Here is a 57,671-nt window from a genome sequence, read left to right on the forward strand (position 1 = left end):
TGAGCCCGGTCCATCGGCAGCTGTTCCGCAACTGTCACTGTCCCACAGTGGTATGGTGCATCACCAGTAGCCCTTAAACCAAATGCTCCCTTATTGATAGCCGCAAGCTGCAGGATGAGTTCTGGATAATCGGATCGCGGCATGATCAGAACAGTTGAAAATGTTGCTGAACCTCCTTTACCTCCGCTGATCCCTTAACACTATCTCGCCTGACTAAACGTACCCCTGATATATGTATACCAGCAACCACTGCATGATTCGTGGATAAAGTTATCCCGCTTCTATCCTTATCCGTATCACTCTCGTTAACCTTTTCTACGAGATGCTTACTATATGGGTTGGTTGACCTGCAACATTCTTATTGGACAATCGTTTGCATTCCAGAATCACTTTTTTACTTCGAATTACTATTGTATTATTGTTATGTTAATTTAATGCATTATAAATCATACGCATGAAGATATCTATTTGGAGCACAAAAGCCCGTGTCAGTTTATTGATGGGATTGGCTTCTCCTTTTATTTTTCAACCCACTCGAGTTGATGCCAAAACAAGTACGATAAACTATTTCAATACAGCGAACCTGGATAACGGAAGCCGTATTATCGCTATTCAGAAAATTAATCCGACAACAGTCGAGATTGTATACGATAATGGGCAACGAATGACGTTAGATTTCTACGGTGATCATATTTTTAGAATGTTCCAAGATGTTCATGGTGGTATTATTCGTGATCCCGAAGCAAAACCTGAGGCAAAGATCCTGGTAGAGCAACCTCGGAAGGCTGTCAACGGACTTGATGTAAAGGATGAAGGTAATAAAGTTAGCGTCTCCACCAACGATATCCTTTTCTCGATGGACAAACAGACCTCGCAGTTTAGTATTCTCAATCGCAAGACCAATAAAATTGTCATTGAAAGTTTAAAACCGATTGCTTTCCAAGAGAAACAAGTCAGTCTTGAATTGAAGGAACAGACGGACGAATATTTCTTTGGCGGTGGCGTACAAAACGGGCGTTTTTCACATAAAGGGAGAACAATTGCCATCGAAAATCAGAATAGCTGGACAGACGGCGGTGTTGCTTCCCCAACTCCTTATTACTGGTCTACCAACGGTTATGGCTTTATGTGGCATACTTTCAAAAAAGGTAGTTATGCATTTGGTGCCAAAACTAAAGGGACCGTCAAACTGACACATGATACAGACTACCTCGACGTCTTTTTTATGGTTAATGACGGCATAGTTCCTTTGTTGAACGATTTCTATCAATTGACAGGCAATCCTATTCTCTTACCAAAATTTGGCTTGTATGAAGGACACCTCAATGCTTATAACCGCGATTTCTGGAAAGAAGATGAAAAAGGTGTTTTATTTGAAGATGGCAAGCGTTATAAGGAAAGCCAAAAGGACAATGGCGGTATCAAAGAATCTCTAAATGGAGAAATGAATAATTATCAATTCTCAGCGCGTGCTGTAATCGACCGTTATAAGGCACATGATATGCCTTTGGGCTGGATCCTTCCTAATGATGGTTACGGTGCTGGTTATGGCCAAACGGAAAGCTTAGATGGAAATATCAAAAACTTGAAAGAGTTTGGGGATTATGCGCGTAAGAATGGTGTGGAAATCGGTTTATGGACACAATCTGATCTCCATCCCAAAGATAGTATAAGTGCGCTATTACAACGTGATATCGTCAAAGAAGTACGTGATGCCGGTGTGAGAGTCTTAAAGACAGATGTTGCCTGGGTGGGTCCAGGATACTCATTTGGTCTCAATGGCGTAGCGGATGTGGGGCATACCATGCCTTATTATGGGAACAATGCCCGTCCATTTATTATTTCATTAGATGGTTGGGCAGGTACACAACGTTATGCTGGTATTTGGTCGGGTGACCAGACTGGAGGGGTATGGGAATACATCCGGTTTCATATACCGACCTATATCGGTTCGGGGCTTTCAGGTCAGCCCAATATCACTTCCGATATGGACGGAATCTTTGGTGGTAAAAACTTTAAGGTCAATATCCGTGATTTTCAATGGAAGACATGGACGCCCATGGAACTTAATATGGATGGCTGGGGATCGAACGAAAAGTATCCGCATGCATTGGGAGAACCGGCTACTTCGATTAATCGTTTGTACCTGAAATTGAAATCACAATTGGTTCCCTATAGCTATAGTGTAGCCAAACAAGCCATAGACGGACTTCCCATCATTCGGGCCATGTTTTTGGAGCAGGCAAATAGCTATACGCTCGGCAAGGCAACACAATATCAATACCTCTATGGCCCTAATTTTCTTGTAGCACCGATATATCAGGAAACTCGTGTTGATGAGAAAGGAAATGATATCCGGAACGGTATCTACCTGCCGGATGGTGAGTGGATTGATTATTTTACCGGTGAAAAATATAAGGGCGGCCGCATTATCAATAATTTTAATGTGCCTATCTGGAAACTACCAGTCTTTGTTAAAAATGGTGCTATTATTCCAGTGACCAATCCGAATAATAATGTACAGGAAATCAAGAAAGATCAGCGTATCTATGAAGTGTATCCTTACGGAAATTCGAGCTTTGTTGAATACGATGATGATGGGAAGACGGAGGCGTATCGTTATGGTAAGGGGGTAAATACAACGATAACTTCGAGCCTTAACAATAATAATGTATTGGTGACGATCGCTCCAGCGCAAGGTGAATTCGATGGATTTGAGAAAATGAAGTCAACTGAAATCCGTTTTAACGTGAGCAAAGCACCGAAGAAATTAACAGCAAAGGTCAATAGGAAAACGATCAAGCTTAAGGAAGTGCGTACACTAAATGAATTTAATGCTTCTGAAAATGTATACTTCTATGATGAAAAGCCCAACTTGAACCAATTTGCTACAAAAGGATTGGAATTCGAAAAAGTACCTTTGATCAAGAATCCATTACTGTTGGTGCGAATTGATAAACATGATATATCCTTAGCGTCAATCGAAGTGCAATTGGATGGATTCGAATATGCTCCTGTAGACAGCTATTTGGCTCAGACAGGCTCTTTAACATCGCCTACGGCTGTCATAACTGATCAAAATACACAAGCTTATACCTTAACGCCAACTTGGGAAAAGGTCGCAAATGCCGATTATTATGAGATCGAATTCAATAATCTGATCTATTCAACCATTAAAGACAACCAATTGCTGTTTGAAGGATTGGCCGCAGAAACGGACTATCAGTTTAAAATAAGAGCCGTCAATAAAGCCGGTGTTTCAGATTGGAGTACATTTGCTGCAAAACAAAGGCGAACCCATTGGAATTTGCTATTGAAGGGATCAAGGCTGAGACTTCTGTGGATAATCAGGGCGGTAATGGTATCAACAAGTTGTTCAATTATGACGAAGGGGATATGTGGCATACCAAATGGGGACAGACGGCAGTGCCGTTCGATATGACCTTAGATCTGAAATCTGTCAATCAACTGGATAAGTTCGAATATCTTCCAAGGACCGATGGTGGAAATGGTATTATTTTAAAAGGAAAGGTATTCTATAGTAATGATAAGAATACCTGGACAGAAGCAGGTAGCTTTGACTGGAAACGTGATGGCGAAATGAAACGTTTTGATTTTGGAACTCATCCGGTAGCCCGATTTATCAAGATTTCTGTTTCTGAAGCTGTGGGAGGATTTGGTTCCGGCCGGGAACTATATGTCTTTAAGGTACCAGGATCGTCAAGCTACTTGCCGGGCGATATCAACAACGATAGACTGATCGATCACAATGACTTAACTTCGTATATTAACTATACAGGATTGCGTTTGGGAGATGGTGATTTTGAAGGTTATGTTAGCAATGGTGATGTCAACAAGAATAATTTGATTGATGCTTATGATATTTCTAATGTTGCTGTTGTGATCGAAGGTGGTGCAAAACCAGTAAAAGAAGAAAAGGTAGCCGGTAAGTTAAAATTGGTTCCCTCAAAAACAAGCTTGAAATCTGGAGAAACCGTAGAGATCATTGTGAGCGGTGAAAATCTCAAAGCTGTCAATGCACTGAGTTTTGCGCTCCCTTACAATCAAGGGGATTTTGAATATGTTGGTATCGAACCTGTACACATGAAAGAAATGAACAATTACAGCAACGACCGTCTTCATACCAATGGAAGTAAGACGCTGTATCCGACCTTTGTGAATTTAGGTAATAAGGAAACCTTAAATGGAACGGAAGTCTTATTTAAGATTAAATTAAAAGCCAAACGCAATACCAGCTTTAATTTGAAAGCTATTGATGGTGTGTTAGTAGACAAAAAGCTGAATTCTGTCAGGTTTTAAAATCGCTATTTAACAGAACGGGGAGCTTTATAGGCTCCCCGTTCTGTTAAATAATTTATGCAAATAGCAATGTACGCTAATCCAATGTCATGCTGAGATCCATTAGTAAGATTTCAGTGTCTGCGGAAGTTGATTTCAGACTGATTTCCGAAACATCCCAAATTCCAAATCCATCTCTGGTTTCTAGCGTTTGTCCTTCGACAGTCACGCTACCTTTGATCACAAAAATATAAACACCATTGCCGGTCTGTTTGATCTGGTATGTTGTTTCGATGTCCTTGTCAAAATGGCCCATTGAAAACCAAGCATCCTGGTGAATCCAAACCCCTTCATCGTCCGGATTTGGAGAAAGAATTTGTTGAAATTTATTCTGTCTTTGTGCTATATCAAGGGTAATCTGATCATATCGCGGGTTCACATTGCGTTGATTTGGATATACCCAAATCTGAAGAAATTTGACTGCCTGATCTGTATTCTTGTTGTATTCACTGTGTATAATACCCGTTCCAGCGCTCATGACCTGAATATCTCCTTTCCGGATAATCGCTTTATTCCCCATGCTATCTTCGTGTTCCAGATCACCTTCCAACGGAATACTGATGATTTCCATATTGTCGTGGGGATGTCTGCCAAAACCTCTTCCTCCAGCTACTGTGTCATCGTTGAGTACTCGTAATACACCAAAATGCATGCGTTCGGGATTGTGATAATTGGCAAAACTAAAAGTATGATTGCTTACTAACCAGCCATGATCTGCATGCCCACGGGTAGATGCCTTATGAAGTACACTATGATTTTCCAATTTGTCTGAATTAAAGTTTACATTTTCCGCATCCAAAGTCTCTAAGGGCTCTATTTCGTCAATATCATTCTTTAAGATATCAGCTGAAGAAACTGTTGATGCAAATATTCCGGAGCCTAAAAGGCCTTTTTTTATAAAGTTCTGTCTGTTCATAATCTTGTATTTATTAGTCAAAATTAGCCTTTTAGCTGCCGATTTTCATTGAACTAGTTCAATAAAGACAGGGTTTTCAGTAGTTTTAATAACTATTTTAAATCGGGCTATTTTCGGTGTTGGGAATTTAATTAAACAGGTAGCAATTCGGGAAACAGGCTATACACTTCATTTTTTAGTAGTCCGCTTCCGCCGCCATAATGTTTAATGAGGCCAATGGAATAAGTGAGACGTGATAGATGATCTGTTATCTCGCGCTCGTCCTCTGGCGAAAGGCCCGAACTCAATAATAATACATCTACCGGTTCATCTATCAAATGCTGTTTACAAGCGCTAAGATCCTGTTGTATAATTGCGTTCCATGTGGGGGTAAGTTCAATGATCCTCTTGAGTGTCAGAAGAATTTCTTCATTCTTACCAAATATGACGAAAGTTAAAGCTCTCATTGTGGGTATAAATTTTTTATAATTCCAGGTATTTATCCTGTTTCTGTATTAAGGATTAGTGCTGATAACCGTATTGACAACCGCATTGCCCTTTAAGATTTTTGAAATGGGGCATTCTTCAGCAATTTGCAGGAGACGTACCCGTGTGTCCTCATCGAGGGCTTGCCCAAAAGCTATTTCGCGGTCAAAATAGGTGACAACCTGTCCTTTTTCAATTTTGAGATACATATTGGAGCTAACTGAAATATCTTGGATATCAAGTTCTTTTTTATCGATGTACATGCGTAAAGTCGCTAACGTGCACGATACCAGCGATGAGATTAAAAGTGTATAGGGATCGGGCCCAAGATCTTTTCCGCCGAGCTTTTCCGGTTCATCCGTAATAAATTCTCCGTTTCTCCATTGGATAGTGGTCTTATATTTCTGTGCGCCGATATGGCCAACGACAGGATTTTCCAATATATACTTCATGTGGATGATATTTGTATTTGTAATACAACAAAAATAAGTTTGAATCGGTTCATTTTCATTGATGTAGTTCAATAAATATAACAATTTTAAACAATCGGATCCATTTAGGAAAGACAGTAGATCAAGTGAATTTTTGTTAAGGGATAAAAGATGTTGCCGCAGAAATAATAAGTAATGATTGATTTCAATCGCATAAATTTTCTTACTTTTAGCAATCGAATACGCACAATTTTTTAAGGGATTTTATTTTAATATTTCGTTTATGATGAAGAGATTATTACTTGTCGGATTTTTTGCTGGTGTAACCCATTTTATGGCTTTCTCACAGTCCCATGAGCTTCGCGTGGGCGTTACTTCTGGCGTGTCTAACTTTACTGGATCGGGAAGCGAAGCCAAAAGTATGTTGAATGGATCTACACAGCAGGACTATTATACCAATAATCCCTATGGAAAAAAATATGGAATAAACATCGGCGGTGCTGTAAACTACCGTTATGTTTTTGCCAACAACCTGATACTGGGTTTGGAAGGTGCATACGAAAGATTGCAGACAAAAATCGATCTGGAGGGTAATGAATTTATGAACGGAAGCCGGGGGCAAACCAGGCTCAATCAGCAGTTTATCAATTTTAATCCTTTCGTTGGCTATCGTGTCTTTTTTGAACCGATGACAATGGATATTCAACTTGGTTTGGATGTTGCTAAGACATTGAGCGTCAAAGAGGACGGTAGTATTGAAGATAAACAAGGCAATAAAACGAGTTTCGACCATGATAGAGGTAAAGTCGTTGATCTGGATCTGCGTCCACGTTTGCAGTTTAATGTGAACTACGAACGCTATACAGTTTTTGCGGGTTATTCATGGGGATTGAAGGATTATAATAATGGGCTGCTTGGAGCTGATCCCGGTGCTGCACGATTAAATGTGTTCCGCTTGGGTTTACAGTATCAGCTTTTAACTCCGATATTTAAAAATGACTAAGGGTAGAATTGAAGCATTCAGTGATGGTGTACTGGCCATCATTATAACAATTATGGTACTTGAACTAAAAGTACCGGAGGGCTTTACTTTTGCGAGTCTCAAACCATTATATCCCAAAATTATCTCTTATATCGTTAGTTTTGTTTATGTTGGACTCTATTGGAATAATCATCATCACCTATTTCAGATCGTAAGGAAAGTGAATGGTAAGGTTCTTTGGAGCAATTTAAATCTATTATTTTGGCTTTCGTTGATGCCAGTTACTACGAATTGGATAGGTGAATCCCATTTTGAAAGAGATCCGATCATTGCTTATGGCGTTGTCCTTATTATGTGTTCCATATCATATAACATCGTGGAGTATTTTGTAATCCAAATAGAAGGGGAGGATTCGGCACTCAAAAAAGCTGTTAAATCAAAGACAAAGGAGTATATTTCAACTGCATTATATTTTATGGGGATAGGTCTGTCTTTTATAAATCCTTATATAAGTTTGCTGCTCTTCGGAACCGTGGCTATTATGTGGCTTATACCCGACCGTCGTATTGAGAAGGAACTGCGGAATCAATAGTTTTCCAGTTCCAATGTTTTAAGGATAAACAGCACGCGCTCTGCTACTGTGATTTTTGGAACCTCGATGGTTTCATAGCCCAGTTTCTCATAAGTATCTTTCATCACTTTAAAGGTATCTTCGGCTTCCTGCCATGTTTGCTTCCGTTCGTTGTCATTTTCATAGATGTCAGCCCATGGAGGTAAGATAAATACTTTTTTGTAATAACTACGCTTCTTCGCTTCTCGAAGCAGTTGCCTTTCGATCACGAGATTCTCCATATCGATATAGGCCAATGTATCTGGAATACCGCGATCAAAAAATACATACTGATCTACGTTTTTGCTTAGCTGTCGTTCGTAGCTAATACAAGAAGCCGTCAACATCAGCTCTGCGTAATGAAGTTTATTTTTCCAGGGCAGTCCGTCACCGGCAGTCTCTAATTGTTCTTTGATGATCTGACGGGCATCTTCTGGTACGGTGCTGAATCCCTGCCTTTGCAACGCAGTTAATAATGTTGTCTTACCGACGCCAGGACCTCCTGTCAGGACGATAAAATTAGCTGTTTGATACATACGATTAGTTTGTTATAGTTTTCAGGAATGAACGACCAAAGCTGGTTGGTTATTCAGTTAATAATCCAGCCAAAATTCTATAAACCAGAGAAGACTAGCTATATTGTTTTGCGATTTTCTTTTCGGGTTCTACATAGAACATATACAGAAAAAAAAGAAATACATATTCGAGCGGTTTCATCACCATGTAGGTCCTATTTGACGCCTTGACGGAATTGATTTTTACAGAGACATTGTAGCCGTATTTATCGTAGCAATGCCTTACAAAGCGATGTACTGCCGGGGATAAATCGCTCAGAATTTCTTCAAAAGCGTTGGCAATTTGAAGCTGTCTATTGACAATAATGGTGTAGCCATGTCTTTTGCCTAGCCGTAAGGGTTTTACAAGGGCTGGATCTCCTTTTGCCGCAACAGTACAGAGATAATGTCCCTGATGATCAAGAATAGGAGGGTGCATTTTTTGTGAAAATGCCCAAGTCGTCGTTTCGGTGAATACTTTCACCAATGAATCATGATCTTGTCCAAACAAAATAAGAATAATTGTACATAATAAAAAGATCGGGATCAAAAATAGGAACGCCCAGATAGGAAGATCGACCTTTGAAGCGAGTAGACTATTCATTTTATTAAGGGCAGTGCTGGAATAAGTTCTGCCTAAGGCGTAGACCTTCTCTTCAAGGATGACTTTACGGATTAATCCGATCCCTATAATAAGGCAGCATATTGGTGTAAAAATAAAGTATAGCGTGCCTTCATTGCCGATATACATATCCAAGGTGGAGGTATCGTGGTGGCTGACCTGAATGAGCACAAAGACACTGATGATACTCCCAATTAATAACATGATAAGCATCAGAACAAGTGGAATGGGTGGGATTTTTCGGCCTCTTACCCAGATTGCTACTGCTGAGCTATTAAATGCGATGAAATAAACCAGCAGGGATAATATATGTTTTCCGCCGAAAGGGATATAGCAGTCGCCATCCACAGGGTCTACAGCCTGGTTAAACTGGCTTGAATGAAATAATAAACCAACCCCGGCAATCATTAATGAAATAAGATAAGCGACGATGACGGCATATTCAACAACTGATATTTCCTTATGCTGTTTCTTGACAATAGATCGAATCAGATATACAAATCCGACAAGGGCGAGAATAATTAGAAGAAGGATAATAATCATAATGGTATAAGTAGCTATAAAGCTAAAGCAAATATCGTAAAATCATTTTTTTTAAATCACATTCAGATTTTTTAAATCACATTCAGACCGCTCTAAGTTTTAAAAAAGTTGACATTAATCTTTACCAAATAATCTATTCCAAAAGCTCTTTTTTTTGCTAGGTCGGGAAGTCGGTATTGTTTCAAAATTTTGAGGGTCGACATGAATGGTTTCAGTTTTGACATTGGGTAAAATTTCATTTTCAGGGAGACCATTGCGTTGTTCTATTTCCTGAATCTGCTGTAATGCCGCTTTACGATATAAGAGAGGGCCTTCTTTGTCGCAGTTGAAAAGATTTGAGTAGCTTTTTGATTCATTGAGATCAAAAGGTTGTGGTTCTACGACTTCTGTCGCTTCCAGAAGACCAAGACCACGTTCTTTAGCAAACTGCAGCGCACGAAGGAAAATTGAAATACGATTGTCCGAAAATAAAGTATCTAATTCAGCTTTGATTGCAGGGTTCTGCTGATAATCGTCTATTAATTGTGCTACTTTTTCTGCTGGTATAAAGACACCCGAACAATAGTTTTCCACCAGTTTATTTCCAATCTTATTCGTTAGAAACTCCTGCTGAACGAAGTCTTCCCACCTTTTGTAATAGTTGGTTAGAAGCTCATTTTGGGAAAACGACAGGGCACCACCGCGGACATAGAAATACTGCTCGAAAAAGCCTTGGACGACAGCAATAAAAAAGCCGTGAGTTTTGTCAAAATAATCATTTTTGTCTGTTTCACGACCTGCGTTTAGGGTGTCTTGGTATTTGGTTTTATAGAAATCTTCCAGCTGATGGCGTGCGGAAATGGCCTCAATCTTTTCGGGATTTCTGAGCAATTCAAAATACCATGTTTCTATTTGCTGTTCGGAAATGGGGTGGTAACTAATATCATAGCCCATAATGACTGGTTTTAATCTGCTGTATTGTATTTACTAAGGTATTAAAAATTAATAGGTTGTGCAATATGGACTAAGAATAGGTATGTCCTTTTTTTGTCAACAATAGGTTTTGCCCTGAGGTGACGAATCGAGAAACGCTGAGGGTCTGTTTGCCTATTTCGTGAATATTAGTTACTTTGGCAACAAACAGAATTTATATATGAAGCACTTATTATTTATTATTTTCATGACGGCGAGCTTATTTTTTACAGCTTGTCAATCTACGAGCCCAGAAACTTTTTTCGGAAAAGTTGTCTTAAATACCAATCTTGTGGCAGATTTTAGCCCTGAACGTTATGGCAAACAGCTTGAACAGGAGACGGTGGAATTTGCGGATATGCCTTCCAGTAAGAAAGTAGGCGATGAAGCCCAGAAATCTGTCGGAATCAAGATTCAGGTTGTAGAAAAGGCGTTAAAAGATATTAAGGAACTGAATGTTTCCGACGCAGACGCCAAAGCATTAAAGGAGCAGTCTGTAGCATTATTTGAAAAAGTTCTGCCCGTTTATAAAAATGAATATATGGCTTATGCAAAATTATGCGACAGTAAAGGTTCGGCTGAAGAAAAACAGGCTTTACTCCAAAAGATTGAGAAAAATGATATGCCTTCTATCAATAGTGTGTTTGACAACGTATATACCTTAGGTAAGGCTTATGCAGAAAAACACAATCTCAACGTCAATTGGGGGAACTAACATATGAATGAAACAAATCTTTACAGAAATAGGCGGAAAACAACTCAATTGCTGGTGATTTCTGGAGCAATTTGCTTACTGCTTTTGATCATTCTCCTTTATAGCATAGGGCTATTTGATGGAATTTTTAAAGCAAAACCTACTGTTTTTTCTGCGGGAGCATTGCTGGTACTTCTGATCTTATTGATCGTAAATTTGTTAAACCTCCGGGATAAATCAGCACAGATTGTCCTCAATGATAGGTATTTTCTTGGCAAAACAACACCATTAGCGAAAGCTTTTGGTCAAGGAGAATGGCAGGATGTAAAGTATATTGACCTACAGAAAGTAGGGGGAGATACGATGATCATTGTGACCCTAGAAAATCCAGGCAAATATAAAGATAGACTTCCTTCACTATTGTGGAAGATGGCCTACCAGGAATCTACTCAGGAGTTAAACATCATGTATTCGGCATCGACCATTGATCTGGATCCTTCGGAACTGCATCAACTGTTTGTATCTTATTGGGAGAGACAAAAGTAGCCATCGTATAAAATATAAAATAAGTCATTGCAGACTTTTGTGCATGTCAATCTAGCCTATCAATCTTCTGTTGGATAACTTCCTGTTCCAGCGTTGTTTTGGCAAGATTTTTTGCTTTTCTAAAGTTTGCGATGGCTTTGTTTTTGTCCAGTTCTTTATAGAGTTCCCCGAGAAGAACAAAATAAAAGTGATTACCTTCTAGCTGGAGCGCTTTTATTTCTGCAAGCGCTGTTTTAGCTCCTTTTACTTTGTATAATGCAAAGATTCTATTCAGGGCAGCCGCGGGGGAATAATTGACAATCAATAAACGGTCATACAGCTGCAGAATTTCCATCCATTTTTCAAAACGATCTTCCTTTGTACAATGACATTGTGCAATCTTCGCTTCAATATGGTATGAAGTGAGCTCATCGCCCGATGCAGAACGTTGAAGGAAATAAAGACCTTGATTGATAAGTTCCTGATTCCAGCGTTTTTCATCTTGCTGTTCATATAGAATAAAATCGCCTTCGTTGGTCTGTCGTGCTTCGAATCGGGAGGAATGAAAACAGATCAGTGCAAGGAGGGCATTTGTCTTTGGCGTATTGGTTTTTTCATAAGCTGAAAGCATAAGTGCAAGTCGTAAGGCCTCAACGCAGAGCTCTTTTCTTAAAATCTGGTTTTGTGTTTTCGAGTAGTAGCCTTCATTGAATAGGAGATAAATAATATGAAGCACATTATCGAGGCGTTTGATAATTTCCTGTTCCGCAGGAAGCTCAAGCTCGATTTTTTCTGAACGCAGTTTTTCTTTCGCCCTGAACAGCCTTTTGTTAATTGTTTCCTTGTTGGAAAGAAATGCTTCGGCAATTTCTTCAATACCAAAACCACAGAGTATCCGGAGGGCAAGTCCTATTTGTGCTTCACTGGCGATCGCCGGCGTACAGATCGCAAACAGCATTTTTAACTGGCTGTCTTTAATGTTTTCCTGCGAGAAATTGAAGGCATCGACTTCGTCTTCATGCCGCTGATTTTGCTGCACCATAGGTAGGACCTTCTCTTCAAATAGCTTATTTCTTCTAAAGTAAGCCAGTGTTTTTTGTTTTGCAACGGTATACAACCAGGCGGTAGGGTTGGCTGGGATGCCTTTGGTCTGCCAGGATTCGGTTGCTACCAGAAAAGTTTCGCTGACAATATCTTCGGCAATTTCAATATAACGGAGCCCAAAACTCTTGCTGATAACGGCGACGATTTTGGTGAATTCCTGTTGAAAAAGTTGTTTTAAGAAATTAGGATCCATAGTACTAAAGTAGGGACAACTGTGCTAGTCTACAGTTGCCCCTGTATGTCGTTAACCGAGTAGTGCACGTATCTCCACGCTGCCATTAAATTCGAGGATAGGACAGCCATGGGCCAGGGTCGTTGCCTCGTCAAGATCTTCTGCCGACACAACGATAAATCCGCCGAGTCGTTCTCTAATCTCCACAAAAGGACCATCTGTAACCACACCGCCTGGTTTCAATACCTTTCCGGCAGGCTCAAGACGGGAACCGTGATCTTTCAGCTTCCCTTGCGCATCAATGTCACTAATCCAGTCGAACCATTTTTTGTTTACGGCCTTTGTTTCTTCTTCTGTCAGCTGACTCTGCTCATTGGCTGCCTGACGAAATAACAAGATGAAATCTTTCATTTTTATGGTTTAATTTATCGTATAAATATACCCTTCGGTGTTAAGAAGCTGTCTGTACTTTATGCTGGCCCACTTTGTAGCTGCCTGCTTGCGTACGGAAAGAAATATTGATCCTATTGTATGAATTGATTGCAGTAATTGCCAATGTCAGGTCAATAAGTTCTTCCTCTGAAAATACCGCTGTTGCTTTGTTATAGACTTCTTCTGCTACATCGCCATTTGTAATTTTGGTAACGGCTTCAGCCCATTCCAAAGCAGCACGTTCACGTTCGTTGTAAAGTGGTGCTTCTCGCCAGGCATCCAATAAGAATAATCGTTGTGGATTCTCTCCAGTTGCCAATAAATCTTTGGAATGCATATCCAGACAATAAGCGCAGCCGTTGATTTGGGATACCCGGAAATAAATGAGGTGTAGTAGTTCCGGTTCTATTGAGCATTTGCTTAAATATGCACCTATTCCATACATCGATTTCATGGCATTTTGCCCTTTTGCGAAAAAATTAATTCGTTGTTCCATTTTTTTATTGTTTTATGTGTAACTGATTTACACTACAACAATGCTTGAAGTTAAAGAAATTGGACAGCTTGATTTGAAAATTTTGGAATTAAGTTATAAACATTTGTTTTTCAGTTGTTTAATTTAATAATTTTTCTAATGGTATTCTAATAATTTTTTAAAGGTCGCTAACCGAGCACCCATGCGGAATGCAGACCTTTGCACGCAAAAGAGAGAAACAGAAGAGTGTTTATGTGCTATTGTCTGCTTATACCATGGATCAAGAATTGGTTTATTCAAGGGTTTCATACCTGGTTATCGTTTTAAATTATTGGAGTAAAATGCTGAAATTCATCAACAATAATGTTAATTTTAAGCAAATTACTCCAATGAAACTTATAACATATACACTTACTATCGTTGGATTGGGCTTCATGGCTTCCTGTGGATCGGGATCTCATGGTAAACAATCCGCTGCAGATACCGTTGTCAATGAAAAGTTTAAATCATATGAAGACAGCTTTATCCAGCAGCTTTGGAAAGAAAATCCGGAATGGGCCACACAGGTGGGCTTCCATCAGTATGATTCCTTATTGACAATACCGGATGCGAATGCGAGAAAACTGCGTCTTGAATTTTCCAGAAGACATTTGGATAGCCTTAAAAGCTTTGATTTAAATACGTTGAACCTCTCGCAGCAAACAGATTATCATCTGATTCAAAACTATCTTGAATCCAATATTTGGTCTATTGAGCAAGAGCGCGCTTATGAATGGAATCCTTCTTCGTACAATGTTGGGGGGACCATCGCTTTTATGCTTGCAGAAAACTATGCCCCATTATCGAATCGGCTTAAAGCCATTTATCAGCGTTTGACGAAGATTCCGGCCTATTACGAAGCAGCGAAAGGACAGATTAAAAATCCGGCCTTGGTATTGACCGATTTGGCAGTTCAACAGAATTTGGGTGGTTTGTCTGTTTTCGAAAGTGACTTACGTGATTCATTGAAAAAATCTGATCTGCCTGTGGCTGAAAAAGAAGCCATACAGAAAGCCTCGCAACAAGCTGTTGCAGCGATTAATGGTTATGTCCATTTTTTGAAAGCAACACCTAATCCTTCTCCGCGTAGCTTTAGATTGGGAAAGGAACTTTACGACAAGAAATTTGATTTCGATATCCAATCTGGGTCGACGGCCGAACAGATTTATCAGGCTGCTCTCCAAAGAAAAAGTTATTTGCATGGTGAAATGTATAAAATCAGCAAAGAGCTCTGGCCAAAATATTTCGGAAAATCGGCCCTGCCGGCAGATAGCTTGGTCGTCATTCGAAAAATGATCGATACCCTGTCGATTAATCATGTGAAAGGTGAAGAGTTTCAATCGGCTATCGAAGCGCAGATACCCAAGCTGGTCGCTTTTGTCAAACAAAAAGAACTATTATATATAGATGATAGCAAACCGCTCGTTGTGCGTAAAGAACCTGCCTATATGGCTGGTGTTGCCGGTGCTTCCATCAGTGCACCTGGGCCCTACGATAAAGGCGGGAACACCTATTACAATGTGGGTAGTCTGAGTGGTTGGACCAAAGAGGCAACAGAGAGTTATTTGAGAGAGTATAACCATTACATTTTGCAGATACTTAATATCCACGAAGCTATTCCGGGGCATTATACCCAATTGGTCTACGCAAATCAGTCGCCGAGCCTAATCAAAAGTATTTTAGGCAACGGTGCAATGATTGAAGGCTGGGCTGTGTATACAGAACAAATGATGCTCGAAAACGGTTATGGTGACAATGCGCCTGAAATGTGGTTGATGTGGTATAAATGGCATCTGCGTACAGTTTGCAATGCCATACTCGATTATAGCGTGCATGTGAAAGACATGAGTGAGGAAGATGCAATGCATCTGTTGGTTGATGAAGCGTTTCAACAACAGGCAGAAGCGGCCGGTAAATGGAAACGTGTGTCAGTTAGCAGTGTACAGCTGACGTCTTACTTTACGGGGTATAAAGAAATTTATGATCTTAGGGAGGCTGTTAAGCAGAAAGAAGGTAAACAGTTTAATTTGAAGGCATTCAATGAGAAATTCCTGAGTTTTGGTAATTCACCTGTGAAATATATCCGGGAGATGATGTTGAAATAATACAGCTGATAAATCTAATCATAAAGCCACTCCCAGGAGTGGCTTTATTGTTTTACCCAAGACTATTGCTCAATGGCAACATCGGCTGCTACCTTGGCAAATTTGTTGCGATAGTCTATTGGCGTAAGACCCGTAATTTTTCGAAAGATATCCCGAAAAGCTTTTGTATCTGTATAGCCTACATCGTACATCACCTCGGAAACGTTTTTCCGGGAGGCTTCGAAGAATTTCTTTGCAGCTTCAATGCGCACGCGTTGAAGGTACTCGACTGGAGTGTTGTTGGTCGCTTCTTTGAATCTTCGTTCAAATGTACGCCGTCCGATATTGACATGATTGGCCAGGTCTTCAACTGTAATTTTCTCCTCGTATTTTCTCTCAATATAGTCTTGTGCATGCTGGATATCCAGATCACCATGGTTGCGTTGTCCTCTGAATATGGCGAACTGGGATTGATTATCCCTGCTGATATCCAGCGCAAAATATTTAGCGATGAGCACGGCCGTTTCTCTGTCGGAGTATTTCTCTACTAAATAAAGGATCAGATTCCATAAGCTGCTTGCACCACCACTGCTATAGATATTTTCATGTTCGGTGATTACCGCACCATCCTCAATTTCAATATTTGGATATTTTTCCTTGAATTCTTCGATATGCGCCCAGTGTGTCGAGCATTTTTTTCCATCCAATAAACCGGTTTCAGCAAGGAGAAAAGCACCTACACATAGGCTGGCAAGACTGGCTCCTTTGTGATACAGTTTTCTAAAATATGGAATGGCCTCTGCATTGTCGCGTATTCCCTTGTCGATGCTTCCAAAAATTGGCGGTATAATGAGCAAGTCCGTTTTTTCTACATCCTGCAATAAACGATTGGTCTTGATGGTATATTCGCCGCTATTGGCGGGGACATAGGTCGCTAAGCCTACATATTCAACCTTGAAAATAGGCTGTTTGCCAAAGGCAGACAGAAATTCATTGGCCGTATGAAAGGTCCTGAATGCAGGTGTAATTCCTTCTATCGTGCCATATTCGGGGACAAAAACAGAGATTTGCATATCATTATCGGTTTATAAAGTAAAGGTACAAATAGTTTTTGTCGTAATCTACCCCTAAAGTTGTCGTCTTTGCAACAGCCTGAATTTTGTGATCCTCCGCATCTTTGTTATATCAATATAAACAATAGAAAAAATGAAAAAGAACAAAATTGCTTTTTGGATAGCAACGGTATTGATAGTCCTCTGGGAAGGGCTGATGCCACTAGGAACGCTTTTATTTGCACCGCAATATATTAATGCGGGCACAAAACCATTGGGGTATCCAGATTATTTTGCATACGCATTAATTATCTGTAAGGTCCTGGGCGTTCTCGCCATTGCAGTACCACAGGTGCCGGGTAAGTTAAAAGAATGGGCCTATGCGGGATTGACATTCAATTTAATATTTGCTTTTATTAGTCACGCCTGTGTTGACAAAAATGCAGCATTTATGGTTATGCCAATTTTGGTATTGGGCGTACTCGCTGTTTCTTATTTCTATCAGGCCAGAATTGCACGTTTGAGTAGTAAGATGCATGCAGATACAGGAGCATATCATCAAACGGCAGTTGTGTAAGCAATTGTGGGACCGTATTAGGTTGCAGCAATGTTAGGTAAGAACGTAAAAAAAATAAAGCAGTAGTTATTCACTTATAAAACGATTTAAATATGAAAACGAATCATGTTTCCTTACATCGAATTATTCAGGCAAGTCCTGAAAAGGTATTCCGTGCTTTTGCGGATCCAGTAGCACATGCAAACTGGCTGCCGCCCTATGGTTTTCTGTGTACCGTACAACAGATGGATTTTAAAGTTGGGGGAAGTTTCAAAATGACCTTTACCAATTTTAGTACGGGTAATGGCCATTCCTTCGGTGGTGAGTATCTGGAGATTGAGCAAGACAGTTTTATCAAGTATGTGGATCGATTTGATGATCCTAATTTACCTGGGGAAATGACCACAACTGTTTCCTTGCGTAAGGCGATCTGTGGAACTGAACTCAAGATTGAACAGACTGGAATTCCGGAGGTTATTCCAGCTGAAATGTGCTACCTTGGCTGGCAGGAATCTTTGGAGAAAATGAAAAAACTTGTAGAGCCCGAAATACCGGATGCATAATCAATTTATACGATGTTAGTTCAGCAAATGGAACGCTTGCAAAGCGGAATTTTCATTACGTTCTCCGGGAATTGTAGAGCGGCACTTACATTTTATCAGGCTTGTTTTGGAGGAACTTTGCATTTTGAGATGTTCGACGAACCCCTGCAAGGATATACCGAAGTGCCCGTGGTAAGTGCTACTCTTATTTCCGAACGTATTGCGATCTATGGCTCAGATCTGGTGCATAATGAAGGCCGTAAAGTGGGTAACTATCTTGCGGTATTTATGCCCTGTGCGGATATAGCGGAGCGTGAGGAATTGATCACAAGACTTACATCCCGAAAGAATAAAAAGGAGGATTGGAATACAAAGCATAAATTTATTGAGGTTACTGATCTGTTTAATGTGCGATGGATTTTAGGAGTTGCAATTTAACCCATTAGAAACCTTAGATTTTAATTTGTTTTTAACTTTTACTATATTCATGTAACATATCATTGTTTTGGTATACTAACATATTATTAACAGTTAAAATAAATTATGAATTTATCAATAGAAACCCTTAGTAAGACCTATTCTAATGGGGTAAAAGCTTTGGACGGTGTAAACTTGGAAATTAAGCCGGGAATGTTTGGTTTATTGGGTCCTAATGGTGCCGGGAAGTCTTCTTTAATGCGGACGATTGCCACTCTTCAAAAACCAGACAGTGGACGCATTACTTTTGGTGCTATTGATGTACTCAAAAATCAGCTGGATTTGCGAAAAGTTTTAGGTTACTTACCGCAGGAATTTGGTGTTTATCCGAATCTATCGGCTACGGATCTGCTGCACTATTTTGCAAAACTTAAAGGGGTTAAATCGAAGGCTGATCGGGATGCAATTATCAATCGGGTTCTTGAGGTGACCAATCTTTGGGACGTGCGCAATAAAAGTGTAAGCGGTTACTCCGGTGGGATGAAGCAACGTTTTGGTATTGCCCAATTGTTGCTGAACGATCCCAAGTTAATCATTGTCGATGAGCCAACAGCAGGGCTTGACCCCGCTGAAAGACATCGTTTTCTAAACGTTTTAAGGGAGATAGGTACAGACCATACGGTTATTTTTTCTACCCATATTGTGGATGACGTACGGGAATTATGTCATGAGTTAGCCATTCTCAATGGCGGCAAGATCCTCTTGAGGGGGACACCCAAAGAATCTATTGATCAATTGGAGGGTAAGATCTGGGTACGTATTATCAGTAGAGATCAATTGGACGAGTATACACAAAAGTATAATGTCATTTCAACCAATTACAACCAGGACAATACACTCAATATTCGGGTGTACAGTGATGAGCGCCCTGACGATTCATTTGTGAATGCGCAGGGCCAATTGGAAGATGTCTATTTTGTTGCGCTAAAAAATGATCAACGCCATGTTTAAAGCCATCTTTAATTTTGAGTTTACGCGTTGGTTTAAAAGTTCGGCTGTCTATATCTATATGGCACTGTTCTTCGCGCTATCCTTGTTCATTATGCTGTCTTCGCTCGGTATCTTCGATGGGATAACGGCAACGACGGCATCCAATACCATTATGAACTCTCCTTGGGCGATTAATGGAATGGTCAATGGCATGTCGACCATTATCTATTTCTTGATACCTTCGATCGTTGGAGCCTGCGTCTATCGCGATTTCCAATATCAGGTGCACACGATACTTTTTAGTTATCCATTCTCAAAAACGGACTATCTCCTTGGAAAATTCTTTGGATCGGTGGCTGTTGTACTAGTTATTGTATTCGCCTCAACCTTGGGGATTATTGTTGCGCAGTTTGTACCGGGTATTAATCAGTCCTTATTGGGGCCAATTCATATTTGGGCTTATTTACAGACTTATCTCGTACAGGTGATTCCTAATCTCCTTATTTTTAGTGCTATTATTTTTGTGTTGGTGACATTGACGCGAAATGTCTATGTCGGTTTTGTTGCGGTGTTAATTCTGATTGTGCTGCAGGTGCTCGTTCAGAACCTAGCGAACAACATGGATAATCGTTTTGTGGGGGCATTGATTGATCCTTTTGGGGACAGTGCCATATCGTATTATACCCAATATTGGTCTCCTGATGAAAAGAATGTCAACAATCTTCCATTTACTGGAGCTGTTATTTATAATCGTTTAATCTGGCTTGCTGTCGCGGCCTTATTTATTGGTGGTTTTTATCTCTTATTCTCTTTCTCTCAGCATCAAATTTCGTTTAAATCATCAAAAAAAGGTGCCCGTTTAACCAAAAATAACTTTGATAGCATCTTCAAAATCAACCTGCCTAAGGTAAATTATGATTTTTCGGTATCCCATTATGTAAGAACGATGTGGACAATGGCACGTTATGATTACCGGTATATCGTCAAAAATCCGGTTTTTTTGATCTTAACCTTGGTCGGGGTACTTTTTATTATTTTGATGGCAAGTACTATTGGCTCGATATTCGGAACTTCGACTTATCCTGTCACTTGGAAAATGTTGATGATCCCCGGAACAACATTTACTTTTTTTCTGCTGATTCTGACTTTTCTTTTTACAGGGCTTCTTGTTCATCGAGGAAGCATTACACGTATGGGAGCACTGCTGGATACGACTCCAATTCCAAACTGGGCTTTGATGGGATCTAAAATTATTGCAGTTCTTTTGATGCAATTGACGCTGTTGGCCGTCGTCATTGCAACTTGTATGAGCTTCCAGATGTACCATCGTTATTATAATTTTGAAATAGGACAATATGTGATGCATTTGATGGTATATGGTATGTTGTCCAACCTGGTATGGCTGTTTGTGGCGCTGTTTATTCATACGCTCTTCAAAAATTACCTCGCTGGATTTTTTGTGCTATTGACCTTATTTATTGGATTGCCATTTTTATATATGGTGGGTGTAGAACAGGAGATCTATCAGTTTAACCAAGGGCCAGAGCTGGACTATTCGGATATGGATGGTTTTGGTTATATTCTTCCGTTTTTAACCTACCGGATTTACTGGATACTTTTCGCTGTGTTTTTTGCTGTTATCTGCCTGTTGTTGTGGCGTAGGGGTAGTTTTTCTGGGGTAAAAGAGCGTTGGGCTATTTTTAAGGCGAACTTAAGCCCAGTAACAACAGCGATTCTCATCTTTACCTTTGTGGGTTTTATCGGTATCGGATCTGCCATATATTACGAGAATCACATTAAAAATCCTTATTACACCAGCTTAGATCATGAAAAACAGGCTGTAGAATGGGAAAAGAAATATAAGAAATACCAATATAGGCCTCAACCGCGAGTGGTTGATATTAAGTTCAATCTGGATATTTTTCCTGATAAGCGAAGTTTTAAGGCGAATGCGGCATATGTGCTGAAAAATAAGACCAACACAGCTATCGATTCTATTTTTGTCAATTATAATGATTACGATTATACATTTTCTTTAAATGTGCCGAACAAGCTGATTTCTGCCGACGATAAGTATAATTTCAATATTTATAAATTAGCGAAGCCTATGGCTCCCGGAGATTCCATTGTGTTGAAATTTAGCGTTGTCAGTCCGGCCAATACTTGGGTAAATGAAAAGTCTCCTGTTAAGGGAAATGGAACCTTTATCAACAATATGCTTTTCCCGAATATAGGTTATCTAGACCGCGGCGAATTGGTAAACAATGAAATCCGAAAGAAATACGGACTACCATATCGGGAGCGGATGGCTCCCCAGACTGATCAAAGGGCCCTGCAGAATAATTATATATCCAATGATGCCGATTGGATCCGCTTTGAAGCTACTGTAAGTACTTCCAAGGATCAATTGGCAATTGCTCCGGGGTATCTGACAAAAGAATGGGAAAAGGATGGTCGTAAATACTATCAGTATAAAATGGATTCGGAAATCCTCAACTTTTTTGCCTTTAATTCGGCGCAATATGAAGTCAAAAAAGATAAGTGGAATGGGGTCAATCTGGAAATATACTACCATAAAGGCCATACTTACAATCTCGATCGTATGATGGCTTCCAGCAAGGCTTCTTTGGCTTATTATACGAAGGAATACAGCGCGTATCCGCATCGCCAATTACGCATTATTGAGTTTCCGCGCACAGCCGGCACTTTTGCGCAGTCCTTTGCTAATACCATTCCTTTCTCCGAAGCGATTGGTTTTATTGCCGATGTGAACGAGAAGAAGGAAGATGCCGTTGATTACCCCTATGCGGTAACAGCACATGAAATTGCACATCAATGGTGGGCGCATCAAGTTGTGGGCGCCAATGTGCAGGGGGCGACATTAATGTCCGAAAGTATGTCTGAATATTCATCGCTTAAGGTTTTGGAAAAAAGATATGGGAAAGGGCAGATGCGTAAGTTTCTCAAAGATGCACTCGACGGCTATTTGCAAGGACGAAGTGCCGAAAAACTAGGTGAAAAGCCATTGATGTATAATGAAAATCAAATGTACATCCATTACCAAAAGGGATCCTTGGTGCTGTATGCTTTGAGCGATTATCTGGGAGAAAATCTTTTTAACAGGACAGCTCAATCTTATTTGCAGCGTACAGCATTTGAGAATCCACCCTACACGACCTCCTCTGAGTTTGTGGACAGTTTTAGACAGGCGACTCCTGATTCGTTACGATACCTGATTAAGGATATGTTTGAAACAATTACGCTATATAACAACAAAGTTGAAAAAGTAAGTTCAAAGAAGCTGAAGAATGGAAAATATCAAGTCGATATTCAATTTGAAGTCTCTAAATATCGGGTAGATGGCAATGGAAAAAAGAGCTACAATGATGAAGGCGGACAAGCCTTGTCATTTAAAAAATCAGATCGTGTCACGGTGAAATCATTGCCACTGGCAGATTACATCGAGGTAGGTGTTTTTACGGATAAGAAGAGCAGAGACGGAAACAAACGTCAGGAGCTGTATCTAAAAAAGCACAAAATCAACCGGATCAACAATACGTTAACGCTTGTTGTTGACCAAAAACCAGAACAGGTAGGGATCGACCCCTACAATAAACTGATTGATATTGAATCGGATGATAATCGAAAGGATATATAAGTCAAGTGTAATCCGAAAAAATCCCCATCATACGATGGGGATTTTTTTTTTGCTAACGCTATAGCGTTTTTATACGTAATGTTTGCCGACGATTTATAGATATTTTTTCAATTATTTGAATTCATTCTAAATAGGCTTATCTTTGAAGACTGAAATAGCGATAGATACGATGGCGAGCAAAACAAACATATCAATTCTCACGCTGGATGCATCCAGCTTTGAAGAGCTGTATAAGGCATATGCTCCTAAAATGTATCGTATTGCTTACAGTCAGGTTAACGACCAAGATATAGCCGGAAATATTGTTCATAATGTATTTCTCTCCATTTGGGAACGGCGCGATACATTGGTGATAGATAAGCCAGAGTCTTTTCTTATTCATGCTACCAAACTCCAGATTATCAAAAACTTTAGAGATGCCGCTAACCAAAAGCAACATCTCCAGAGCTCCCTTGTGGGCTATAACGAGGCTGATTATAGTACACAACATGAAATATATTACAACGAACTATCAGATCAGATACAAACTCTAATTAATAAACTTCCGCCACAATGCCGTCGGGTTTATCTCATGCGGGATCAGCAGGGCATGGATAATGCTCAGATTGCATTTCAGCTCGGCATATCGCTCAGTGCCGTTAAGCAGCATATTGGCAATGCACTCGCATTTCTTCGTGCGAATTTGAATGACGCCGGTTCTGAATAATTTTTTTTGTTATTGATAAACAGGTTGTTGTGTTTTTTTTTTGAAAAAGCACCTGTACTTTTATAGGCGTTAAGGAACTGTTATTATAGAGAGGCTTATTTAGACTGATTAAATTAATTCGAATCAGCTTTTATCTATTCATAATGAAAATTACGGAACAAGAAATAAAAAGGTATGCAAGCGGTCATTCATCTTCGGAGGAAAAGAAGCGTGTGGAGACTTGGCTGAAAGATCAGGATCAAATTTTTGAGCCTGCACCGGGAGAAGCAGAACAGCTTCGATCAGCTTGGAATAAGCTTTCTGCTAACATGAGTCAGGACGGACAACTTACCGGCACGCCCAATAAAAGAGTTAACTATAAATTTTTGTCTGCAATTGGAACGATCGCAGCAAGTCTGGTCATGCTTATTGGCTTAGGCTGGTTAGCCTATCAATTTGTGACTTCGGTTCCAGCTAAAAAACATGCATTATTAAAGAAAGTACATACGGAAGCTGGACAGCGTTTGACAGTAACACTATCTGACGGCTCCCAAATTGTGCTAAATGGCAAGAGCGAGCTGGAATATCCTGAAAAATTTGATGGTCAGCAACGCTTGGTGAAATTGAAAGGAGAAGGATTCTTTGATATTGCGCATGACGAAAGCAAACCATTTATCGTCAATACAGATTCATCTTTCACTCAGGTACTTGGGACCCGGTTTAATTTGAAGGCATATACTGATGATGAGCAAGTTGTGCTGACTGTAGAAAGAGGGAAAGTACGTTTTGGGCGATATGATCAAAGTGATCAGGTTGTGCTGACAAAAGGCATGCAGGGAATAATGGAATTTCATAAAGCAGTACGAAGCGGCGAGGTACTTCCAGAGGAAGCTACAGACTGGACGAAAGATACCTTTGTGATAAAGAATGAATCATTGGCTAGTGTTGCCAAGCGTTTAGAGCGACGCTATGCTGTCCAAGTCAATATTGAATCTCAGTCCTTGCGTTTGCTGACGGTGACAGGGACGTTCACAAACACTAATCTGGAAGATATCTTGAGTAGCCTGGCATTTAGTACCGGAATAGATTATACGATTAAAGATAAAATAGTTACAATAAGAAAATAGATGAAGCAGTATATTTAAGTATAAAAAACCGGTATGCCGTCGTCCAAAACTACATACCGGACTATGAAAAAATCCTAGCAGTATTTATCCATAATTTTCGCAAAATATGAAAATATTTTCAGCGCAGCAACCCTATGCTTTTTTGCTGCGCATAATTTCCTGTGCACTACTGTGTACTTTATGTTTATCTAATAACGCATTAGGCCAGCAAAAATCGCTTTTAGAAAAAAAAGTGACGATCGAGTTTAACGATGTTAAAATAACCCATGCACTCCAGCAGATCGAGAAACAACTGCAATGCACATTTGTATACAGTCCCCAGCTTTTGAATGCGGATCGCAGGATCTCAAAAAAATATAGCAATGAAAAGTTAGATCGGCTACTTTCAGATTTATTTTCGGGCAAGAAGCTTAAGTTAAAACAGAACGGCAGTCAAGTTTTTATTGGTCTGTTAAGCCAAAAGAAACAGCAGGTCTACGGGAGAATTAGTTCGACAGAGGGACCGCTCGCAGGTGTATCGGTTTCCCTGGGAACAGTGCAGACTACCACGGATCATCGAGGACAGTATAATCTCTCTGCTTTAGTAGACCAGGAATATGTTTTCCGTATTAGCAATGTGGGGTATAAAACCATTAATCGCTCTCTTTTCTTGAAAGAATCCGCACCATTGGAGATCAATCTAGCGTTGCAGCCCGACCAGCAGGTACTAGAACAGGTAGATGTTGCAGTAAAGACTGCCAGTCAGCAGGTCAAAGAAACGGGCTTTAACGTCAATGCTGTTGAGGTAAGTAAATTCAATAATACCACACGTGATGTAAATCAGATTCTTAATACAACTACGGGAGTTCGCATTCGGGAGTATGGTGGACTGGGGTCAGATTTTAACTTTTCTCTGAATGGCCTTTCAGGTAAGGCGATACGTTTCTTTATTGATGGAATTCCTATGGAAAACTTCGGCATCGGTATGAATTTTAACAATATTCCAGTTAATCTTGCCGATAGGCTAGAGGTGTACAAGGGGGTAGTGCCGATCGAATTAGGTTCTGATGCATTGGGAGGCGGTATTAATATGGTCACCAACAAAGGAGCTAAGAGTTATCTCGACGCAAGCTATAGCATAGGATCTTTCAATACACACCGTCTTTCTTTAAATGCACAGTCAGTTAACGATACAACTGGGCTATTGTTTAAGCTGACGGGATTCTATAATTATTCTGACAATGACTATTGGATGCATAGCAATCCAAAATATGATGCTGCCATTTTGGTACCTGACGGTCCCGATAGTTTTGTGGAAAAGAGTGTTAAGCGTTTCCATGATCAGTATAAATCAGCGATGATCCAAGGGGAAGCTGGATATGTAAATAGAAAATGGGCGGATGCATTTGTACTAGGCATGTTGTACAATAACCATTATAAGGAGTTTCAGACAGGTCAGAGCCAAAATATTGTGTACGGAAAAGTCAACCGTCATGGTGATTATTTCATGCCGACATTGCGCTATAAAAAAGATAACCTGCTTGTAGATGGATTAAATGTTTCAGCTTTTGCAAGTTATGCGGTGGACAGATATACGGTTGTGGATACTTCTCGAACAACCTATTGGTGGGATGGATCTGTACGAAGCAGCCAGAATAATTACGGAGAATTTGGAGCCTCTATAAATAGATCTTATACAAATTATCAAAATTCCTTTTTATTGACCCGGCTGAATCTTAACTATCGTCTCAATGATAATAATCAGCTTGCTTTCAATCAAAATTATAACGATGCTAGACAGAAATCTGATGAAGAGCTCAACCAAAAAGTGTTTAGTCCCTCTGGACAATCTAAATCGGTAACGGGTTTATCTTGGCAGAATAAGGCTTTTAGAGATGCCCTTCATACGACCGTTTTTGCAAAACTTTTTCATTTTAGGGTAGAGCTAGGGGAAGTGACAGGCGGTAAAAACCCAAGAACGGCACAAAAGCGGTCCTATGATAACTTGGGTTATGGTTTGGCAAGCCGTTACCGTGTCGATAATCATATTGGATTAAAGTTTTCCTACGAACATGCTTACCGCTTGCCTGAGCTTGTCGAAGTACTGGGCGATGGTGTAAATATTATTTCTAACCCGGATATTAAACCTGAAAGTAGTCATAATTTAAATTTAAGTACCGATTATATCCGCAAGGAAGGAGCACATTTCTACAGTGTAGATCTCGGTGGATTTTTTCGCAATGCCAAGGATTTCATCTATACTATTCCTGCTGGTAATAATACTTCGCAATTCCTCAATGAAGGAAAAGTAATTGTGTTTGGTGGTGAGGCTGAAGTTCAATATAAATATGCGCGGACCTTTGAATTTACATTGAATGCGAGCTATCAGAAATCTAAGCAGAATCAAAAATATGTATATGGAACACAGACACCAAGGGCCAATTATGGTAATATGATTCCCAATCAGCCCTGGCTGTATGGAAATCTCTATATCTCAGTTGGTAAAAGTGACTGGCTGAGTAAAGGGACACGACTGCAATTCGATTGGTCAAGTCAATATTACCATAGTTTCTATCTGACATGGGAGGCCTGGGGCAGTGCTCAATCCTTAAATATAATTCCAACACAGTTCCTTCATCATGCAGGAATTACCTATTCCTTAAAAGATGGGCAGTACAATATTTCGTTCGAATGTCGAAATCTGGGGAATGAACTTGCCTATGATAATTTTCGTTTGCAAAAGCCAGGTCGCTCTTTTAACCTCAAACTACGCTATTTTATCCACTAATATATAAAACGTTTAACATACTTAATTATCAGAAATGAACATGAATAAACTTGCAATGCTAGCGCTAGTTTCGCTGGTTATGGGTACATCAATCCAATCTTGTAAAAAAAGTAACACGACAGAAAACCCTGGTCCGGAACCTGAAACCGAAAAGACATTTTCAGTAGGTGGGCTTGTCATGGATCCTGAAGGAACTTATCTTTTTCAAAACAGTACGCTTTCAACAGGTGAAATTTCATTTTTGGGAAAGGGGGCTAATGTAACCAGTCAGGAACCCGGATTCTTAGCTTTTATGGTAAAGGACGGTTATTATTACTCCTATCGATCGGGTGAAAATACATTGACCAAATACCAATACGTAAATCAAAAGCTGGAAACAGTCAAAGTGATACCATTCGTTTTGGCAGAAGGCTATCGATATAATCACCAATGGATTGATAACAGTAATTTATTGATATATGGTTATCAGGGAGGTTACAAAATTGTCAATGTAGAAAGCATGACAGTGACAAAAGAGGGTAAATTTGATCTTCCCGCCAAAACTGGATTGACTGGGCCAATTGTTGGTTTTGCAGAAGTAAAGGACGGTAAGATGCATGTAGGCTACTGGTACGGCGATGAGAAATATCCAGCCGCTATAAAAGCGGGCAAAACTAATTATGCTACTGGAACAGCATACTTTGCAGTGTTTGATTATCCGGCAATGAGCAATCCGGTCTACAGTGAGGATAATCGATCGACCAGTCCAGGGAACGACCGAAATGGTGTATTGAAGACTTTTCGTTATAACGATGATTTGTACATTCTTACTTCTCCTTTTGAAATGGTTGCGCAGAATTGGGATAGGCCTCACGGAATTTATCGGATAAAAAAAGGTACATCGGTTGTTGATCCAACTTATTTTTTGAACCTCTCGGAAAAACTAAATGGCGATGCAGTATTAGGCGGAGGCTACGCGGGCAATGGTAAACTCCTTATCCGTAGAATCCGTATGGATGTAGCTCTGACTTGGGCATCTTATGGATTTGGTAATGTACAGGAGTTTCACGTGCTTGACTTGGCTACAGGCGTACTGACCAAATTGGATTTACCACTGGCTAAAAGTCAACCTACAGCACCTAATATTCTAGCAGATGAAGGGAAAGTTTATTTTCCGGTAAATACAAAGGATATTGATGGCAATTTTTACATCTATAGCTATGATAGTGCCACTGGGAAACTCGAGCGGGGAATCAAAGTTAACGATGTGGATGGTGTAAATGGTCTTTTTAGAACAAAATAAATAAAATATAGCCGCCATATTTCCTGATGCAAGGAGCATGGCGGCTGTAAAAAAAACGTATGGCACAATCAAAGAAGTCACTATTCAGAAGAATCAGCAATTGGCTTCACCTTTGGTTAGGGCTCTTTTCAGGCATCGTGGTTTTCGTGGTTTGTTTCACAGCTGCAATATGGACCTTTAGAGATGAAATTGTTCTTGTTTTTACACCGGGGCAGCGGGTTGAAATTATGGATCGTCCGTTATTAAAACCATCTGAATTAAAAGAGGCTTTAGAGAAATTCACGAAAGACAAGTCTTTAAAAGATTTTGGAAGGCTGTATTCGCTTGATTATAGAGGTGGGAATAAAAGTTGCATACTGACCTATGGGCCTGATACGGCCGGCAATTACCATGATCTGTATGTTAATCCTTACACAGGTAAACTTCTCTATCATCGGATAAATGAAGACAGGGTTTCGAGATTTAATGATTTTCTCCGTGCAGGACATCGGTTCTTTTGGTTGCCCAGACCCTTTGGTAGCTACTTTGTTGGGACCAATTGTCTCCTATTTCTGATCACGTTGATTACAGGCTTTATTTGGTGGTATCCGGCGAAATGGACGAAATCGACGAGAGACAAAAGTTTTAAAATCAAATGGAAAGCAAATTGGAAACGTGTTAATATCGATCTTCACAATGTATTGGGGTTTTATACAGTTATTATCACCATTATTTTAACTGTAACTGGTATTGTATTCACTTTCCGCTGGTTTGATAATGGTTATCACTGGCTGATCACTGGTGGTAAGCCCCGACTAGAACATCCTCACAAAGGAATCTCCGATACGACTTTGCTTAGACCATATTTTGTATATCCGGACGATGAAATCTGGCGACGATTTACGGAGTATCAAAACGTGCGAATTAATTACCCCAAAGAAGCAAAGGATGTGTATACTGTGTATCTCAATCCAACGACAGGGCATAACGATCTGACAACTTGGTATGGATTGGATCAAAATAGTCTGGCAATTGTGGGCAGGTCTTCTTTCACAAATACATCAATGGGGCAAAAAATCTATCGTGCTAATTTTGATATACATGTAGGAACTATCGGAGGACTGCCAACCAAAATTTTAGCCTCTTTCGCTTCTTTAGTGGGGGCTTCATTACCCGTGACAGGATTTATTATTTGGTATAATCGCAAGTGGGGTAAAAAGCGAAAACGGGGGAGTTCTACGTAACGCTGGTACAGTAAGCATAAGCAAAAAAGTCGTTTTTTCATATGGAAAAACGACTTTTTGCTTTGTGCTCTTACCGGGACTCAAAACAGGGGCCAAAAGATGGTGAGTCTTTCTGTGTTTATATCCATATCGTGCTTTTGAGATCGTTTGCGTAGAAAAAATAGAGTAATGCGTCCATAAAAAGCTAATTTTAAGTAGTAACCAAATTTTCAAAAGGCGAGGGATAAACCTAATCTTGATTATGATAAAATTCAGTAGGTCGTGGATATTTTTATTAGCGTTAGTTCTTGCTTATATACCCGGTGTTTTAGGTCAAGAAAACTTTGGGTTGGATCATTTCGGAGGAGAAAAAGGTCTCTCGCATGGCATGCTCTCCATATTTATGGTTTAAGCATTTCAATAAAAACTTTATACGCGAATTTTATGCTAAATACCGATAAAAAAAAGTGGAAATATAGTTGCCTGTTGGCTTGTATGACCTTTAGTATTTCTTCATTGACTTTCGGACAGAGTTATCATTCTCAGGTCTGGAATCCAGATCTAGGAAATGGAAGATTCAAAAATCCGATCATCAATGCTGATTATTCTGATCCGGATGCGATCCGCGTGGGTGAAGATTATTATATGACTGCGTCGAGCTTTAACCATAGCCCGGGATTACCGATTCTACATTCGAAAGATATGATCAATTGGGAGATTATTGGACATGCATTACCTCGACAAGTCCCTGAATCTGTGTTTAAAAGCGTGCGGCACGGCGGTGGGGTATGGGCGCCTTCGATACGGTATCATAACGGAGAGTTTTACATTTATTATCCCGATCCAGATTTTGGGATCTATCAAATCAAAACGAAGGATATTCGGGGGCTATGGTCTGCACCTACGTTGGTCTTCGAAGGAAAAGGTTTGATCGATCCCTGTCCTTTTTGGGATGAGGATGGCCGTGCTTATTTAGCCTATGCCTATGCTGGCAGCCGTGCAGGGCTGAAGAGTGTGATCGGCATTGCTGGGATGAATGCCGAGGGTAACAGTGTATTGGATCGAGGCACGATTGTTTATGATGGTCATGAATTGGATCCTACAATTGAAGGTCCCAAGGTATATAAGCGGAATGGATATTATTATTTGTTTGCCCCGGCAGGAGGTGTCGCGACGGGGTGGCAATTGATCCTACGCTCGAAAAATATTTATGGCCCATATGAGCGTAAAGTAGCCATGGCTCAGAATAAGTCGACCGTCAATGGACCTCATCAGGGAGCCTGGGTAGATACACCTACTGGCGAGGATTGGTTTTTCCACTTTCAGGATAAGGAAGCCATGGGACGTGTCGTTCATCTTCAACCTATGGTTTGGAAAGCCGACTGGCCTATCATCGGTGAGGACAAAGCCGGGGACGGGATAGGGACACCAGTGATGAGTTATAAAAAACCGAATGTGGGGACTTCGGTCTTTTCTCAGTCCAACCCTCAGGAGTCGGATGAGTTTGATACACCACACCTAGGATTACAGTGGCAATGGCAGTCCAATCCGGATGGTACTTGGCTTATGCCATCACACGAAGGTAAACTTCGGCTTTATAGCCAACAGCTTCCCGAAGGAAGCAAAAACCTGATGGCAGTTCCAAATATACTGACGCAAAAATTCCCAGCCGATGATTTCCGCGCGACAGCAAAAATACGACTACGCCCAAATGAAAAGGATCTTGGTGAAAAAGCAGGACTTGTGGTAGTAGGTGAAGATTATAGTCAGTTGTTTATCCGTAAGGAAAAGGGCAGTTTTCAACTTTATTATGGTAGTTGTGCCAGCGCCTATTCGGGGACGGAAGAGCAGGCTAGGCTCATTACTACTTTGCCAGAAGACTTTGTCTACCTTCGTGTACAAGTCAAACATGGAAAGACCTGCAGCTGGACGTATAGCTTGGATGGTAAAAAATATGTAGTCGTGGAAAATGGTTTTCAGGCGAAACCTGGCAAATGGATAGGGGCTACATTAGGACTCTATGCCAGCCGCGAAAAGCATATCAATGATAGCGGTTATGCAGAAGTGGATTGGTTTCGAATAGATTAATGGGGCGTAGTTTTGACCCTTATTTTGGCGATTTAATGCTATGATTTATTGGGATATATATAAATGTATTAGTTTGATAATGTAATTATTTTCTGATTTATGAGACGGATAAAATTAATTAAGATCTTGATGGCGGTTTACCTAGTTGTTGGCTCGTCATTGCTGGGCTCGGAATTGCGAGCAGCCAGTCTTGAAGTGATCACGGTAGACCAACAAGGAAAAGGAGATTTCACAAGTATACAGGCAGCCGTAAACTCAGTTCGTGCTTTTCGTGGAGAACATGCTGTTCGGATTTGGATCAGGAAAGGAATTTACCACGAAAAAATAGTTATCCCAACTTATGTCGAAAATATCCAGCTTGTTGGTGAGGATGTTGCTAATACCAAGATTATTTTTGATGATTATGCGGGTAAGTTGGTTGATTGTCCAGATGAGATGGGGCAGCCTAAGCTTGGGACTTTCAGTAGTTATACGCTATTGGTCCGAGCAAATAGGGTACTCATCAAGAATATAACGATTGAAAATGCAGCCGGTCCGGTAGGACAGGCCGTAGCACTTCATCTAGAAGGGGATCAGATAGCACTGGTCAACTGTCGTCTTCTAGGGTTTCAGGACACCTTGTATCTGGGTAAAAGCGGTGCAAGAAGCTATTTTTCTGATTGCAGTATCAGCGGCACGACGGATTTTATCTTCGGGCCAGGCATTGCATTCTTTAAGAGATGTCGACTGATTTCTTTGCGGAATTCGTATGTCACAGCAGCTTCCACGCCACAGGGACAACGGTATGGTTACGTTTTCGACCAATGTGATTTTGTGGCTGCAGACAAGTCTGTCGATAAAGTATTTCTTGGCAGGCCATGGCGTCCTTATGCAAATACGGTTCTGGTAGATTGTAGCTTAGGAGCTCATATTACTCCTGAAGGCTGGAATGAATGGAAGGGTGACACGTTGTTCCCAGATAAAGATAAAACTGTATTTTACGCCGAATTGGGGTCTAAGGGCGTAGGGGCATCGGAGCTCTCAAAGCGAGTAACTTGGTCTCATCAGTTGCCGGAAAATAAACGGAATTTTTATAACCTTGAAAAGGTAATGGATGGTTGGAATGTTAAAGAAATGCTCGATGAAATGGAAAAATAAATATCTCTTAAAACCACTTTTCTGAAGTGCTTTATTACTTTTTACATTGTACGATTCGGTGGGGCGCAGAATCTTTGAATTTCAGCAATTTGGATAAGTGCGGCGATGTCATTGACGAATTTTTAATGCGTAATTTGCATTCCATCAATGAAAACTGATGGAAAGAAATGAAAAAAAAGTCGCTTTTCTATATAGAAAAGCGACTTTTTTGTTTTGTGCTCCCACCTGGGCTCGAACCAGGGACCAAAAGATTATGAGTCTTTTCGTCGATACCTCATTACCTGATGCAAAAACGTTGTTTCTAGCTTGCTAAGGCAATATATTGAATATTTTTTACTTATCAAAATTTGAGGCTGTTACACTATCGTTACATAATTTGTTATGAAAATGATAATTTAAATAAGATTTGATGTTAAAAAAGCTTCATTTTTGAAAGGTCGAGAAAGGAAATTTTAAATTGTTTACTTATTTAAAATGTCGTATGTTTTATGTCTCAAATATGTATTTGATACTTCTTAAAATTGGTTTAGATATCCATTGTGAATTCGAATCTAATGTTGTAATGAAACCAAATTTTTGTATTTCCTTGACTATTGAATAGGGTGATAGCAAACAGTAGATAACGGAGGGAATTATACTAAATCGTATACTGAAAATTGGTGCTAATTATTTATAAAGTTTCAAGAGTATCCCCGGAGGATACTCCAAATCTCATTTCTAGCAAATGCGGCAATAGAAGTAGGGCTGTGCCCAACTTCAGATTGCTTCATTGGTTCATTCTATTATGGGTTTACACGTGGTCTTATACGGAGTTTTGATTTACAGTTTACTGAGGTAATTTTGGAGTCATTATACGCTGTTGTGTACTGCTGCTGATAGCCCCTAGAAATTTAAGCACAGCATTAATTTCTTCATTTGTGAGGTTCAACTTTTTCAGCTTCGCCGAATGAATGGGTTTGGTTTTAGGATCTATCGTAACGCTACGCTGTATCGGTTCAGGATTACCTAGATTATAAAGTTGTACGACATCCAGTAATGTCGGGAAATTACCATGATGCATCCAAGGTCCTGTAAGGGTGATTTCCCGCAAAGAGGGTGTTCGAAATGCACCTATATCCTCCTGTTTTCCACTGATATGGTAATGTCCAAAGTCCTGCTGCTTGGTACCATACAATGTTTGACCATCATTATGGAACTGGTTATCTGAAAATAACGGCGTATTGTGGCAGTTGATGCAACGTGCTTTAGTTCGAAAAAGATGTAGCCCCCAGACCTCTTCATCCGTCATGGCATCTTTATTTCCTTTAATAAAGCGGTCAAATTTGCTGTTGTAGCTACGAATGCCGCGCTCAAAAGTTGCAATAGCCTGTTGAATACGCGAGATACTGATCGTACTGTCTCCAAAGGCTGATTTGAACAAAGGCCTGTAACCGGCTATTGCCTGAATATGACGAACAGCTACTTCGGGAGCGGTGTTCATCTCAACGCTATCGGTCAATGGGAATAATACCTGGGCTTCCAAGGAAGGAGATCGTCCATCCCAAAAGAAAGTATGGTAGTATCCAACATTATACAAGGTCATTGCATTTCGCTTTCCTACCCGTCGATTGTGCCCATTTGCTAAGCTTTTGCCGTCGCCCCAGCCCAGTTGCGGATCGTGGCAGCTTGCGCAGGCCAGCTGTTTGGTGGCAGAAAGTCTGGGATCGAAAAACAATAATTTTCCCAGCGCTGACTTTTCTTTGGAAAAGGGATTGTTCGAAGGGTATTTTACATCGGGCAGTGATCCTATATCCACAAAATTTGTTTTTACATCATCATCTAGGTGGGGAGTTGGCCATTGCCTGCTGTCGCCGGAAGCATACAATCTGCGCCATAGCGCAATATCAGGAATATCCTGATCCTGCACAAAAGCCAGCAAGATCAGGACGACTCCCAATAAACCAAATACAAGTACTCTTCGTATCATTCCTTTTTTACAATTCTAACGCTTTGGTACTCAGTTTGTATTTGCGGGTTACTTTATTAGCTCCTCCGATCGCTGACTCGTTAAAATTCACTTCCAAGTCGATTACGCCTTCATTTAGATCATAGGTTCCCGAACCACTGATACCAATTTCAAAGAAGTCCATATCTTTTCGTTCTTCAGCGGATTCGGTTTTCTTATAGATTTTTACCAGTTGTTCTTTTACGCTCACTTTACCAATTTTATTATTATTCTCATCTGGTAGGAATTGCAATACCTGATCGACATTTATACCCGCTGTTTTGATGTTTGTTGAGCCGATTTTATCGCTGTAAAGGGTGACCATTTGGAATAGGTTTACCCCGCTATCTGTCACATAAGGATTGGTAAAGCCCATATAAGTTGTGTCTGTTAATGACACGGTCGGATAGTGGGCTCGGATACGTTTGCCCCAGGTTTGAGTGACATCATCGAAGCGGTAGATAAATAGTTCGAAATAAGCATCTGTACTGGTAAATGCAGCTACGGCATTATTATCTGGCTTAGGGACATACTCGGGTTCAGGAGTCACGGTACTGTCCTTGCTACAGGAAATGGTAAAAAATAAGATGCTGAAAATAGCGACGAGCTTGGATAACTTAAGGATTGCTTTTAAACTGTTCATGTGTTGTTTTATTAATTTGTGTTTTATTGATTGATTAATAGCCGGGATTCTGTCTCATCAGTAAATTGGAGAGTACAGACTGTTGTGGAATAGGCAGTACCATATGATCATTTGGATAAGTGACATTACAGTTCGCACCAGTACAGTCATTGCGCATAACGGATTGACCTCTACGCATCAGATCCAGGTATAAGAAGCCTTCAAGACAGAGCTCACGACGACGTTCGTCAAGGATCTCCTTGATCAGTAGGTCTTTTGTGTTGAAAAGATAAGCGCCGAGCTGCGGATTACCGCGTAGTCTGATGACATTTAGGTCTGAAATAGATTCATTAGCATAGCCAAGTTCAGCTGCCGCTTCGGCATGAATTAAATATATTTCCGAAAGACGGATCAACTTGACGCTTGTTACTGCAGTTTGTATAGTTGGATATTTAAATATCCCACCCTGAGCACGCACATCATTTTGCTCATACAAATGGAGTAGATCCTGACTTGGTCCAAACTGATAGTAGGAGTTGCCTGAGTCATTGACATAATAACTACCGATTGAGTTACTGGAATAATTGCTCGGCACAGCCAATTCGAATATAGATTCTTTGGTGTTGGCCTGTTTCCAACTGTCGATATACTCAGCATTGGTATATAGCGAATAGTTCGCTTTGAGCAGTTCGGCACTTAGCTGGTAAGCTTTTTCCCAGTCGTTGCGATTTAATGCTAATCGGGCTTGGAGTGCTTTACCTGCCTGTAAGCTCATATATATTTTGGCATTGCCTTCAAATACAGCTTTGCTATTGGCAAATAAAGAATCAGCGAGGGACAGATCAGCCTGTATAAATTGATATACATCTGCCACTGTGGAGCGTGCAATCTGTGCCTCATTGGGTACAATTGTCGTTTTGGCCAATATGATGCCCGGATGTGAAGCATCTTCGGTGTAACGATAAGGCTGCGCATATAACTGCACAAGATCGAAATGGACCAATGCCCGCAGACCATAGGCCTGGGCCATTACGTTATTGCGTTCGAGTTCACTGACATTCTGCATCGCTGGGACACGCTTTATGATATTATTGATTGCATTGAGTAGCGTATACTGATAACTGTATAGACTGTTCATCGAACCATTTTCGGCATCTGTCTCAAAGGAATAAACATCCCAAAGTGTCGTTTTGCTCGCTACGGTAAACTTTAAGTTTCCGCCAAGCAGATCTGGGTAAACCATACGCAAGCCATTGTAGTAAGTTGACTGAAATAGGTCTTCGTAAACTCCCGCCAAAGCCGACTTAGCTCCCTGCATATCTGAAAAAAGCAGGTCGACCGATACTTTGTTTTCCGGTTCTTTATCTAAAAATTTTGAACAGCCCGTTGTGCCCAAAGTGACAAGAAAAGCAATACTTAGCGTCTTTATGTTCATAGCTCAAATTATTAAAGGATTAAAGTGTGGTGCGTAGGCCAATCGAAAAATTACGTGTCTCGGGATAGACAAATCTATACTCGCGGATACCGTTTCTGCCAGCGGGGCTTTTGTCTTTGAACCAGTAAACTACATTTGTAACATTGAAGCTCAAAGCTGTCTGCCCTATGCCGATGCGCTTGGTCAATCGATCTGCCAGGCGATAGCTTAAGGATACGTTGCTCAGCTTGAGATAAGTCATGCTGTACAAATAGCGGGAGGAGTTGTTGAGTGGTGAGCTTGAATTAAGTTTGGGGATTGCAGTGATATCGCCTGCATTCTGCCAACGATCCAGTAGGTTGACCGACATATTGGAGTTTGCCAGATTATTGCCATCCCGTAAGTAGGTTGTCGATGCAAACTTGTTGCCACCAAGGTTATACTGTATATTAAAGGTGAACTGAAAACCCTTCCAGCCCAGATTGTTGATGATACTTCCTTGAAAATCAGGCATCGAATTGCCTAGTAATTGGTAAGCGTTCTGACCCATTGACCGTATTTCAGTCCGATTTAACAGCTCTCCATCTGGGGTATAGAATTGTTCCTCTCCGGTGCTTGGATCTACACCGCCCCATTTGATACCCCAGAGCGAAGTTGAACTGTATCCCACACGCTGACCTATACCTACATTATCGGAGGAGTTTGCTGCATATTGTTCAATGAGTGGATTATTAAAGGAGGTCACCTTATTTCTATTCCAACCACCGATAAGGGTACTGTTCCAGGTTACCTTAGACTGTTTAAGCCATTGATAGGCAATGCTTAAATCTAGCCCTTGATTGTACATATTACCCGAATTGACTGGCATTTTGCCATATCCTGTTTCTAATGGCACATTGATGTCTGTAATGAGATTGCGGATATTATTCCGGTAAAGATCCAATACAAGACGTAATCTATTGAAGGCATTCAAGTCAAAACCGAAGTTGAATTTGATATTCGTTTCCCAACCTAGATCTGGATTTTCGGCAGCGGAAGAAGAGGGAGTTGCACTCATTTGCCCACCATAGGTCACGTTGTTTAAATCATAAAGCCCTCTGGAAGCATATGATCCAATCCGCGAATTCCCCGTGGTTCCGAAGCTGGCTCGAAGACGTAAGAAATCAATTGCTGCAACGGGTTGCATGAATTTTTCGTTGCTGATATTCCAGCCTAATCCAAGCGCTCCATTGAGTGCGACCTGTTTGTCACCACCAAACATGGACGACTGATCTGCACGGCCACTCAGAGAAGCATAAAATCGCTTGTCATAGTCGTAATTCATTTGTACATAGTTGGATACTGTCGCATCCGAGATTTTAGAGGAAGACGACTGTGTCGAACTTGCGAGGCCGAGTGAGATGACCCTATCGTAAGTAAAGCCGGTACCTTGGCCCACTAATAATTTGCTGTATTGATCTTTTAGTTCTATCCCCGCAATACCGACAAAACGATGCCCGTTTTGCCATTTTGGGCTATAGGTTAGCTGTAACATGGAGGTCCAGCTGTACGTCGTGCGATCGTTGATGCGGAGGCGCCCATCTTTAGCTGTGGAAGCACCGGCTATACCTGAAAGAAAAGTTTCCTGCTTGGATTGCAGCATATTCCCGCCGATAGCTCCGCGCAGGCTTAAAAAGGGTAACAGTGCATATTGCAGTTCAATCCGTGCGGTCCCTGTAAAAGCCAAGGCTTTATCTGTATTTTCAGCCAGCGCTGCGACGGGATTCACGAGCCCTAAAAAGGTACTGTAAGTTCCGTCTTCTTTGTAGGGATTTATATTGGGAGGCATGTAAGCAGCATTTGCAAATTGGTCGAGCCCCTCACGCTGCATCAATGTCGGCGATATAGTCGTGGTCATTTGCAGTTTATCACTAAACTGATTATAATAACGCATGGAACTTGTGTATTGCTTCAGTCCATTTCCCGGACTGGCATTTTGTTGATTGCGGTAGCCCATAGAGAGGTAATACGTATCGTTACCTTTTCCGCCCGAAAGTGATAGATTTACATTATCATAACGTGCATTGCGTGAAGTCAGTCCAAACCAATCTGTATCAATGGTATTGCTGCCCGCCAGGCGCGTTGCTTCGCTCTCGGTTTTGCCCGTATTGATATGGAACTCCCGTAGTAGCTCGTAGTATTGCGGCCCGGATAGTAATTTCATCCGATTGATAAATGTGGATACACCGGTATTGTATGACGCTGTCAACTGCGGTTTACCGCTCCGTCCAGACTTGGTGGTGATCAAAATCACACCGTTTGCTGCATTGGCTCCATAGATTGCGGTTGCGGCAGCATCTTTAAGTACCGAAATGGATTCAATATCTAACGGATTGATTCCTGCAATTGGGTTTAGCAATGTTTCGCCATTAAAAAGCGAACTGGCATCGCCAATCTCCTGTTCCTGGACGGCGACACCATCCACCACGTACAAGGGCTGCGATGAGGTTGATCGTCCAGTATTGCTTGTCAGGTTTGTCAATGTTCCTTGTCCACGGATATGGAGTTTAACGGATGTGCCCAAGGAAGTGCTTGGTTCTACATATAATCCCGGTACCAATCCTTCCAACATCTTATCGACACTCTCTATAGGGCGATCGGCCTGTAAATCCTTTGCGCTGACGGTATAGACACTTCCTATCATCTCTTCGCGCAGTTTGGGCGCTTCGTAGGTACTGCTGACGAATACTTCTTCAAGCTGTTGATCTAAGGGTGACAGATTGATCTGCTGTACAGCGGTATCCACCTTGAAGTCATAATTCTGATAACCTAAGTAACGTACGCCTATTGCTTCGCCGCGATTTTCGGCTGCTGTCAGTATGCGATATCGCCCTAAACTATCGGTGAGATAGGTTTTGTTTTCTTTGCGTAGCATAATAGTCGCACCGCCCATAGGCAGGCCTGTTTTGGCATCTTTCACTACACCTCTTAATTGTATGGGTTTTGGCGCCTTACTAACGGCTATCAGATTAGAATGCTTAACCCGCTTAAAACGCAATTGAAGCGTTGAAGCAAGTCTGGACAAATACGTATCGATATTCTCTTTTGCTGTGGGAAGTGGAACACGTCGCTGAAGTCCGATGGATGCATCGTAGGAAAAATGTACAGCATGTTGCTGCGTCAATAATTGAAAAGCAGTTTCCAAACTCCCTTGGTTGGAAGCTTTTTGAGCTGAAACAGCGCCAGCGAATAATAGAAAAAAAGCATTCAATAAACAGGTTCGTCTTACTGTTTCTTTAATAAAGCACATAGGTATCTGTTGCTATTTTTTTTGATGACAATTCTTTTGAAAAACAAATCGCGGCAAGTGCGGTCTCAACGGGCAGCTTCTCAAAGTGCCCAGTATACCGCCATCGTGCATTTGGTTTGCTGAGAGAAATATGGACACCGTAATATTGCTCCATTTTTCGCGCGACTTCAGCAAATGAAGCATTTTGAAAATGCAAAATACCTTCTGCAAAATTATTGATCTGTGTTGGCGCAAATTTATCGAGATGGATCTCCTGATTTGTAACATAACCCTGTTGTCCTGGAAGGAGGAAGGCTTGTTTGTTATTTAAGTGGTTGGTCAATCTGACTTTTCCAGAAAACAAACTGACTCTGGTATTTTTAGTATCCGCTTGTTCGACCAAAAATTGTGTTCCCAATACTGTTATCAGGGTATTGTCTGTTTTTACAGCAAATGTGCGATCAGGCTTTTTTGCAATGTTAAAGCGTGCATCGCCATGTAGCAGGACATACATTGTATCATTACGGAAATGTTTTGGGTATTTTAGTGTACTACCACCCATCAACGTAATCTGGCTTCCATCAGTTAGATTGACTTTAACCATTTTTCCATTGTGGGCCATTACACTAAGCCATTTCTCCGCAGAAACTTTATTTACAGCTTCAGTTCGCTGCGGCGTGTCTTTGTGGGAAAACTGATGGAATGAAAATGCTCCTATGAGCAGGATTGACGCAGCGGCGATCCAGCGCCATCTTGTTGTCAGTCTACGTATTTTTGTAGGCGCTTCGCTTCCGAGCGTTGCAAATAGTTTGTCTTTTTCAACTTGGTATTCCGTTTCGGTGATATGTATTTTTAGGGTATCGAGCATCTTTCGCGCATCTGCGACAAGATCCAATTTATCCGGATTTTCTGCGATCCATGTATCCCAAAAATGAATTTCCTCTTTATTTGCGTTTCCATTGTGATAAGACACAAAACTCTCATCACTGAGCAAATCAACGCTATCGTTATAAATTTTTTTCATGTATATATAGGAAGGTAGAGGTGGAGATTCCGTTTTTTTACCGGATTATTTTTAATTTTTTTCTTTTAAAATCTTAACAGACTCATATACAATATTATAAATTGTTCGTTGACTGTTGCCTGTTTTGGAAGCGATCTGTTCATAAGACATATTTTGAAAAAACCTCAGTTCAATCACCTGTCTTTGTTTAGGTGTGAGGGATTCCAATGCTTTTGATAGACGCGCATTCGTTTCGTGTAAGGTTTCCTGTTGTATGAGTAAAGCTTCGTGAGAAGGTGTGTTATCATTTGGTTGATAATTTCCTGAATTTAATTTTTCATTCAATACGCGATGGTCATTCAGTACACGGCGTAGCCATGTCATTAAATAAGACTTGATATTATCGACATCGGGTAGCCGATCGCGTTTTTCCCATAATTCCAAAAAAAGATGTTGTATTCCATCTTTTACGGCTTCGCGCGAATAACCCAACATGGCACCATAGGCAAAAAGTTCTCTGTATACTAAGTCGTAAAGAGATTCAAAAGCTTCAGGAGAACCTTTCAATGTCGCTGCCCAATGTTGTTTCATGGTAATAATTGCGCAAATCTACATTTTTTTATTTAGAATAATTACAAATAGCAAGCTTATTTGTGTTATAATTAGATAAACCTTTCTGGAAAAATGAGGGAATAAACTAGTGCCTGCCTCATGATGTGGGTAAATTATTTCGTAGAATTCTTTTTATTATTACAAATCCTCGTAAAGCTTTGATATAGTCACAATCCTACAAGAGCCAAAAGGAACAGTTACTTATACTATTTGGCAAGCCTCATTTTCAAAAAGGCTGATTTGGAAGTTGTATTAAAACAATTGAACAGGATTGGTGGAGACAAAAAACATAACTAATAGATCCAAGTGCCGGGATTTACCAATATACTTATGATGGATGGGACAGATGAAACAGGAAACATCGCCATTGGCCAATCGCAATTCGTATATGGCCAGGTGAAGAAAGTGTCGACTAGAAATTATTCTCGTGCTGGAACGAATATGCAATGGACATATGTTTATGACCGGACTTAGAATTTGCTGGAACAAGTGCTTTGGTAAATGGAGATGAGAATATCGATATTATACTTGTTGCTGCGTTTAATTTTAAGGAGATGATGAATCAACGGAAAAAATCAATTTTGCTTCACTTCAAAATCTGATTAATCAGTCCATGGATGGTATGATAAATTGGGCAATAAAATCAAATTTGGCATTTTAAGGTTCAATAGCTATAAGTTAGGCTGACCACCTAACTATCATACGCGTTTAAGCTTGTACTCAAATCTAAAATACATTAGTAGCTAAACAGTACCAGTCCTACTACTTTATTTTTATCGTGACATTATTCACTTAATATAGGATCTCACTTTTTATGTACTTTACTCTGCACCTTAGGCAGCTTGCAACGTAATACATGTTCTTACAATATAACTCGATGGGGCCAAATAGCCGACTAGATAAATCACGATCTGTGCTCAAAACATCCTAACAAAAACATTTTAAATCTGATTCTATTCAATCGATAAACATTTCAAGTATTAAAAAGCCGAATTAGAGGTTAAAGCTTGCTGGGTTAGATTTTCACAATTACTACTTGGATAAGATGTATCCAAGAAAATCAAGCCATTTTCAAGCTGCTCTGTGTGTAAAAAGATTGTTCACTATTGTCAACATTGCTAAACAATAGCTAAGCTAGTGAAGAAGGATCAATGCCAACCATTGTTTTGATAATCATTCTTCAATACCCGTTTAAATTGACATAACGGTTGAAATTTACTAAAAGTCAATTTATTAAATTTCAACCGTTATAGATTACTAAGACAAAAAATTATCGAGCTAATATTCCAATATATTCTAAAAAGGGATCAGCGCTATCACTATGCTCTAATAGACAACTCAGGTAATTATAGGCCTCATTGTAATCAGATACATTCAGATCTATTATTCCCTCCTCATGATATGTTTCTATGTAAGAAGATAGGTCTGAAGCGTATCTCCTAAGTACAATACCATTGTTGCTTGCATATATTTGCACCGTGCTATTTGAAGGAGGTATACAGGCTGCATTAATTAAATCGTAAAATTCGATTGCTTTACCGATGTGCAGCCTAAACGTGTGGGTCGCAAACTTCTTTGTAGAGACCTCTTTTGCCATTAATCTCGACGCTTCTCGCTCTTTAGTAGAACCAAATGATGACACTGATGTCAGCCCCAAAAGAATTGTAAGGCAAACAGTTTTTAAAAATGATAATTTCATAAAAAATTTAATTGATACATTTAAATATACGTATATTAAATCTAAATAAAAATAGTTATGAGAAATTTTTTTTATTTGTTATATTAAAATGCATAGAAGATCAGTTATTTACAATGTTTATAGTGTAAAAATTGAAAGGGGAGATATTGAGAATAATAATTTTCTTATATATAGTGATGAGAAGAAAATATAAATCGCCGTTAAATGGATCGGGCGAGATGGAACATAAAGCTGGTCAAAATCTCTCTAGTAGTTCATGTGCATGAAAGTTCATTAACTGTATTGTAGCTGCAAAATAATTCGCCTAATAATGTCGAAATCCCTAAACTATCCCCTCCGATAAGATATTAGAATAACAAGTATCTCTAAAGCGTAGACTGCGCTATTATTGAGGCTAATGGGAAAGCATTTATTAAATAAGTTTTATTTACAGAAAATGTGTCTGCGCAACTGGCGTTACATCTTAAATTTAATTATCAAAAACTTGAAAAATATTCGCAAAGCACAATTAAGCTTAATTAATAAAAATTGAGATAATATAACTCGCAGACTTATAATTAAAGTAGCTCGTGCTTCGCAAATTCTATAGCAAGGAAAATTAGATTTCAGATTTACTTATAAATTTAAGTAGGCGCTCTTTTTCGGCAGCACATTCCTCTCCACTTATTTTCATACTCAATGTGAACACGATATCTTTGGCATTTTGAAAAGATTTTCTTAAAGCAGGTCGCTCGGCAATCCAATTATCCCAAAATTCTATATCAGCGCCACTTACACCTTTACAATACTTTATAAAGGATTCATCACAAATTAATTTCTCTACTATGTTTTCCACTGTGTTAAATTTTATAGATTTCACAAATATGCAACGGCAAAATGCTCTTATTGAACATGTTCTACCAAGCAAAAATAACGTAAAAATCTTGAGATATTGCAAACTTATTATCCAATTACCTATCTAAATTTCCTGATTGAAAACGTCGTTCGTCTAACTTTTAAGAAAAACTTTCGAGCCTCCTCTATTGAATTGTATTGAGTAAAGACCTGTTGGATACTTCTGCTGTTTTATTTTCAATATAGCGAATCAGGCTGTCGATTACCTTTCCCTCTTCAGAGATCGCATGTGTATATTCAGAACCTTTTGAGACGATAATTTTATGAGTCTTTTGTCGGCACATCATTACCTGACGCAAAAACGTTGTTTCTAGCTTGCAGAAGCAATTTATTGAATATTTTTCACTTATCAAAATTTGGGGCTGTTACACTATTGTTACAAAATTTGTGAAGAAAACACTAGATAAATGAATTTTGATATAAATAAAGGTTCAAATTTGCAAGGAAGAAGAAGTGCAAAAATCAATCTAATGGCTTTTTATCCAACGATACAGTCTCTTCTTGTTACACTCCAAGAGTATCTTATTTTTTTATATAAAATCTTTCCACGAGCTTTGGGTTTTCTAATTCTTTTATCCTACTATTATGATAATCTTTCATCCAATTATACTTTTCTAATATTCCCTGTAAATTTTTTAAAGTGTCTTGATTATCCAGTTTTTTTGATTTTAACTTTTTCAATTCTTGTGATTGTAATTCTAAATGATACTCAATAGTCTCCTTATGAACTATTAAAAATTCATCTATTGGTATCAATATATTTGGATTTAAGCGGCTTTGTAGGGCGATAGAGATCATATATCCTAGGTAGTCTAAATATAGAATGCCATCCCCATCATCTCCTAAAGCTGATGGCCAATTATAAATAATTGATGTGATCAGCTGCAATGCTTCAATGAGTTTTGTGTTTTGGCAAATTGACTCACTTAAGATAATTCTCGGGTAAATAGCTTTTTTCGATTCCAACTGATATGCCTCAATTATTCCAGCACCGACCGCAAAATGGTCTTCAACTACAGAAAATTTATTAGATATTCCACCTCTAACTAATATGCGTTTTTCCTTCATGCAATTGTAAATATATGTTTGAAGACGCTGTAGAATAATAAATAATGTATTTGCAGAATGAAGAATTCTTAGATTTTCGTTGATTTCTTCGTTAACTTCTTTTGGGAGATATGTTATAATAAGAGAATCAGAAACAAAGAGGACTTTAATATCATAATATTTGTAGAGGTCAAAGTCGGATTCCTTATATTTTTTTTTTCTGTCTTCTGAGTCCTGATTATTAAAGATAGTGACATTACTTTTCATGAAATTGATAAAATCTAGCGCTTCGCTTTCAGAAGTGATTTTCCCGTTGATCTTACCATATCCGAGCATATCGATAAATAAAGTCCATTGTTCCAATTTCATTTTAATAATTTTTTATTATTTCTAGTGTTAAATTAGCTTTGTTATAATATTTTTTAACTAAACAGTTTTTTGAAAATTTTGAAGAAAAGTTCAATAGTAGTTTTTAGTCAAAGTGAATTGAGCAATTTAAATTGCCATATTTGATCTTATTTAATGGATAATGATTATTTTGCGCTATCATTATTTATTGATAAATATACTACCAGATAGTTAAATTATCAATAAATTGTAATATCGGAAAAATATATACTGCTTTTTTAATCTGTTGTAATGAATAATGATAATTATTTCTCTTTATGGTTTTTGGGTACACTAATACCTGTATTAGGTTTTTTTGTTCTAATTGTGGGAACATATATTTTAACCAAACGCCATTATAAAATTCAGCGAAATAAAAATGAAGCTTCATTTTGGATAGTATTTTTGCTCATCATTAGTGCTGCTTTAATTATTTTTGCATTTCTAGCCCCTCTAGTTTATACTGGTTCTAACTCTTATAGTTCAATAGTTTATCAAAACACTGGTGTAATTGGTGATACTATTGGAGGCGTAATGAATCCTTTTATTGGCATTGCTGCAGTGATTGTAACAGGTCTGGCATTTTATGCTCAATATCAGGCTAATGAGGAAGTAAGAAAACAGTTTTTAAAACAGGAACAAAAATATCTATACGATAAATTTGAAAATAGACTTTTTAAACTTATAGAGAATTACAATCAAACTGTAAATCAATTTAAGTGTAATAGTCGAGACTCAAACGAAATTTTCACAGGTAAAGATATATTTTTTGCAATTCATCAAGAATTTAAAGCTACATTAAAAGAAGTTCAACGATTTAATAAATTAAACCAATTAAAATGTCATGATATTTGTGAAAAGGATTTTGAAAAATCAGAATTATTTTTTTTAGAGTTGAAAATTACCTATGTAATTGTATTTTATGGGGTATCGGAACATGGTCAAAAAACTGTTGTTAAAAAATTAAAGCGCCTGTATAGAGAAGAATATTTGAATAAGCTCACAAACTATCTAAGTTATAAACCTGAGGGTTTTAATAAAGAAACTGAAATTATTAATGATTGGAAGAATATATGTATAACGACTGTGCAAAATCGATGTATAAAGCAATTTATTAGATATAATAATGGTCATCAAAGTAGGCTTGGACATTATTACAGACAATTATATATGATAGTAAAATTTATCGATGATGAAAACGGTCTTAAATATTTAGAAAAGTGGGATCATTCTAAATATTTAAGATCCCTATTCTCTAATCATGAGCAAATAATATTTTATCTGAACAGTATTTCGATTTTAGGACATGATTGGGAGATTAATAAAAAAGATCAAAATGAGATGTTTGTTACTAAGTACGACCTTATAAAGAATATACCAGATAGCTATAGAGATAAATATTGCGTAAATACAATTTATCCTGATATTGAGTACGAGGGGCAGTTGGAAACAAGTGCCAGAAATCAGCTTAATTCAAATTATTGTTAAGAATAAAAACGAAGATATACATTTAGTGTAAGTACCCCAAAGCGGATTTATCCTTCTTCCTGTTCATCCATTTTTCTAATCAAAGCATCACGCAAACTGTCAAGGAATTTTGTTCGATTCATTTTTCGGGATTTAAGTTCCATAAACGTATGATAAAAATCTCCTAAATCAATATTAAAAGTTGCTTCAAATGTTTTAGCAATAACTTTTATATCTGTATCATCAAAAACTCCCTGTGCATGTAAAGAATAGATTAATTCGGTTAAAGCTGTTTTACTACCCCTCCAGGTTAAATTTGGAAGATCATTCGATTTACCTTTAGATGAAGTGTTAAGTATTTGGTCGTCAATATAAACTTGTATAAGGTCATTTGCAATAATCTTTGCAGCTTTAAAATCATGAGTAGTTGAGAAGTCGTGATCTGCTTCGAAATAAAAAGTGTCTATAGTTAATTTGATGTCATGTTTGTGACGTACAAAGAGTTTATCGTCTATTACAGTATTATTTGTGCGATAATATTTATAAAATTCAAGATTGTTATCAAAGTATCTTTTTAATTTTTTCAGTTCGTTTTTAAGATATTTTTTGATTGCTTTTTCTCCGTAAGGCTTTTTTGTCTCTATTTTGTAAACGGCATTGTAATAAATTAATTTAGAAACGATTTTTGGTTTTTGATATTTGAAAAACCGTATTTCCTCTTCTATATCTTTAAAACCTCTCTTAAGTACAAAAGCTTTTAATTCGGCTAGGCAATTAAGTATAATATCAATAGTCATCTCAATTTGATGAATTGAATAGTTGCTATTTATTTCAAGCTCATTTAAATCTTCTTGGAGTTTATGTGTAATTTCAGGATAAAATTTATTCATTCTTGGTACTAAAGTTTTGCACTTTGCTCGTTGTTAAATCAATTTTTTTCAAAGGATTGTCTAAATAATAATGGAGACAAATTAGTTTTTGATTTAAAAAATTTACTAAACGATTGCGGATGCTCAAAGCCTAATTCAAAGGCTATTTCACTGACAGATAAATCAGTAATTGATAGTTTTTCCTTCGCTAATTCAATCATCCTATCTTGAATATGTTGTTGTGTACTACGCCCTGTTAAGTTTTTTAATACACCGCTTAAATAACTTGCTGATATATTTAAAGCTGTTGCAATATATTGAACAGTAGGAAATCCTTTAGTTGCTAAATCATCTTTGAAGTAGGCTGTTAATACATCTTCAAGTCTTTCCAAGATTTTATGGTTCGATACTTTTCTCGTGATAAACTGACGCTGATAGAAACGTTCTGAATAATTAAGCAAGGTTTCAATTTGTGAAATGATAATGTCTTGCGTGAATTTGTCTATGTTCGACCTGTATTCTTGTGCTATGTTCTGAACGATTTGATTAATTATTACCTCTTCATCAGCAGAAAGAAATAAGGCTTCATTAACGACGTATTCAAAAAAATCATACCTCTTAATGCTTTTTGCTAAAGGAGTATTCCAAAGGAAATCAGGGTGGATCAAAAGTATCCATCCTGAACGTTCAGCCTCAATATTTTTGTCAGTCTTAATTTTAACGACCTGTTTTGGTGCCATAAATAACATAAGTCCTTCATCAAAATCGTAATGTTGTTGACCATAAGACATTTTTATAGCAATATCTCTTTTAATTGCAATCGCATAGCCGTCGAAAACAACCCCTAATTCCGCAATTTCGGGTTGAGGTGAAATATTGTTATAATCTATGATACTGATCAATGGATGAGCTGGGGGTAATGCCCCCAGCAGTTTATGGAACTCACTGATTGATCTTATAACTTTTGGTTTCCTATTTTCCATATGGGTAAAATAAACTTATAAATTAGTGCTTAAAAAGTCCATTTGGATGAATGTTCAGTGGTGGCATATAACTACTGAAAGCAAGTTCCTTTGGAATTATTGATTCAATTCTATCTAAATCTTCCTTTGTTAATCTTACATCCAATGCCTTTAATGTATCTTCAAGCTGCACTTCCGTACGCGATCCTACAAGTGTTAGTATATCCTCTCCCTGTGCCATTACCCATGCTATAGCCAATTGAGCTAAAGAGATGTCTTTTTCTTTAGCAATCTGTTCTAATGCTTCGGACAATGACAGATTACGGCTAAAATTATCTGCAACAGATGCCGGAACCATTTGCTTTATAAATGCCATTTTACGTTCAGCGTTGCTTCCTCCAATGAGTCCGGAAATAAGCACTCCAAACGCTACGACACCTATTCCCAGCTCTCTTGCAGTTGGCAGCAAATCATTTTCAATATTTCTGTTCATTAATGAATAGCTCATTTCTACCAAGCTAATGGGATGTGTAGCATGTGCCCTGCGTAAAGTGTCGGCATCTACTTCAGTAACCCCGATTGATTTAATATATCCTTTTTTTACAAGATCTGACATCACTCCAATGGTTTCTTCTACTGGGATATGGGGACTGATTCGTCCGGGCTCATAAAGATCTATATAATCAAGCCCTAGCCTTTTTAATGAATATACCAAATAGTTTTCAATGAATTCGGGTCTGGGGTCTATTCCATACATTCCCCCGTCAGCCTTTAGCAACCCCCCAAATTTTACTGAGACAAAAGCTTCGTCGCGTTTACGACCAGTGAGTGCCTGTCCTACAATGCTCTCACTTTCTCCCGCTCCGTAAAAATCTCCTGTATTCAAAAAATTGATACCCGAATCGAGTGCTTTGTGAATTGCTTTAATACCTTCTTCTTTGTTTCCTACCATTCTCATAGTGCCCAGTCCTAATTTTGACAAAGAAGGAAATTCGTTACTGCTATTTGTTACTTTTAACTGTTCCATTTTAATTGTTTTTTTACTATTTTGTTATTTACACCGACTAATAAATGTCAAAAAAAATTGTTTTTCAAGGTCTAATTTTTTTCGAAGCTCAATACTGTTCTTCCCTTATTTCTTTTACCGCTTTCTAATTCAGTGATTGCATCTATCACATCTGCAAAGGCATTTACATTTCCTACTTTCTGAAAGATTTTACCTTCACCAGCATACTGTGCTATTTGAGGCAGAAATTTGAGGCCATTAGTAGCAAAAACCATTTTATACTTTCCTGTAAAGAAACCTTTCAGTATCCGCGAAAAAGTGGGATTAATGTCAATAAATTTCCCATTTCTATTAAGACGTTTAATGGCTTTTCCTACATTGATTTTTCCAGACGTATCAAAAATTACATCATACTTTTCTTGACTAACTTCTAAAACATCATCTTTTCCGTAGTCATACACAGTTTTAACACCTGCGGCTTTGACTTCTTCAATTGAAGATCCTCCACATGTACCGACAACAATTGCTTCTTTTGCTAAAGCCAATTGTACCGCTGCTTGTCCTACTGCTCCAGAGCAACCGTTTATGAGAACTTTGGAACCTTGCTGAATATTTCCTTTTAAATAAAGTGCAGCCCATGCAGTGGTGTATGGTATAGGCAGACAAGCTCCCTCTTCGTAAGAAATGTTAACTGGCTTTTTTACAATTAAATTTCCTTTTGTAATGACCGACTGAGCAAAAGCGCCGGGTCGTTTAAATTCGGTAATTCCGAAAACTTCATCGCCTACCTTTATACCAACTACATTTGTACCTATAGCTTCAATTGTTCCAGAAAAGTCGTTTCCTATGCCTTTTGGAAAATGTTTATCCATCATAATTTTTGTATCGCCATTTCTTTGTTTCCAATCAAGTGGATTTATGGCCACTGCTTTTATCTTTACCTGAACTTCATCCGGTTTTAAACCAGGTAACTCGTAATCGCCAATGTACATTTGTGAGGCATCACCATATTTATCGAACTGTAATCTTTTAACTTTCATGCTTCCTGTTTATTCATGCAAAGTTCAACAATATGCATTTTACAGATATAACTAAATCTACTTTTATTGTAGTTAGATATGCGTTTATTGTACAAAGATTACGGTTCTCTCTTACAAAGGGTCACAATTGTTATTTCTGGATTTATGCCTACACGGCCCGGAAACATTGTGTAGCCAAAACCTCTGTTTACATATAAGAACTGATTATTCTCCTTATAAAGACCGGCCCAATATTTATAAAGGTATTTCGCAGGGCTCCATTTAATGCCAGGGATTTCTACCCCGAACTGCATGCCATGTGTATGACCAGAAAATGTGAGATCAATATTTGTTTTATCTTTTACTTCCGATTCCCAATGTGTAGGATCGTGAGAAAGTAATATTTTAAACGTGTCGTCAGATGAGTTTTGCATCGCTTGTGAGAGGTTTCCATAATTTGCAAAACTGCTTTTACCCCAATTTTCGACACCTATTAATTCAATATGTTCATTGTCTTTTTGAAGGTTAACCATTTGGTTTTTCAACAACCGAAAACCCATCCGTTGTTGTCTGCGTTCAAGCTCCACCAAATTTTTAGTCTTTTCTTCTTGGGTTTTCCAAGTGGCATAATCTCCATAATCGTGATTACCAAGTATCGAATAAACGCCCATTTTAGCTTTCAACCGTTTTAAGATATCTTCCCAGCCATTTAGTTCCCATGCATAATTATTAATCAGGTCACCAGTCAGAAATATGATGTCAGCGTTAAGGCTGTTCACCAAATCTATTCCTTCTGCAACATCGTCATAGTTATCATAAAAGCTACCAATATGTATGTCTGAAATTTGAACAATTCTCAGACCATCAAAGCTCGAAGGCAAATTGTCAAATTCTAACGTTTCCTTAACCACTTTAAAATTAAACCGTCCCTTGGTAACCCCATAAAGTAACCATCCTAACTGTATTCCGGCAATCGCCAATCCAACGCGAGATATGAATGTAAATCGATCTATCACTTCACCAGATGTCTCATTTTTTTTGGCAGTAATTTTTTTGACTTTGCGAAACCCCAACCAAGCCATATCTTCCAACAGGTGGAAAAAAATGAAACATAATTTCGGCAACAAATTAATAATCAGTATCGCTATAACAGTAAAAGGTATAAAATAGCTTTTGGAGGTTTGCGTATAATTGACTACGTCCGAAAACCTAAAAAAGAGAGAAATTGTTAATATTTCCACAGAAATACTCCATACCCAATAAATTACTTTCAGTGTATTGCGGAGTGTAACATTTGAAATCCTTTTAAGAAGAATTTTCAGTCCTTTAAAAGTATAGACATCAACTAAGATGATTAATGGTATAACGATCAATAGTATTAAAAAGACATTTGGAGCCATAAGTATTGCCTTTGAAAGTTAAACTATTGTACTTGTTGTGTTAGGGTTTGCGTAGTGTAGGCAGAAAAAATACCTAAAGCTCTACCACCCGTAATATTGTTAGGTGGATTTGATGGTGTAACACCACCATTCGGGCCACCCCCTGAAATCTGTGAAAGTGTATTGAAATAGACATAAGTCTGTGTATCTATACATCTCATTTCAAATTCTACTGTATCATTTAAAGCAATATCCGTATCCGGGTTAATTAATGCCCTGGTATTAGTTACTCCATTGCCAATAATATCATTATCAACATAGTAAGTATCATCCTTAACACCATTGATAGTCATAATAAAACGATAACTATTGCCTAAAGTAGGAGGATCAGTGTAAACAGGTATTGTGACATAATTATCGTCTCCATCAGGACCTGACCAAAGCTCAAACTGTAAACTGTCTAACATTACTTTTTGTGGCATAGTAGATGTTGCGAAATAATCAACCTGATCTATTGAAACATTCAGATTGTAAGTATTACCAGGGATTCCTAAAGTAGTGTTTGTCTGATAAAGCCCAGCTTCTATTTCAGTCAATACATCTATGTTTCCGTTATTATCTGTAATGGTTACATATGCGCCAGATACAGGTGGGTAACTATTAGGTTCGCTAAAATTTACGCTTTTAGAAATTTTCACATAGTAGGGGCCTGGTTGATCTGTAATTGCTCCCTCTATCACAATTTGAGGATCTGAATTATTCAGGTCTATATCTATTTCTTTCTCACAGGAAGCTAAAAGGAAAAGAAAAAGAGGAATGATAGCTAATATTTTTTTCATTATGACTAAAATTTAAAATTATATGTAACGGATGGAACCCAGCGGAATAATGAAGTTTGTAGTGCTCTGGTACGCGTAGGGTCATCGGGGTGATCTTCAAAAGTTATTGTATATGCATTTTCCCGACCATAGGCATTGTAAATACTAAAATTCCAAGAGGACTCGAATTTGCCTTTGTGAGGTCTTGTGTAGGTTGCTCCTAGATCTAATCTGTGATAAGCCGGCATACGGTAGCCATTTCTCTCGGTATAATAAAAAACTGAGTTTCCTTCAATATTGTATTTACCGCTTGGAAAAGTAACCGCATTACCAGTATTATAAACAAAAACACCTGACAATGACCATCGATCGTTCAGTTCGTACATGGTTACTACAGATAAGTCGTGAGTTCTGTCTTGACGGGCGACATACCATTCATTGTTATTGATTCCGTCGATTTTCTTTTCAGAACGTGAAAGTGTATAGCCAATCCAACCAGTAAGTTTTCCCGTTGTTTTTTTCAACATAAATTCGGCTCCATACGCCCTTCCTTTTCCGAAAAGAAGCTCACTTTCTACATCATCCACAGAAATCAGGTCAGCACCATTTTTGTAATCAACTTGATTTTTCAAGTCTTTATAATATCCCTCAACACTAATCTGATACTTACTGTTATTGAAATTGTGGAAGTAACCCAAACTCACCTGATCACTTATTTCAGGCTTTAAATTATATGAGTTGCCAATCCATTGGTCTGTAGGGCTTGAACTTGTACTGTTGGTTAGCAGATGAAGATGTTGTGTATTTCTTGCATAACCACCTTTAATACTATTCTGATTGCTCAACATATAACTGAACTGGAATCGAGGTTCTAAATTATAGTAGGTTTTTCCAAATTCACCTTTGGATAAATATATCTGATCGGTTAAAACTCCATTGTCGTAAACATTATAGGTATCCTCGCCAATGATGCTATATGATGAAAGACGTATCCCATAATCAATTGTCAGATTTCTCAGAACTTGATTTGTATTATTGAAATAAATGGCATTTTCCAAACCGTATCTGCTATTTTTTTCTTCTTCTACGACAACATCTCCTTCAAATCTGCTCGGTGTAATAGTGTGATAAATACTGTTAAATCCAAAGCGGAATTTATGTTTATGGTTTAGTGTATATTCGAAATCCTGCTTTAAATTCCAATCCCTTATTTTTGAATTGACGTTAAATTCAGAGCCACCGCTATTTAAGCTAATTTCGTAGTCATAGTTACTATAAATAAGAGAAGTGTTTGAAAACAATTTCGGAGAGATTAGACTATTCCAACGTATCGTTCCTGTTCCGTTCCCCCATTCCGTACCAAATGTATCGCCGAAACCAAGAACGTCACGGCCAAAATAACCTGATACGAACAGACGGTTATTTTCATTTAGCCAGATATTTGCTTTGGCGTTCAGATCATAGAAATAAAGTGAGTTATCTTTAAAATCTTCACTTGCCCGTAAGAATAGGTCAGCATAAGTTCTGCGCCCCGAAATTATGAATGACGATTTACCTTTTTGAATAGGACCTTCTACGGCAAGCCTGCTACTAATTAATCCAAGACCACCATTAACGGAATATTTTTGATTATTACCCTCTTTCATTACCACATCTAAAACGGAGGAAAGCCGACCACCATACTGTGCAGGGCTATTGCCTTTAATAATAGTTACATCTTTTAGAGCATCACTATTAAATGTCGAAAAGAACCCGAACAAGTGGGATGCGTTATATACCGGGGCTTCATCCAATAATATCAGATTTTGATCTGTGCTTCCTCCACGAACAAAGAAACCGCTATTACCTTCGCCAGCAGATTTTACGCCCGGCATCAACTGAATGGTCTTCAGAATATCTTTTTCTCCAAATATGATAGGCAGTTTTTCTACTTCCTTAACATCTATTTTTTCAAGACCAATATTAGCTTTTCTAATGCTATTCCCTTTATTGTTGGCAGTTATTACCACCTCTTGGAGTTTAGTATCAGATCCAAACAACCCCTTATCAAGCTTCATGTTAGCTTTTAGCGTAACACTGACTGTGTCGTTTTCATAGCCGATTGTGCTAAATATTAAATGGTATTCACCCTCTGGGAGGGTCAGGGAATAGAAGCCATATGTATTACTTGATGTTCCAACATCGGGGAGTTCTAATGTGTAAATAGAAACTCCCGGCATGGTTTCCCCCGAGGCTTCATCTTTGATGGTTCCGCTTATAGTAAACTTTTGCTGTGCGTGCAACAAATTCGCTGTAAAAAGCAAAACAAAACTTGCTAAAATTGTTTTTGTCATTGTCCTACTAATAATTTATAGAACAAAAGTGTATTTTACAGATTTGCTGACAAAAATAAAGCGATGAACTTAGGGAAATAAGCGAAGAAATCTAAACATCTAAGATTATGATATTTGGGTAGTAAAATCTTATTAGAGTTCTGTACCCAAAAAAAATCTTGTTTCACCTTCTGGGAGGGTGATAAAATGGTCTTTTGACAAACCTCGTTCTTCAAGGGCAGTTTGTAAATCTCTTTGCGGTTGGTCGTACCCTTCTGAGGAAAGCTGAAATGTTCCGTAATGCATTCCTATTCCTAACTTAGCACCTAAATCCTGATAAGCCGTTACCGCCTCACCTGGATTTGTATGGATGGCTTTCATAAACCAATTAGGGGCATAAGAACCAATACCCAGCAAGGCAAATTCTGGCGAACCTAAACGTTTGCTGATTTCTTTGTAATGAGTTGAATATCCGGAATCACCACCAAAATAGATACTTCGATTTTCATGTTGTATGTAATAACTTCCCCAAAGGCTTTTATCCCGGTCAAATAAACTTCTACCTGATGAATGCTGTGTAGGCGCAAATGTAATTTCTGTATTTCGGGATATCTTTATGCTATCCCACCAATCAAATTCCTCAACATCTGAAAATCCAATCCTATTTAATAGTTTTTTATCTCCAAGAGCAGCGAATACCTTCGGTGAAAACCTTTCATTAAGAATTTTTAAAGTATCTACATCCAAATGGTCATAATGGTTGTGACTTAGGAGTATAAGGTCAATTTTCGGAAGATCGTTTAACGCTACTCCACAGGGGCGTACTCGCTTTGGTCCGAACCACTGAACGGGACTTGCACAATTCGCCCATACAGGATCTGTAAGGATATTAATGTTTTGAAATTGTATTAAAAACGTAGCGTGGTTAACAAATGTAATGGCAACATCATCTTCTCCCAACTTTTCATTGAGGTTTGGAATGCCACAATCTTCTACATATTTCGGCCATTTCTCTCTTTCTTCACGCATCATTTTTATAACATCAGAAATGCCGGGAGAAATTTGCTTTTCAAGGGTTGGATTAAAAAATTTCCTACCATTGAAATGATCTGAAAGCTGTATATTATTTTTCATTGTATATCGAATAAAATTATTGCGGTTGGAAGTAAGGTAAGGTTGCTAAACGGTAAAATATCAGCAATTCCCTAATTTGAACTTACTGATATTTTTTTTGTTTCGCCTTCTTGCAGAATCAAGAAAGTAGCCTCTGGAATGTTTTCTTTTTGAAGAGCCTCTTTCAATTTTAATTGTGGTTCATCAAAAGGTTCAGATGCTAACTGAAAAGTTCCCACATGCATTCCTATACTCAATTTAGCATTCAAGTCCTTATGAGCTTTTACACCTTCTTCGGGGTTCATGTGAACGGGTTTCATAAAAAATTGGGGAGC

The 57,671-nt window shown here is 38.8% G+C and carries 49 protein-coding genes (1 of these 49 running past the window's edge); 21 read left to right on the forward strand and 28 right to left on the reverse strand.

What is annotated here, in order from left to right; genetic code table 11:
- Positions 1 to 454 precede the first annotated feature (454 nt).
- Together B3C94_RS22965 and B3C94_RS22970 are read left to right on the forward strand one after the other, a co-directional pair.
- On the forward strand, positions 455 to 3,442 hold the full coding sequence (locus B3C94_RS22965; RefSeq protein WP_293908189.1) for a TIM-barrel domain-containing protein: 2,988 nt from the start codon (positions 455 to 457) through the stop codon (positions 3,440 to 3,442).
- The gene (locus tag B3C94_RS22970; protein ID WP_293908338.1) at positions 3,340 to 4,320 is read left to right on the forward strand and encodes a discoidin domain-containing protein; all 981 of its coding nucleotides are present in this window, start codon (positions 3,340 to 3,342) and stop codon (positions 4,318 to 4,320) included. The genes B3C94_RS22965 and B3C94_RS22970 overlap by 103 nt, the downstream gene beginning before the upstream one ends.
- Before the next feature lie 76 nt (positions 4,321 to 4,396).
- Here the strand turns inward: B3C94_RS22970 and B3C94_RS22975 are convergent, their stop codons facing one another.
- From B3C94_RS22975 to B3C94_RS22985, 3 genes are all read right to left on the reverse strand, one after another.
- Positions 4,397 to 5,275 carry a pirin family protein gene (locus tag B3C94_RS22975; RefSeq protein WP_293908191.1) on the reverse strand — a complete coding sequence of 293 codons (879 nt, stop codon included), beginning with the start codon at positions 5,273 to 5,275 and terminating at the stop codon, positions 4,397 to 4,399.
- 131 nt (positions 5,276 to 5,406) lie between these two features.
- Complete coding sequence (locus tag B3C94_RS22980; RefSeq protein WP_293908193.1) at positions 5,407 to 5,721, reverse strand: hypothetical protein; 315 nt, start codon at positions 5,719 to 5,721, stop codon at positions 5,407 to 5,409.
- Between the two features lie 48 nt (positions 5,722 to 5,769).
- Positions 5,770 to 6,192 carry an OsmC family protein gene (locus B3C94_RS22985; RefSeq protein ID WP_293908196.1) on the reverse strand — a complete coding sequence of 141 codons (423 nt, stop codon included), beginning with the start codon at positions 6,190 to 6,192 and terminating at the stop codon, positions 5,770 to 5,772.
- A gap of 262 nt (positions 6,193 to 6,454) precedes the next feature.
- Here B3C94_RS22985 and B3C94_RS22990 point away from each other — a divergent pair, with 262 nt between their 5' ends.
- Both B3C94_RS22990 and B3C94_RS22995 read left to right on the forward strand, forming a co-directional pair.
- Positions 6,455 to 7,174: an outer membrane beta-barrel protein gene (locus tag B3C94_RS22990; RefSeq protein WP_293908198.1), complete on the forward strand. Its 720-nt coding sequence runs from the start codon at positions 6,455 to 6,457 to the stop codon at positions 7,172 to 7,174.
- A complete protein-coding gene (locus B3C94_RS22995; protein WP_293908200.1) occupies positions 7,167 to 7,745 on the forward strand; it encodes a TMEM175 family protein in 579 nt (192 codons plus the stop codon). Before B3C94_RS22990 ends, B3C94_RS22995 begins: the two co-directional genes overlap by 8 nt.
- Here B3C94_RS22995 and B3C94_RS23000 read toward each other — a convergent pair.
- The 3 genes from B3C94_RS23000 to B3C94_RS23010 form a co-directional block, all read right to left on the reverse strand.
- The gene (locus B3C94_RS23000; protein WP_293908202.1) at positions 7,739 to 8,299 is read right to left on the reverse strand and encodes an AAA family ATPase; all 561 of its coding nucleotides are present in this window, start codon (positions 8,297 to 8,299) and stop codon (positions 7,739 to 7,741) included. The two genes, B3C94_RS22995 and B3C94_RS23000, sit on opposite strands and share 7 nt — an antisense overlap.
- 94 nt (positions 8,300 to 8,393) lie before the next feature.
- Positions 8,394 to 9,482 (reverse strand): DUF6688 domain-containing protein, encoded by a 1,089-nt coding sequence (locus tag B3C94_RS23005; RefSeq protein ID WP_293908204.1) that lies wholly within the window; start codon positions 9,480 to 9,482, stop codon positions 8,394 to 8,396.
- A 114-nt stretch (positions 9,483 to 9,596) separates the two neighbouring features.
- Complete coding sequence (locus tag B3C94_RS23010; RefSeq protein ID WP_293908207.1) at positions 9,597 to 10,415, reverse strand: hypothetical protein; 819 nt, start codon at positions 10,413 to 10,415, stop codon at positions 9,597 to 9,599.
- Between the two features lie 199 nt (positions 10,416 to 10,614).
- Between B3C94_RS23010 and B3C94_RS23015 the strand changes: the two genes are divergently transcribed.
- The gene (locus tag B3C94_RS23015) at positions 10,615 to 11,148 is read left to right on the forward strand and encodes a hypothetical protein (protein WP_293908209.1); all 534 of its coding nucleotides are present in this window, start codon (positions 10,615 to 10,617) and stop codon (positions 11,146 to 11,148) included.
- A gap of 3 nt (positions 11,149 to 11,151) precedes the next feature.
- Complete coding sequence (locus tag B3C94_RS23020) at positions 11,152 to 11,673, forward strand: STM3941 family protein (RefSeq protein ID WP_293908211.1); 522 nt, start codon at positions 11,152 to 11,154, stop codon at positions 11,671 to 11,673.
- A gap of 46 nt (positions 11,674 to 11,719) precedes the next feature.
- Here B3C94_RS23020 and B3C94_RS23025 read toward each other — a convergent pair whose 3' ends face one another.
- Genes B3C94_RS23025 through B3C94_RS23035 form a run of 3 tightly spaced genes read right to left on the reverse strand, consistent with a single transcriptional unit; the run spans position 11,720 to position 13,856 of the window.
- Positions 11,720 to 12,949, reverse strand: coding sequence for an RNA polymerase sigma factor (locus tag B3C94_RS23025; RefSeq protein WP_293908213.1), 1,230 nt, complete (start codon positions 12,947 to 12,949; stop codon positions 11,720 to 11,722).
- A gap of 51 nt (positions 12,950 to 13,000) precedes the next feature.
- Positions 13,001 to 13,339: a YciI family protein gene (locus B3C94_RS23030; RefSeq protein ID WP_293908215.1), complete on the reverse strand. Its 339-nt coding sequence runs from the start codon at positions 13,337 to 13,339 to the stop codon at positions 13,001 to 13,003.
- Between the two features lie 40 nt (positions 13,340 to 13,379).
- Positions 13,380 to 13,856: a carboxymuconolactone decarboxylase family protein gene (locus tag B3C94_RS23035; RefSeq protein ID WP_293908217.1), complete on the reverse strand. Its 477-nt coding sequence runs from the start codon at positions 13,854 to 13,856 to the stop codon at positions 13,380 to 13,382.
- Positions 13,857 to 14,224: 368 nt separating this feature from the next.
- Between B3C94_RS23035 and B3C94_RS23040 the strand changes: the two genes are divergently transcribed.
- Positions 14,225 to 15,979, forward strand: coding sequence for a DUF885 domain-containing protein (locus B3C94_RS23040; RefSeq protein WP_293908219.1), 1,755 nt, complete (start codon positions 14,225 to 14,227; stop codon positions 15,977 to 15,979).
- Between the two features lie 62 nt (positions 15,980 to 16,041).
- Here B3C94_RS23040 and B3C94_RS23045 read toward each other — a convergent pair whose 3' ends face one another.
- Complete coding sequence (locus tag B3C94_RS23045) at positions 16,042 to 17,031, reverse strand: GlxA family transcriptional regulator (protein ID WP_293908221.1); 990 nt, start codon at positions 17,029 to 17,031, stop codon at positions 16,042 to 16,044.
- A 133-nt stretch (positions 17,032 to 17,164) separates the two neighbouring features.
- Here B3C94_RS23045 and B3C94_RS23050 point away from each other — a divergent pair, with 133 nt between their 5' ends.
- The 12 genes from B3C94_RS23050 to B3C94_RS23105 all read left to right on the forward strand — a co-directional run bounded on the left by B3C94_RS23050 (position 17,165) and on the right by B3C94_RS23105 (position 33,461).
- On the forward strand, positions 17,165 to 17,587 hold the full coding sequence (locus tag B3C94_RS23050) for a DoxX family protein (RefSeq protein WP_293908223.1): 423 nt from the start codon (positions 17,165 to 17,167) through the stop codon (positions 17,585 to 17,587).
- Positions 17,588 to 17,679: 92 nt separating this feature from the next.
- Complete coding sequence (locus B3C94_RS23055; RefSeq protein ID WP_293908225.1) at positions 17,680 to 18,129, forward strand: SRPBCC family protein; 450 nt, start codon at positions 17,680 to 17,682, stop codon at positions 18,127 to 18,129.
- A 12-nt stretch (positions 18,130 to 18,141) separates the two neighbouring features.
- Entirely contained in the window at positions 18,142 to 18,546 is a 405-nt protein-coding gene (locus B3C94_RS23060) for a glyoxalase (protein WP_293908227.1), read from the forward strand.
- 105 nt (positions 18,547 to 18,651) lie between these two features.
- Positions 18,652 to 19,536: an ABC transporter ATP-binding protein gene (locus tag B3C94_RS23065; RefSeq protein ID WP_293908229.1), complete on the forward strand. Its 885-nt coding sequence runs from the start codon at positions 18,652 to 18,654 to the stop codon at positions 19,534 to 19,536.
- On the forward strand, positions 19,517 to 23,173 hold the full coding sequence (locus B3C94_RS23070) for a M1 family aminopeptidase (protein ID WP_293908231.1): 3,657 nt from the start codon (positions 19,517 to 19,519) through the stop codon (positions 23,171 to 23,173). The genes B3C94_RS23065 and B3C94_RS23070 overlap by 20 nt, the downstream gene beginning before the upstream one ends.
- Before the next feature lie 142 nt (positions 23,174 to 23,315).
- Positions 23,316 to 23,879 (forward strand): RNA polymerase sigma factor, encoded by a 564-nt coding sequence (locus B3C94_RS23075; protein ID WP_293908233.1) that lies wholly within the window; start codon positions 23,316 to 23,318, stop codon positions 23,877 to 23,879.
- 143 nt (positions 23,880 to 24,022) lie between these two features.
- On the forward strand, positions 24,023 to 24,985 hold the full coding sequence (locus tag B3C94_RS23080; protein WP_293908235.1) for a FecR family protein: 963 nt from the start codon (positions 24,023 to 24,025) through the stop codon (positions 24,983 to 24,985).
- Between the two features lie 106 nt (positions 24,986 to 25,091).
- Entirely contained in the window at positions 25,092 to 27,752 is a 2,661-nt protein-coding gene (locus B3C94_RS23085; RefSeq protein ID WP_293908237.1) for a TonB-dependent receptor plug domain-containing protein, read from the forward strand.
- Positions 27,753 to 27,792: 40 nt separating this feature from the next.
- Positions 27,793 to 29,034 carry a DUF4374 domain-containing protein gene (locus B3C94_RS23090; protein WP_293908239.1) on the forward strand — a complete coding sequence of 414 codons (1,242 nt, stop codon included), beginning with the start codon at positions 27,793 to 27,795 and terminating at the stop codon, positions 29,032 to 29,034.
- Between the two features lie 59 nt (positions 29,035 to 29,093).
- Positions 29,094 to 30,257 (forward strand): PepSY-associated TM helix domain-containing protein, encoded by a 1,164-nt coding sequence (locus B3C94_RS23095; RefSeq protein ID WP_293908241.1) that lies wholly within the window; start codon positions 29,094 to 29,096, stop codon positions 30,255 to 30,257.
- Between the two features lie 423 nt (positions 30,258 to 30,680).
- Positions 30,681 to 32,324, forward strand: coding sequence for a glycoside hydrolase 43 family protein (locus B3C94_RS23100; protein WP_349679153.1), 1,644 nt, complete (start codon positions 30,681 to 30,683; stop codon positions 32,322 to 32,324).
- A 99-nt stretch (positions 32,325 to 32,423) separates the two neighbouring features.
- The gene (locus B3C94_RS23105; protein ID WP_293908243.1) at positions 32,424 to 33,461 is read left to right on the forward strand and encodes a pectinesterase family protein; all 1,038 of its coding nucleotides are present in this window, start codon (positions 32,424 to 32,426) and stop codon (positions 33,459 to 33,461) included.
- Between the two features lie 826 nt (positions 33,462 to 34,287).
- Here B3C94_RS23105 and B3C94_RS23110 read toward each other — a convergent pair.
- Genes B3C94_RS23110 through B3C94_RS23135 form a run of 6 tightly spaced genes read right to left on the reverse strand, consistent with a single transcriptional unit; the run spans position 34,288 to position 42,343 of the window.
- Positions 34,288 to 35,427 (reverse strand): cytochrome-c peroxidase, encoded by a 1,140-nt coding sequence (locus tag B3C94_RS23110; protein WP_293908245.1) that lies wholly within the window; start codon positions 35,425 to 35,427, stop codon positions 34,288 to 34,290.
- Between the two features lie 7 nt (positions 35,428 to 35,434).
- Positions 35,435 to 36,088, reverse strand: a complete 654-nt coding sequence (locus tag B3C94_RS23115) for a hypothetical protein (protein ID WP_293908247.1) — start codon at positions 36,086 to 36,088, stop codon at positions 35,435 to 35,437.
- Positions 36,089 to 36,122: 34 nt separating this feature from the next.
- Entirely contained in the window at positions 36,123 to 37,502 is a 1,380-nt protein-coding gene (locus tag B3C94_RS23120; protein WP_293908249.1) for a RagB/SusD family nutrient uptake outer membrane protein, read from the reverse strand.
- Positions 37,503 to 37,521: 19 nt separating this feature from the next.
- Entirely contained in the window at positions 37,522 to 40,770 is a 3,249-nt protein-coding gene (locus B3C94_RS23125) for a SusC/RagA family TonB-linked outer membrane protein (protein WP_293908251.1), read from the reverse strand.
- On the reverse strand, positions 40,757 to 41,773 hold the full coding sequence (locus tag B3C94_RS23130) for a FecR family protein (protein ID WP_293908253.1): 1,017 nt from the start codon (positions 41,771 to 41,773) through the stop codon (positions 40,757 to 40,759). The genes B3C94_RS23125 and B3C94_RS23130 overlap by 14 nt, the downstream gene beginning before the upstream one ends.
- A gap of 51 nt (positions 41,774 to 41,824) precedes the next feature.
- The gene (locus tag B3C94_RS23135; RefSeq protein ID WP_293908255.1) at positions 41,825 to 42,343 is read right to left on the reverse strand and encodes an RNA polymerase sigma factor; all 519 of its coding nucleotides are present in this window, start codon (positions 42,341 to 42,343) and stop codon (positions 41,825 to 41,827) included.
- A gap of 351 nt (positions 42,344 to 42,694) precedes the next feature.
- On the opposite strand from B3C94_RS23135, the gene B3C94_RS23140 reads away from it, so the two are divergent.
- Positions 42,695 to 42,838 carry a hypothetical protein gene (locus B3C94_RS23140; RefSeq protein ID WP_293908257.1) on the forward strand — a complete coding sequence of 48 codons (144 nt, stop codon included), beginning with the start codon at positions 42,695 to 42,697 and terminating at the stop codon, positions 42,836 to 42,838.
- Positions 42,839 to 43,634: 796 nt separating this feature from the next.
- Here B3C94_RS23140 and B3C94_RS23145 read toward each other — a convergent pair.
- From B3C94_RS23145 to B3C94_RS23155, 3 genes are all read right to left on the reverse strand, one after another.
- Positions 43,635 to 44,063: a hypothetical protein gene (locus B3C94_RS23145; RefSeq protein WP_293908259.1), complete on the reverse strand. Its 429-nt coding sequence runs from the start codon at positions 44,061 to 44,063 to the stop codon at positions 43,635 to 43,637.
- Positions 44,064 to 44,661: 598 nt separating this feature from the next.
- Positions 44,662 to 44,898, reverse strand: a complete 237-nt coding sequence (locus B3C94_RS23150; protein ID WP_293908261.1) for a hypothetical protein — start codon at positions 44,896 to 44,898, stop codon at positions 44,662 to 44,664.
- A gap of 581 nt (positions 44,899 to 45,479) precedes the next feature.
- A complete protein-coding gene (locus tag B3C94_RS23155) occupies positions 45,480 to 46,373 on the reverse strand; it encodes a hypothetical protein (RefSeq protein ID WP_293908263.1) in 894 nt (297 codons plus the stop codon).
- A gap of 270 nt (positions 46,374 to 46,643) precedes the next feature.
- Between B3C94_RS23155 and B3C94_RS23160 the strand changes: the two genes are divergently transcribed.
- Entirely contained in the window at positions 46,644 to 47,879 is a 1,236-nt protein-coding gene (locus B3C94_RS23160; RefSeq protein WP_293908265.1) for a putative phage abortive infection protein, read from the forward strand.
- A 47-nt stretch (positions 47,880 to 47,926) separates the two neighbouring features.
- On the opposite strand, the gene B3C94_RS23165 is transcribed toward B3C94_RS23160, so the two are convergent.
- The 9 genes from B3C94_RS23165 to B3C94_RS23205 all read right to left on the reverse strand — a co-directional run.
- The gene (locus B3C94_RS23165) at positions 47,927 to 48,748 is read right to left on the reverse strand and encodes an RteC domain-containing protein (RefSeq protein ID WP_293908267.1); all 822 of its coding nucleotides are present in this window, start codon (positions 48,746 to 48,748) and stop codon (positions 47,927 to 47,929) included.
- Between the two features lie 38 nt (positions 48,749 to 48,786).
- Positions 48,787 to 49,710, reverse strand: a complete 924-nt coding sequence (locus B3C94_RS23170; RefSeq protein ID WP_293908269.1) for a helix-turn-helix domain-containing protein — start codon at positions 49,708 to 49,710, stop codon at positions 48,787 to 48,789.
- Between the two features lie 22 nt (positions 49,711 to 49,732).
- Complete coding sequence (locus tag B3C94_RS23175; protein ID WP_293908272.1) at positions 49,733 to 50,716, reverse strand: aldo/keto reductase; 984 nt, start codon at positions 50,714 to 50,716, stop codon at positions 49,733 to 49,735.
- A 71-nt stretch (positions 50,717 to 50,787) separates the two neighbouring features.
- Complete coding sequence (locus B3C94_RS23180; RefSeq protein WP_293908275.1) at positions 50,788 to 51,735, reverse strand: NAD(P)-dependent alcohol dehydrogenase; 948 nt, start codon at positions 51,733 to 51,735, stop codon at positions 50,788 to 50,790.
- A gap of 98 nt (positions 51,736 to 51,833) precedes the next feature.
- Positions 51,834 to 53,114 carry a metallophosphoesterase gene (locus B3C94_RS23185; protein WP_293908278.1) on the reverse strand — a complete coding sequence of 427 codons (1,281 nt, stop codon included), beginning with the start codon at positions 53,112 to 53,114 and terminating at the stop codon, positions 51,834 to 51,836.
- A 23-nt stretch (positions 53,115 to 53,137) separates the two neighbouring features.
- A complete protein-coding gene (locus B3C94_RS23190) occupies positions 53,138 to 53,932 on the reverse strand; it encodes a DUF4249 domain-containing protein (protein ID WP_293908279.1) in 795 nt (264 codons plus the stop codon).
- A gap of 5 nt (positions 53,933 to 53,937) precedes the next feature.
- Positions 53,938 to 56,244 carry a TonB-dependent receptor gene (locus B3C94_RS23195; protein ID WP_293908280.1) on the reverse strand — a complete coding sequence of 769 codons (2,307 nt, stop codon included), beginning with the start codon at positions 56,242 to 56,244 and terminating at the stop codon, positions 53,938 to 53,940.
- A 132-nt stretch (positions 56,245 to 56,376) separates the two neighbouring features.
- Complete coding sequence (locus B3C94_RS23200) at positions 56,377 to 57,357, reverse strand: MBL fold metallo-hydrolase (RefSeq protein ID WP_293908281.1); 981 nt, start codon at positions 57,355 to 57,357, stop codon at positions 56,377 to 56,379.
- Positions 57,358 to 57,428: 71 nt separating this feature from the next.
- On the reverse strand, positions 57,429 to 57,671 hold the final stretch of the coding sequence (locus B3C94_RS23205) for an MBL fold metallo-hydrolase (RefSeq protein ID WP_293908282.1). 804 nt of this gene lie beyond the right edge of the window; the window shows 243 of its 1,047 coding nt (coding positions 805-1,047); its start codon lies off the right edge, out of view; its stop codon occupies positions 57,429 to 57,431.

It is taken from the genome of Sphingobacterium sp. UBA5670 (assembly GCF_002420705.1).
Taxonomy (GTDB): domain Bacteria; phylum Bacteroidota; class Bacteroidia; order Sphingobacteriales; family Sphingobacteriaceae; genus Sphingobacterium.

Excerpts from the sequence above, each read along its gene's own strand:
- B3C94_RS22965 (WP_293908189.1), top strand. The coding sequence starts at position 455 with ATGAAGATATCTATTTGGAGCACAAAAGCCCGTGTCAGTTTATTGATG.
- B3C94_RS22975 (WP_293908191.1), bottom strand. The coding sequence starts at position 5,275 with ATGAACAGACAGAACTTTATAAAAAAAGGCCTTTTAGGCTCCGGAATA.
- B3C94_RS22980 (WP_293908193.1), bottom strand. The coding sequence starts at position 5,721 with ATGAGAGCTTTAACTTTCGTCATATTTGGTAAGAATGAAGAAATTCTT.
- B3C94_RS22985 (WP_293908196.1), bottom strand. The coding sequence starts at position 6,192 with ATGAAGTATATATTGGAAAATCCTGTCGTTGGCCATATCGGCGCACAG.
- B3C94_RS22990 (WP_293908198.1), top strand. The coding sequence starts at position 6,455 with ATGATGAAGAGATTATTACTTGTCGGATTTTTTGCTGGTGTAACCCAT.
- B3C94_RS22995 (WP_293908200.1), top strand. The coding sequence starts at position 7,167 with ATGACTAAGGGTAGAATTGAAGCATTCAGTGATGGTGTACTGGCCATC.
- B3C94_RS23000 (WP_293908202.1), bottom strand. The coding sequence starts at position 8,299 with ATGTATCAAACAGCTAATTTTATCGTCCTGACAGGAGGTCCTGGCGTC.
- B3C94_RS23005 (WP_293908204.1), bottom strand. The coding sequence starts at position 9,482 with ATGATTATTATCCTTCTTCTAATTATTCTCGCCCTTGTCGGATTTGTA.
- B3C94_RS23010 (WP_293908207.1), bottom strand. The coding sequence starts at position 10,415 with ATGGGCTATGATATTAGTTACCACCCCATTTCCGAACAGCAAATAGAA.
- B3C94_RS23015 (WP_293908209.1), top strand. The coding sequence starts at position 10,615 with ATGAAGCACTTATTATTTATTATTTTCATGACGGCGAGCTTATTTTTT.
- B3C94_RS23020 (WP_293908211.1), top strand. The coding sequence starts at position 11,152 with ATGAATGAAACAAATCTTTACAGAAATAGGCGGAAAACAACTCAATTG.
- B3C94_RS23025 (WP_293908213.1), bottom strand. The coding sequence starts at position 12,949 with ATGGATCCTAATTTCTTAAAACAACTTTTTCAACAGGAATTCACCAAA.
- B3C94_RS23030 (WP_293908215.1), bottom strand. The coding sequence starts at position 13,339 with ATGAAAGATTTCATCTTGTTATTTCGTCAGGCAGCCAATGAGCAGAGT.
- B3C94_RS23035 (WP_293908217.1), bottom strand. The coding sequence starts at position 13,856 with ATGGAACAACGAATTAATTTTTTCGCAAAAGGGCAAAATGCCATGAAA.
- B3C94_RS23040 (WP_293908219.1), top strand. The coding sequence starts at position 14,225 with ATGAAACTTATAACATATACACTTACTATCGTTGGATTGGGCTTCATG.
- B3C94_RS23045 (WP_293908221.1), bottom strand. The coding sequence starts at position 17,031 with ATGCAAATCTCTGTTTTTGTCCCCGAATATGGCACGATAGAAGGAATT.
- B3C94_RS23050 (WP_293908223.1), top strand. The coding sequence starts at position 17,165 with ATGAAAAAGAACAAAATTGCTTTTTGGATAGCAACGGTATTGATAGTC.
- B3C94_RS23055 (WP_293908225.1), top strand. The coding sequence starts at position 17,680 with ATGAAAACGAATCATGTTTCCTTACATCGAATTATTCAGGCAAGTCCT.
- B3C94_RS23060 (WP_293908227.1), top strand. The coding sequence starts at position 18,142 with ATGTTAGTTCAGCAAATGGAACGCTTGCAAAGCGGAATTTTCATTACG.
- B3C94_RS23065 (WP_293908229.1), top strand. The coding sequence starts at position 18,652 with ATGAATTTATCAATAGAAACCCTTAGTAAGACCTATTCTAATGGGGTA.
- B3C94_RS23070 (WP_293908231.1), top strand. The coding sequence starts at position 19,517 with ATGATCAACGCCATGTTTAAAGCCATCTTTAATTTTGAGTTTACGCGT.
- B3C94_RS23080 (WP_293908235.1), top strand. The coding sequence starts at position 24,023 with ATGAAAATTACGGAACAAGAAATAAAAAGGTATGCAAGCGGTCATTCA.
- B3C94_RS23085 (WP_293908237.1), top strand. The coding sequence starts at position 25,092 with ATGAAAATATTTTCAGCGCAGCAACCCTATGCTTTTTTGCTGCGCATA.
- B3C94_RS23090 (WP_293908239.1), top strand. The coding sequence starts at position 27,793 with ATGAATAAACTTGCAATGCTAGCGCTAGTTTCGCTGGTTATGGGTACA.
- B3C94_RS23095 (WP_293908241.1), top strand. The coding sequence starts at position 29,094 with ATGGCACAATCAAAGAAGTCACTATTCAGAAGAATCAGCAATTGGCTT.
- B3C94_RS23100 (WP_349679153.1), top strand. The coding sequence starts at position 30,681 with ATGCTAAATACCGATAAAAAAAAGTGGAAATATAGTTGCCTGTTGGCT.
- B3C94_RS23105 (WP_293908243.1), top strand. The coding sequence starts at position 32,424 with ATGAGACGGATAAAATTAATTAAGATCTTGATGGCGGTTTACCTAGTT.
- B3C94_RS23110 (WP_293908245.1), bottom strand. The coding sequence starts at position 35,427 with ATGATACGAAGAGTACTTGTATTTGGTTTATTGGGAGTCGTCCTGATC.
- B3C94_RS23115 (WP_293908247.1), bottom strand. The coding sequence starts at position 36,088 with ATGAACAGTTTAAAAGCAATCCTTAAGTTATCCAAGCTCGTCGCTATT.
- B3C94_RS23120 (WP_293908249.1), bottom strand. The coding sequence starts at position 37,502 with ATGAACATAAAGACGCTAAGTATTGCTTTTCTTGTCACTTTGGGCACA.
- B3C94_RS23125 (WP_293908251.1), bottom strand. The coding sequence starts at position 40,770 with ATGTGCTTTATTAAAGAAACAGTAAGACGAACCTGTTTATTGAATGCT.
- B3C94_RS23130 (WP_293908253.1), bottom strand. The coding sequence starts at position 41,773 with ATGAAAAAAATTTATAACGATAGCGTTGATTTGCTCAGTGATGAGAGT.
- B3C94_RS23135 (WP_293908255.1), bottom strand. The coding sequence starts at position 42,343 with ATGAAACAACATTGGGCAGCGACATTGAAAGGTTCTCCTGAAGCTTTT.
- B3C94_RS23140 (WP_293908257.1), top strand. The coding sequence starts at position 42,695 with ATGATGGATGGGACAGATGAAACAGGAAACATCGCCATTGGCCAATCG.
- B3C94_RS23145 (WP_293908259.1), bottom strand. The coding sequence starts at position 44,063 with ATGAAATTATCATTTTTAAAAACTGTTTGCCTTACAATTCTTTTGGGG.
- B3C94_RS23155 (WP_293908263.1), bottom strand. The coding sequence starts at position 46,373 with ATGAAATTGGAACAATGGACTTTATTTATCGATATGCTCGGATATGGT.
- B3C94_RS23160 (WP_293908265.1), top strand. The coding sequence starts at position 46,644 with ATGAATAATGATAATTATTTCTCTTTATGGTTTTTGGGTACACTAATA.
- B3C94_RS23165 (WP_293908267.1), bottom strand. The coding sequence starts at position 48,748 with ATGAATAAATTTTATCCTGAAATTACACATAAACTCCAAGAAGATTTA.
- B3C94_RS23170 (WP_293908269.1), bottom strand. The coding sequence starts at position 49,710 with ATGGAAAATAGGAAACCAAAAGTTATAAGATCAATCAGTGAGTTCCAT.
- B3C94_RS23175 (WP_293908272.1), bottom strand. The coding sequence starts at position 50,716 with ATGGAACAGTTAAAAGTAACAAATAGCAGTAACGAATTTCCTTCTTTG.
- B3C94_RS23180 (WP_293908275.1), bottom strand. The coding sequence starts at position 51,735 with ATGAAAGTTAAAAGATTACAGTTCGATAAATATGGTGATGCCTCACAA.
- B3C94_RS23185 (WP_293908278.1), bottom strand. The coding sequence starts at position 53,114 with ATGGCTCCAAATGTCTTTTTAATACTATTGATCGTTATACCATTAATC.
- B3C94_RS23190 (WP_293908279.1), bottom strand. The coding sequence starts at position 53,932 with ATGAAAAAAATATTAGCTATCATTCCTCTTTTTCTTTTCCTTTTAGCT.
- B3C94_RS23195 (WP_293908280.1), bottom strand. The coding sequence starts at position 56,244 with ATGACAAAAACAATTTTAGCAAGTTTTGTTTTGCTTTTTACAGCGAAT.
- B3C94_RS23200 (WP_293908281.1), bottom strand. The coding sequence starts at position 57,357 with ATGAAAAATAATATACAGCTTTCAGATCATTTCAATGGTAGGAAATTT.